Origin of the sequence: Oceanibaculum indicum P24 (assembly GCF_000299935.1) — a bacterium.
Lineage (GTDB): Bacteria > Pseudomonadota > Alphaproteobacteria > Oceanibaculales > Oceanibaculaceae > Oceanibaculum > Oceanibaculum indicum.
The window spans coordinates 1-55,206 of the sequence record NZ_AMRL01000011.1 but is presented as its reverse complement, the minus strand read 5'-3'; the positions used below and the strand labels follow the sequence as shown (position 1 = coordinate 55,206).

Sequence of the window (55,206 nt, the reverse complement as noted above, 5' to 3'; positions counted from 1 at the left end):
GCGGTCATCCAGCTTCACCAGCTCGACCTTGTACTTCTTGCCGCCCATCTCCAGGCCGCCGCGACGGTTGACATCGTCCATCCAGATCTGCACGCCGCGCTCGCCCGACTGCGAGGCCAGCGCGAAACGGCCCGCCGACGAGACCGTCATGCCGATCTTCAGCGTCTCCTGCGCGCTGACCGGGCTTGGCAGCGTCAGCGCCGGCACGGCGAACGCCGCGACCGCCGCTGCGAGGGTGAATAGTTTCGGGAATTTCATCGTGATACCTCCTGAGCGCCCAGGTCTTGCGACCGGGCCCTTTCCCCGTGGATTTCTGGCGGGCGAGCCTGGCAACAAGCCATCCCGCCAATGCGACAAACGGCAATTTTCGGATCGTTTTTATGCCGTTCTGCGAAACGGCGGCATTGTCACTGTTGTGAAACCTATTTACAAGTGCCCGGAACAAATCGCCGCTGTCCCGCAGCGGACGCAAGGCCATTCCCGGATGGATGGCCGTCTATCCGAAGACCGAGGGGGCTTCTTTTATGGCAACGGATTCGAGGGACGATTCCGCGATTGCCGCCATCCGCAACCGCATCTGGTTCACGGTGATGGCTGTCATCGTCGCCGCGCTGGCGCTGGTGCCGGTGCTGGGCACGTCGCTGTCCTTCTCCTTCTACCTGATGCTGTGGATCACCATGGCGACCGGGCTGAACATCATCGCCGGCTTCACCGGCTACATGCCGCTTGGCTATGTCGCCTTCTACGGCATCGGCGCCTTCGCCACGGCGATCCTGACCAAGATGTTCGGCGTGCCGGTCTATGTCTCGATCCTGGTGGGCGGCGTCTGCGGCGTGCTGCTGAGCCTGCTGTTCGCGCCGACCCTGAAGCTGAAGGGCATCTACTTCGCCATCGTCAGCCTGGGCCTCGCCATCATCTGCCGGCTGGTCATCGTGAACCTGCCGGAAAGCTGGGCCGGCGGCAGCTACGGCATCAATCTCGGCCTCAGCATCTCCCCGGTCGTAACCTTCTATTACATGCTGGCGGTCATGGTGGCCGCCCTGCTGACCATCACCTGGCTGGCGCAGTCGCGCCTCGGCAAGGCGCTGCGGGCGATCCGCGACGATGATCAGGCCGCCGAGGTGATGGGCGTGAACGTGGTCGGCACGCGGCTGAAGGCCTGGATGCTCTCGGCGCTGTTCGGCGCGCTCGCCGGCGGGGTGGAGGCCTGGTACACCAACATCATCGATCCCGAAAGCGCCTTCCAGTTCCTGGTCACCGCAAAGACGGTGATCTACGCCATTGCCGGTGGCCTTGGCACCGTGACCGGGCCGGTGATCGGCGCCATCGTCATGGTCTGGGTGGACGACCTGATCTGGCAGCGTTTCCCGATCTTCAACCTGTTCCTGCTGGGCCTCGCAATCATCCTGCTGATCCTGTTCCTGCCGCGCGGCATCGTCGGCAGCATCATCCAGCGCAAGCCGTCCTGGCGGCGGTACATCCTGTAGGCCGGGGGACGAAAAGACATGACCTATCTGATTCTGAACGGCCTCGCCAACGGCCTCATCCTCGGCGTCATCTACGCGATGATCGGCGTCAGCCTGTCGCTGCTCTACGGCGTGCTGCAGGTAAAGAACTTCGCGCATGGCGAGTTCCTGATCGCCGGCGCCTATTTCTGCTATGTGCTCTACAACGCCTTCGATCTGCACCCGCTGCTGGCGCTGCCGCTGGCCTTCCTGTGCTTCATGGCGTTCGGCTGGCTGCTGAACAACCTCGTCATGCCGCGCCTGCAGCGTTCGGACGATCCGATGCTGGCCTCGCTGCTGGTGATGTATGGCGTGTCGCTGATGCTGGCGGCCAGCATGCTGCTGCTGTTCGAGGCGGATTTCCGCTCGCTGGATTTCAGCTTCCAGCCGATTTCCATGAAGGTCGGTATCCTGTATCTGCCGACCGCCCGACTGGTCGCCATGGGCGTCACCGTGGCGATCCTGCTGGCGCTGGCCTGGTTCCTCTATTTCACCCTGCCGGGCAAGGCGATCCGCGCCTCGATCATGAATCGCGACGCGGTGCAGATCGTCGGCGTGAACATCAACCGCCTGTCGGCCGCCGCCTTCGCCCTGTCCATCGGGCTGGCCGGGGCCAGCGGCGTGATGGTGTCGATGGTATTCCCGTCCTTCAACCCGTTTGTCGGCGTGGATTACACGCTGATCGGCTTCATCGTCGTGGTGCTGGGCGGCCTCGGCAATCCGATGGGCGCCATCCTGGGCGGCATCATCTTCGGGCTGGCGGAACAGATGTCCATCGTCTTCCTGCCGCAGACCATGGCGCCGATCATCGGCTTCTCGATCATGATCCTGGTGATCTTCTTCCGGCCCAACGGGCTGCTCGGCAAGGCGCGCGGGACGTGAGGGCGGCACGATGACGACGAACGACATCCTTCTGGAATCCCGCGATCTGGTGAAGCGCTTCGGCGGTCTGGTCGCGGTGAACGAGGTCTCCTTCACGCTGGAGCGCAACACAGTCCTCGGCCTGATCGGCATCAACGGGTCGGGCAAGACCACGGTGATGAACTGCGTGAACGGGCTGTACAAGGCCGATGGCGGCAGCATCAGATTCGACGGGGAGGAGCTGATCGGCCGCAGTCCGCATGAGGTGACGCGGCTGGGCATCGGGCGCACCTTCCAGGTGCCGCGCGTGTTCCGCCGGATGACGCTGATCGACAATCTGCTGGTGCCGCTGCTGGGCTCAGGCCTCAGCGACGCGGAGCTGACCGAGCAGGCGGAGGAGTGCCTCGCCCAGGTCAACCTCCACGGGCTACGCCAGAACTATGCGGAGGAACTGTCCGGCGGCCAGCAGAAGCTACTGGAGCTGGCCCGTCTCATCATGCTGGACCCGAAGCTGATCCTGCTGGACGAGCCTTTCGCCGGCGTGAATCCCTCGCTCTGCCAGCTGCTGCTGGAGCGCATCGAGGGGCTGCTGGAGAAGGGCAAGAGCTTCATCCTGGTCAGCCATGACCTCACCTCGATCTACCGCCTGTCGAGCCACATCGTGGTGCTGAACGAAGGCCGGAAGATCGCCGAGGGATCGGTCGATGAGGTGAAGAAGAATCCGGACGTGATCGAAGCCTATCTGGGGAGTGCCTCGGCATGACCGATACGCCCACACCAACGACGACTGCATCGCTGATGGAGATGCGCGATGTCTTCGTCTCTTACCATGGCGATATCAGCATCCTGAACGGCCTCAGCCTGAACATCCCGGAAGGCAAGATCACCGGCATTATCGGTCCAAACGGCGCCGGCAAATCGACCGCGCTGAAGACGCTCTATGGCTTCCTGAAGCCGCAGCGCGGCGAGATCCGGCTGGCCGGGGAGCGCATCGACGGGCTGGAACCCTACCAGTTCATCGAGCGCGGCATCGCCTATGTCCCGCAGAATCGCAGCCTGTTCAACGATCTGTCGGTCGAGGACAATCTGCGCCTGGGCTGCTGGGTCTTCCGCAAGGACAAGCCGCGGATGGAGCGCGCGCTGGAACGCGCCTATGCCCAGTTCCCGATCCTGAAGCAGAAGCGCAAGGACATGGCCGGCAGCATGTCGGGCGGCCAGCAGCGTTTCCTGGAGCTGGCGCGCGCGCTGGCGCTGGAGCCGAAGATCGTCATGCTGGACGAGCCGACAGCGATGATCGCGCCGAAGCTATCGCAGGAGCTGTACGCCTTCATCAAGGCGCTGCCGGAGCAGGGGGTAACCGTCATCCTGGTGGACCAGAATGTCCGCCAGTGCGTGAACGTCTCCGACCATGTCTATATCCTGGAACTCGGCCAGAACAAGGCGGATGGGGCCGCTGCCGACTTCAAGGGCGACAGCCGGATGCGCGAGATGATCGCGGAGTGGCTGGACTACAAGATCGACTGAGTAATGCGCAAACCGGCCTTGCCTCAGGCAAGGCCGGTGATCTTTCCGCCTTAGAGGTCGGTGCGTTCCGCCGCGATGGGCTTGCGGTCGGCCATGTTGAAGCGCTTGTCATAGATCGGCCTCCCGCCGGTGGTCGGGCCGGGATACTGCACGATCAGGATCTCGCCGCCGGTCTCTGTCCTGAACTCATCCTCGAAATGCGGGTCGGGGTGAAAGATCATCGTGCCGGGACCGTAGGTGCCGCCACCGATGCGGAACTCGCCCTCAAGGATGTACCAGATCTGCGCGAAATCATGCTTGTGCAGCGGATGGTGCGCCCCCGGTTCCAGCCTCAGGATGCCGGCATTCGGCTCGGTCGGCCGTTCCGGGCGCGGGTGGAACAGCATCTTGCCGGTCTCGCCCGGCCAGCGGATGGTCTCCCAGTCGATATCGTCGCGATGCCGGGCCTCGAAGGGCTGGTGGCCCTCACGGGCAATCGGTGCTGTCTGCTGGCTCATTCCTGATCCTCCCTGTTATCGTTTGGCCTGTTTTCGTTCGGCTGTGTGATCCCACCCGGATTCCACCAGTCCGGCCGCTCGCCTGGCCCGGTGGACGGCCCGGAGGGGTGGTGTGTCATCATCAGCACCCGCGCCGGCCCACCCTCGGCGGTGGCGGTGTGCGGAATGTCGGAGCGCAGATGGATGGCATCGCCGGTCGCCAGGACGGTGCTGGTCTCGCCCACGATGAAGCGCACCTGGCCTTCCAGCACGTAGCAGATTTCCTCGCCCGGATGCGAAAACCGGGTATCGGCGACGGGGCCGGCGGGCAGGTCCAGCAGGATTGCCTCGATACTGCGCCCGGCGCCGCCCTCGGAAACTGGAGTCCAGCGATAGCCGCTACCGGAAATGCCCGACGGCGCCGATTCGGCGGAGCGGAAAAGGGTGAAGCCCTTATCCTCGGCGGGTGGCGGGCCAATCAGATCGTGAAGCGTGCCGCCCAGCGCCTCGGCAATGCGGATGAGGTTGCCGACCGAAGTCTGCGCCTGTCCGCGCTCGACGCGCGACAGGAAGGAGAGGGACATGCCGGTCTGGCCGGCTAGCTCCGCAAGGGTCATCTGGCGCGCGGCCCGGCGTTCCCGGATGGAAATGCCGATCTGGCGCAAACTGTGATCGATGAGGTTCATTTGCACATGGAATTAATCAAGTTGCCTCACATGCAAGCATTATCCTCCTTCCGGTGCAACAGATTTTGTTTACTGTGCAAACACGACGACAACGCCGGTAACCGCGACGGAAATGCCTGTGTCGCGCGTTTTCTCCCATAGGACGAGCGACCGAAAGCAGGGGTTTCCCGCACTGTTCCCATCATCTAATAATCATTCGCGCCTACGCCGAGAGCCCTTTCCCAAGCTGGTTTCCCAACCGACTTCCATGGGGGCTGGTACGGCTCGGAGAGCTGGCGCCGGCGCCGCCTGCACCTATCTCTTCCGCATGGGTATTCATGACTGAGCCAGAGCTTCCTTCCTCCGCCGACCGGCCTGCCTCGGAGCGTCCTGTTTCGGGTCGTCCATCCTCTGGCCGCCCACTCTCTGGCCGGAGGGTCAGCGCGATCCTGTTTCTGGTGACGCTAGCGATTGCGGGCGTGCTTGCCTGGCATTACCTGTTGCGCACCCCGGAAGTTCCACAGCCCGGCCCCATGTCGCGTGGCGGGGGAGCCAATCCATGGGCGGCACCGGTGCCGGTCCGGGTGGTTCCGGCGGCCGTCGAGGATATGGCGGTCGAGGTGAAGGCCATCGGCACGGTGGCGCCAATGAACACTGTGGTGGTCCGCAGTCGGGTGGACGGGCTGCTGCACAGCGTCCTGTTTCAGGAAGGGGAGCGGGTCGAGGCCGGCGAGGTGCTGGCGGAGATCGACCCGGAGCCCTTCCGCGTCGCGCTCGCCCAGGCGGAAGGCACGTTGCAGCAGAACCTCGCCCAGTTGAAGAACGCGGAAAGCGACCTCGCCATCTACAAGCGGCTGTTCCAGCAGGATTCCATCGCCCGCCAGCAGCTCGACGCGCAGGAGGCGCTGGTGAACCAGCTGCGCGGAACGCTGATGACCAACCGCGCCCAGGTGGATAACGCCAAGCTGCAGCTTTCCTATACGAAGATCACCGCGCCGATCGGCGGACGCCTTGGCCTGCGCCGGATCGATGCTGGCAATCTGATCGCCAGCGGCGATACCGAAGGCCTTGTCACCATCACCCAGACCCAGCCGATTGCCGTGCAGTTCACCGTGCCCGAGGTACAGCTCGCCGATGTCCGTGCCGCACACCGGGCGGGCCGGCTGCTGGCGGTGGAGGCCTGGGACCGCAGCGAGCGGCAGATGCTGGCCGAAGGCGTGCTGACCACGCTGGACAATCAGATCGACATCGCCACAGGCACGCTGCGGCTGAAGGCGCAGTTCGAAAATGAAGACGATGCGCTGTTTCCCAACCAGTTCGTGAATGTGCGGCTGCGGGTGCGCACGCTGGAAGGGGCGGTCACCATTCCGGCCGATGCCGTGCAATATGGCGCGCAAGGCACATACGTTTATATGATCGTTGACGGCAAGGCGACGGTCCGGCCGGTCAGCCTCGGCCCCACCAGCGGCGGCCGGATTGCCGTTACGGAGAGTCTGACGAAAGGCGACGAGGTGGTGCTGGAAGGGCTGGACCGGCTGCGCGAGGGCAGGGAGGTCACCATCGTCAAGGAGGGCGGCTCCGGCAGCCCGGCCCAGAACACCCCCGCACAGCGGCAGAATCGCGGCGGCTGACGCCTCATGAACATCTCGCGCCCCTTCATCCTGCGGCCGGTCGCCACCTCACTCCTGATGCTGGCGCTGCTGCTGTCGGGCATCCTGACCTGGCGCCTGCTGCCGGTGGCGGCGCTGCCGCAGGTGGATTACCCGATCATCCAGGTCTTCACCTTCTATCCCGGCGCCAGCCCGGACGTGACGTCGCGCACCATCACCGCGCCGCTGGAACGCCGCCTCGGCCAGATTCCGGGCCTGAAGCAGATGTCTTCCAGCAGTTCCGGCGGGGCGTCGGTCATCACTCTGCAATTCGCGCTGACGGTCGATCTGGGCGTCGCCGAGCAGGAGGTCCAGTCGGCGCTTAGCACCGCCAGCAGCCTGCTGCCGAACGACCTGCCGGTGCCCCCGGTCTATCGCAAGGTGAATCCGGCCGATGCGCCGATCCTGACGCTGGCCATTACCTCGTCCGAGCTGCCGCTGCCGACCGTCTATGACCTGGTCGATACCCGCATGGCGCAGAAGCTGGCGCAGGTGTCCGGCGTCGGGCTGGTCAGCCTGGCCGGCGGGCAGCGCCCGGCGATCCGCGTGAAGGTCAACCCCGGTGCGCTCGCCACCGCCGGCCTGACGGTGGAGGATGTGCGCAGCGCCATCGCCAGCGCCAATGCGAACCAGGCCAAGGGCAGCTTCGACGGGCCGTTCCGCTCCACCCTACTGGATGCCAACGACCAGATCCGCACGGTGGACGGCTACCGTCAGCTGATCCTGACCTGGCAGGATGGCGCGGCCTTGCGGCTGGGCGATGTGGCCACGGTCGAGAATGGCGCGGAGGACCGCTTCCTGGCGGCCTGGTCCGGCGAGGTGCCGGCGATCCTGCTGAACATCCAGCGTCAGCCCGGCGCCAATGTGATCGACGTTGCCGACCGGGTGCGTACATTGCTGCCGCAGCTCTCATCCAGCCTGCCGGCATCGGTCACGGTCTCGGTCCTGACCGACCGCACGCAGAGCATCCGCGCCTCGGTGCGTGACGTGCAGATCGAACTGCTGTTCGCCATCGCGCTGGTGGTCGCCGTCACCTTCGCCTTTCTGGGCAATGCCCGCGCGACGATCATCCCCAGCGTGGTGGTGCCGCTGTCTCTGGTCGGCACCTTCGGGGTGATCTATCTGGCCGGATTCTCGATCAACAATCTGACGCTGATGGCGCTGACCATCGCCACCGGCTTCGTCGTCGATGACGCCATCGTCATGCTGGAGAATATCGCCCGCCACCGGGAGAAGGGGCTGCCGCCGCTGCAGGCCGCCCTGAAGGGCGCGTCGGAAATCAGCTTCACCCTGGTGTCGCTGACGCTGTCGCTGGTCGCGGTACTGATCCCGCTGCTGTTCATGGGCGATGTGGTGGGGCGGCTATTCCATGAGTTCGCCGTCACGCTGGCTATTGCCATCCTGATCTCGCTGGCCGTCTCGCTGACGCTGACGCCGATGATGAGTGCCCGCATGCTGCCGGCCCTGCATGCGAATGAGACCGGCAAGCCCGGCTTCATGGACCGGCTGATCGCGCGCTACGGGATCTGGCTGGACTGGGTGCTGCTGCACCGGACGCTGACAATGGGGGTGATGCTGGCGACGCTGGCGCTGACCGGCATCCTCTATCTCGCCGTACCCAAGGGCTTCTTCCCGGTGCAGGACAGCGGCGTCATCCAGGTGGTGACCGAAGCCCCGCAATCGATCTCCTTCCAGGCGATGGCCGAACGCCAGCAGGCGTTGGCAACGCGCATCCTGAAGGACCCAGATGTCGCCAACCTGTCCTCCTTCATCGGGGTGGATGGCAGCAACGCCACGCTGAACAGCGGCCGCATGCTGGTGAACCTGAAACCGCATGGGGAACGCGGCGCGTCGGCGACCGAGATCATCGCCCGGCTGCGCGGGGAGGTCAGCGACATCGTCGGCATCACTGCCTGGTTCCAGCCGGTGCAGGAGCTGACCATTGAGGACCGCGTCAGCCGCACGCAGTTCCAGTTCACCCTGAGCCACCCCGACCGCGAGGTGCTGGCACGCTGGGTGACGCCGTTGATGGAGGCGCTTCAGGCGCGGCCGGAGCTGGCCGACGTCGCCAATGACCTGATGAATGGCGGACTGCAGGCCTATGTCGAGATCGACCGTGACGCGGCGGCGCGCCTCGGCATCGACACCACGCAGATCGTCAGCGTGCTGCAGAGCGCCTTTGGGCAGCGGCAGATCGCCACCATGTTCACCCAGGCCAACCAGTATCGGGTGATCCTGGAAGTCGATCCGGCACAGGCGCAGGGGCCGGAAGCGCTGCAGGACGTGTTCATCCAGACGCCCGACGGCCAGCCCGTGCCGCTGCTTACTGTGGCACGGGTCAGCCAGCGCCAGACACCGCTGCTGATCAGCCATCAGGCGCAGTTTCCGGCGGTCACCATCTCCTTCAACCTGGCCGAGGAGGTGTCTCTGGGCGCCGCGGTCGAGGCCATTGAGGCGGTGGAAAGGGAGATCGGCCTGCCGGTGGAGGTGGAGCGCCGTTTCCAGGGGGCCGCCGAGGCCTTCCGCGCCTCGCTGTCCAACACGCTGTGGCTGATCCTGGCGGCGGTGGTGACGATGTATATTGTCCTTGGCGTGCTGTATGAGAGCACCATCCATCCAGTCACCATCCTGTCCACCCTGCCATCGGCGACGGTCGGCGCGCTGGCCGCACTGCTGCTGACCGGCCGGCCGCTTGATCTGATCGCGGTCATCGGCATCGTGCTGCTGATCGGGCTGGTGAAGAAGAACGGCATCATGATGGTCGATTTCGCGCTGGAGGCGCAGCGCCATCAGGGACTCAGCCCGCGCGATGCGATCCACCGCGCTGCGCTGCTGCGCTTCCGCCCGATCCTGATGACCACGCTGGCCGCGCTGTTCGGCGCCTTGCCGCTGATGCTGGCCAGCGGTAGCGGGGCGGAGCTGCGCCAGCCGCTGGGCATCGTCATGGTGGGCGGGCTGCTGGTCAGCCAGCTGCTGACCCTGTTCACCACACCGGTGGTCTATCTGTTCTTCGACCGGCTGACCCGGCGCCGCAGGGAAGCCGGCGAAGCGGCAGCGGGGCGCGGGGCGGCATGAACATCGCCCAACCCTTCATCCGCCGCCCGGTCGGCACCAGCCTGATGGCGCTGGCGCTGCTGCTGGTCGGCGTGCTGGCCTGGCGGTTGCTGCCGGTCTCGCCGCTGCCGCAGGTGGATTTCCCGTCCATCGTTGTCAGCGCCAGCCTGCCCGGCGCCAGCCCGGAAAGCATGGCCGCCACCGTTGCGACACCGCTGGAACGCGCGCTGGGCAGCATCGATGGTATCACCGCACTGACCTCCTCCAGCGCGCAGGGCACGACCCGGATCAACCTTCAGTTCGAGCTAGGGCGCGATATCCACGACGCTGCCCGTGACGTGCAGGCGGCGATCAATACGGTGCGCAACCAGCTGCCCAGCGGTATGCCGGGCCTGCCGACCTATCGCAAGATCAACCCGTCGCAGGCGCCGATCATGGCGCTGGCGGTCAGCTCGCCCAACCTGTCGCAGGGGCAGATATACGATGTCGCCTCGACCATCCTGGCGCAGAAGATCGCGCAGATATCCGGCGTCGGCGAGGTCAGCCTGGGCGGCGCCTCACTGCCCGCCGTCCGGGTGCAGCTGAACCCCGGCATGCTGGCGCATTACGGCATCGCGCTGGACGAGGTGCGCACGGCGATTGCCCAGACCAACCCGACCCGGCCGCTGGGGCTGGTGGAGGAGGGGGAGCGCCGCTGGCAGATCACCATCAGCGAGCCACTGCGCCAGGCGGCCGATTATGCGCCGCTGATCATCCGCTGGCAGGATGGCGCCGCGGTACGGTTGCAGGATGTGGCAAGCGTCACCGATTCGGTCGAGAACCGCTACCGCAGCGGGTTCCACAATGACCAGACCGCCGTGATCATGACGGTGAGCCGGCAGAGCGGCGCCAACATCGTCGAGACCATCGACGCCATCAACGAAAGGCTGCCGGAACTGCGCGCGCTGCTGCCTGCGGATGCCTCGCTGACCGTCGTCATGGACCGCTCGCCGGGCATCCGGGCGACGCTGAAGGAAGCACAGCTGACGCTGCTGCTGTCCTCGGCGCTGGTGGTGCTGGTGGTGTTCCTGTTCCTCGGCAGCGTGCGCACCGCGCTGATCCCCAGCATCGCCATCCCGGTGTCGCTGATCGGCGCCTGCGCCATCATCTACCTCTATGGCTTCTCGCTGAACAATCTGTCGCTGATGGCGCTGATTGTGGCGGCCGGGCTGGTGGTCGACGACGCCATCGTCGTGCTGGAGAACATCCAGCGTCATATCGAGGGCGGCCTGTCGCCCTACCGCGCCGCCCTGCGTGGCGCGCAGGAAGTGAACTTCACGCTGCTGGCGATGAATTTCTCGCTTGTCCTTGTTTTTCTTTCAATTTTGTTCATGGGCGGACTGATCCAGCGGCTGTTCCGCGAATTTTCCATCACGCTGGTGGCGGCTGTGCTGATCTCCCTGCTGCTGTCGGTAACGCTGACGCCGGCCATGTGCGCCCATCTGCTGCGCCGCCGGGTGGAGCGGCAGGCCGGCTGGCTCTCGCGCGCGACCGGCAGGCTGTTCGCCGATGTGCGCTCGCTCTATGCCGACAGCCTGGCCTGGACGCTGCGCCATGGCGTCGTCGTGCTGCTGATGCTGGGGGCGGTGATCGGTCTCAACATCTATCTCTACATCAGCATACCCAAGGGGTTGCTGCCGCAGCAGAGCACCTCGCAGATACGCGGTTTTGTGCGCGGCGATGACGGGTTTTCCTTTCAGGTGATGCAACCGAAGATCGAGGCCTACCGGCGCCTGCTGCTTGCCGACCCGGCGGTCAGCGATGTCGCCGGCACCAGCGGCGATAATGGCGGCGTCAGCAATGCCTCTCTGACCGTACAGTTAAAGCCGCTGACCGAACGCGGCGGCCTCAGTGCGCAGCAGGTCATCAACCGCATCCGCCGCAATGTGCCGCCGGTCCCGGGCGGCCTCCTGATCCTCTATGCCGATCAGGACATCAGGCTGGGTTTTTCCTTCAACCAGAGCGATTCCGAGCTGGTGCTGATGGCTGACGATATCGCGCTGCTGCAACGCTGGGCGCAGCGGGCCTCGGAAGCCATGCAGTCGATGCCGGAACTGGTCGATGTCTCGGCCGAGGGCGACAAGGGCACGCAGCAGGTCATCCTCGATATCGACCGGGAGGCAGCACGGCGCCTTGGCATCAACATGCAGACCATCACCGGCATCCTGGGCAACTCCTTCTCTCAGCGGCAGGTCGCCACGCTCTATGACGACCAGAACCAGTACCGCGTGGTGATGGAGCTGATGCCGGGCTACACCGCGCGCCCGACGGTGCTGGATCAGCTGCAGGCGATCACCGCCGATGGCGCGCGCGTGCCGCTCTCCAGCTTCAGCAGTTACCGCTACGGGCTGGCGGATGACCGCATCTATCACGATTCGCAGTTTGCCGCGGCCAGCATCGGCTATTCCCTCGCGCCCGGCGTGACCACCCAGCAGGCACAGGAAGCCATCGACCGCATGCTGGCGGAAATCCTGCTGCCGACAGAGGTGCAGGCCCGCACCGGCGGCCGGTCACGCGGCTTTCAGGAAAGCGTGCAGGCCCAGCCGCTGCTGATTGCCGGGGTGCTGCTGGCCGTCTATCTGCTGCTGGGTGTGCTGTATGAAAGCACGCTGCACCCGCTGACCATCCTGTCCACCTTGCCATCGGCGGGCATCGGAGCGCTGCTGGCCTTGCGCGGCAGCAACATGGAATTCACCCTGATCGCTTTGCTGGGGCTGTTCCTGCTGATCGGCATCGTCATGAAGAACGCCATCCTGATGGTGGATTTCGCACTGGAACGGCAGCGCCGCGATGGTGACAGCCCGTTTGAGGCCATCCACCATGCCGCCTTGTTGCGGCTGCGTCCGATCCTGATGACCAACCTGGCCGGCCTGCTGGGAGCGGTGCCGCTGGCCGCCGGGCTGGGAGAGGGGGCGGAGATGCGCCAGCCGCTTGGCATCGCCATCATTGGCGGGCTGGCGGTCAGCCAGCTGCTGACCCTCTACACGACCCCCGTGGTCTATCTCTATTTCGAGCGGCTGCGGCAATGGAGCCTGCGCCGCTTCGCCCGCACCGGATTTGCCTCATGACGCAACACGCCGCTTTCCCCGCCTTCTTGCTCGGTGCCGTGCTGCTGGCAGGCTGCACGGTCGGGCCGGATTACAGCCGCCCCGAGGTGCCGATTTCGGCCACCTACAAGCATGAAGCAGGGTGGCGCAGCCTTTCCACAGCGGAGCCGCCGCCGGTGGGCGCATGGTGGGTGCTCTATGACGATCCGGAACTCGACGGGCTGATGCGCGCGACCGCCGACTCGAACCTGTCGGTCGCGCAGGCCGAGGCCCGTTTCCGGCAGGCGCTGGCGCAGTTGCGGGTTTCCCGTGCCGGCGCACTGCCGCAGGTGCAGGGCAATGCCAGCATACAGCGCAGCGGGCGGGAAAATAATGGCAGCGGTTCCAGCCTTTCCAGCAGCAGCGACGGCACCGCCTACCAGCTTGGCGCGACCGCCAGCTGGGTGCCGGATCTGTGGGGCAAGGTGCGCCGGCAGCTGGAGGCCGACCGCGCCAGCATCGCCAGCAGCGCCGCCGATCTGGACGCCATGCGGCTCAGCATGCAATCGACCGTGGCGCAGGCCTATCTGCGTATCCGCGCCATCGACCTTTATCTCGGCCTGCTGGAACTGACGCGGGAGGCCTATACGCGCTCACTGGAGCTGACCCGCAACCAGTACAGCGCCGGGCTCGCCGCGCGGGCCGATGTCATCCAGTCGGAAGTGCAGCTGCAATCGCTGATGACGCAGGAGACTGACCTGCGCCAGCAGCGCCTGCTGGAGGAGAACGCGATTGCCGTGCTGCTGGGCCGCCCGCCTGCCGGGTTTTCCGTCGCCCGCACCGATGCGCTGCCGCCGCCACCCGCCATCCCGGCGCAGATGCCGTCCGCGCTGCTGGTCCGGCGTCCCGACGTGATTGCCGCCGAACGGCAGGTCGCCGTGGCCAATGCCAATATCGGCGTCGCCGAGGGTGCGTGGTTTCCCGACCTGACCCTGAGCGCGCAGGGCGCCCTGCAGGAGGGCCGCTTCATCGACCTGTTCAGCGCCCCGCAGCTTATCTGGTCGGTCGGACCGTCGCTGGCGGCAACCCTGTTCGACAGCGGCCGGCGCAGCGCGCTGGTCGAGCAGAGCCGTGCGCAATATGACGAACGGGTGGCCGCCTACCGACAGACCTTCCTCACCGGCATCCAGGAAGTCGAGGATGCGCTGGCAACGCTGCAGATGCTGAAGGCCAAGGCCGGCCAGCAGGCGCGGCTGGTCGAACTGGCGGAGGAAAATGAGCGGGTCGTGACCAACCGCTATCGCGCCGGGCTGGTGACCTTCCTGGAAGTCTCGGTGGCGCAGAACCAGACCTACACCAGTCGCCGCACGGCGCTGGAAATCAAGGCCGAGCAGCTCGCCGCCTCGATCCGCCTTATCGTGGCGCTGGGCGGGGGCTGGCGCTAGCCACGGCATTGCGCAGAATCTCGGCAATCTCCGCCATACGGTCCTGCATGCGGAACATCGGCCCGGCGATGACCACGGACAGCCGCCGCTCGCCCAACGGCAACGGAACGGCGACGCCGGCAAGGTCCGCGCTGTATTCGGCATGGCTGCTGTGCCAGCCGCGCGCGGCCTCTTCCGCCATCCGCGCCTCGACATCCTCCGCCGTTAGCGGCGTGGTCTCGCTGTGGCGCTGGAAATCGATGCGGCGATAGAGTGCCAGCCGCTCCTTCTTCGGATATTGCGTCAGCAGTGCCCGACCGGAGGAGGTGGCGTGGATCGGCAGCCGGTGGCCGGCCTGTGCGAAATAACGGATGGAGGCCGGCGATTCGACCACATCCAGGAAGACGGTCTGGGTACCGGCGGGCGCCACGATGGCTGCCGTCTCCCCGGTTTCCGCCGACAGACGCTCGATCAGCGGGTGGGCGAAATCCGGCAGCGGTTCCGCTGCCGCGATCTCCTGCGCCAGCGCCATCCAGCGCGGGCTGGGGTAATAACCAGCGCGCGGGCGCGGTTCATAGAGAAAGCCGCGCTCCGCTAGCGTCGTCAGGATGTTGAAGGTGGAAGACCGCGGCCAGCCGAACGCCGCCGACACCTCCGCCAGGGTCGCGGGCTGCCCACGCCTGGCGAAAAACTCCAGCAGATCGAGGACGTTGGCGGCCTGTCTTACAATCATGCGCGAATCGTCAGGCGGCGCCGGCGAGGCTGAGGATGCGTTCGGCACTGACCAGATGCGGCTTGTCGATCATCTTGCCGTCGATCTTGATGACGCCGAGCGCGCCATCCTGCTTGAAGGCGGCAACCACCTTGCGCGCCCATTCGATTTCCTCCGGCTTCGGCGTAAAGGCCTCATTCACCGCCTCGATATGCTTCGGGTGGATGACCGCCTTGGCAAGGAAGCCATCGCGCCGCGCCTCGGCGCATTCCTTCGCCAGCCCCTCCAGATTGTCGATGTCGGTATAGACCGTATCGACCGGCACCAGATCGGCGCCGGCGGCACCGGCAAGGCAAAGGTTCCGCGCCATGCGGTAGGGCTCGGTGAAGCCCTGCGCGTCGCGGTTGGCGGTGGAGCCCAGTGTTGCCGCCAGATCCTCCGCGCCCCACATCAGCCCCCAGAGCCGGGACGTGGCACCCTTGTAGCTGCCCAGCCCGAAGATGGAGGCCGCCGTCTCCGTGCCGATCGGCAGCAGCCGGATGGTGCCGAGTGGGATGCCGGCCGCACTCTCGAAAGCGTCGAGATAGAGCGAGACCTGGTTGGCATCCTCGCCATTCTGGCATTTCGGCAGCATGATCCCGTCCGGCCGGCCCGGCACCACGGCGGCGAGATCGCCCAGCGTCAGGCCGGTATCCAGCGCGTTAACCCGGACGAACAACTTCTTGCCGTTGCGGTCGCTCTCCAGCGAGGCGCGCACGGTGTGGCGCGCGCCTTCCTTCTGGTCGGCAGCGACCGAATCCTCCAGATCGAGGATCAGCGCATCGGCAGCCGAGGTCAGGGCGCGCTGGAACTTGCGCTCGCTGTCGCCGGGCACGAAAAGCAGGGACCGAATCTTCATCTCGTTTCTCTCCTAGGCGGCGGGCTTGCGCCGCATCATCGCGGTGCGGCGGCAGACCGCCACGGTTTCGTCCTTCTGGTTGGTCGCCCAATGCTCGAACTCGACCAGCCCGACCTCGGGCCGGGACTTGCTGTCGCGCAGCGAGACAACCTTCGTATGGGCCTTCAGCGTGTCGCCATGGAAGACCGGCTTGGGGAAGCGCACATCGGTCATCCCCAGATTGGCGACGGTGGTGCCCAGCGTGGTGTCATATACCGTCATGCCGACCAGAATGCCCAGCGTGTACATGCTGTTGAACAGCCGCTCGCCCCATTCTGTCCGGGCGGCGAAATGCGCGTCCAGATGCAGCGGCTGCGGGTTCATGGTCAGCAGGCTGAACATGGTGTTGTCCATCTCGGTCACGGTGCGCGACAGCGGATGATGGAACTCCTGTCCGACGGAGAATTCCTCGAAATATAGCCCGGCCATTGCTGGTTTCCTTTTCTTCAGCGGGGTCGTTCGTCAGGGCTGCCAACCGCGCTGCAGGCGAACAGCGCCTCGATGCGGCTGGCGTCGATGTTCCAGTCCGCCAGCACGGCGCGGCTGTCGGCCCCGGCGGCGATCGGTGCCGTGGGCAGCGGCGGTGCCGTGCGGCTGAAGCGCGGGGCAGGGGCCGGCTGGGCGATGCCGCCGATGACAGGAAAGGCGTCGCGCGCCCGGTTGTGCGGATGCTCCGGCGCCTCGTCCATCTCCAGCACCGGGGCGAAGCAGGAATCCGTGCCTTCCAGCAGCGCGCACCAGTCGGCGCGGTTCTTTTCCCTGAAGCGCGCGGCCAGCAGCTGCTTCGCCGCCGGCCAGGTGGCACTGTCCTCGACATCCGGGAATCTCTGGGGGTCGAAACCGATACGCTGCAGCAGCTCGCGCCGGAACTTCGCCTCGATGGGGGCGACGGCAACATATTTCCCGTCGGCGCATTCATAGACCTCATAATGCGGCGCGCCGGAATCCAGCAGGTTGCGGCCGCGCGGAGCGTCATGCATGCCGGCGGCGCGCAGCCCGAAGAACATGGTTCCCAGCAGCGCCACGCCATCGACCATTGCGGCATCGACGACCTGCCCCTTGCCCGAGTGCCGTGCTTCCAGCAGCGCGCAGACGAGGCCGAAGGCCAGCAGCATACCGCCACCGCCGAAATCGCCGACCAGATTGAGCGGCGGCGTAGGCGGCGCGCCTTCGCGCCCGATACCGGCCAGCATGCCGGCCAGCGCGATATAATTCATGTCGTGGCCGGCGCTGTGCGCCAGCGGCCCGTCCTGACCCCAGCCGGTCAGCCTTCCATAGACCAGCTTCGGGTTGCGGGCGAGGCAGGCCTCCGGCCCCAGCCCCAGCCGCTCCATCGTGCCGGGCCGGAACCCCTCGATCAGCGCATCGGCCCTTTCGACAAGATTGAGTGCCAGAGCAACGCCTTCCGGTCGCTTCAGGTCGATGGCGACGGAACGCCGGCCGCGATTCATCAGCTCGAACCGGGCCGGCTTCGGAATGCCGAGGCCGCTCGGTTCCAGCCGGTCGAGGCGCACCACCTCCGCCCCCATATCGGCCAGCAGCATGGCGCAGAACGGGGCCGGGCCAATGCCGGCGAATTCGAGAATGCGCAGCCCGGCGAGCGGGCCCTTGCGGTCGGTTTCAGTCATATGTCCCCCGCTGTTGATCGTACAGGGCGCGGGACAGCGCCTCGCGGAATTGCGGTGCGGCGATTGCGATCAACCGCTTTGCCCGCTCATCCAGCGTACAGCCGCGCAGGCCGGCCACGCCATATTCCGTGACGATGGCGTCCACATCGCTACGCGGCGTGGTGACGCTGGATACGCTGGCGACAATGCGGCTGAGCGTCCCGCCCTTCGCCGTGGCGGGCAGGGCGATGATGGCGCGCCCTCCCTCGGCAGCGTTGGCGCCGCGCACGAAATCCACCTGGCCGCCAACCGCCCCGACATAGCGCCCGTTCGCCATCTCCGCATTCACCTGACCGGTCAGATCGACCTCAATGGCGGAATTGACCGCGATGAAGCCATGCTGCCGCGCCAGCACCTCATGGCCGTGGGTATGGGCGGCGGGCCGCAGCGAGAAATCCCTGTTGTCATGCACGAAGTCGCGCAGCCGCTTCGTCCCCAGCAGCACGCCGACGACGCTGCGCCCGGCATCCAGGCTCTTGCGGGCGTTTGTGACCGCGCCGCCTTCCACCAGATCGACTAGCCGATCGCCCATGCTGCCGGAATGGATGCCGAGATCGCGGTGACCAGACAGCGCGGCCATCACCGCCTCCGGCAGGCTGCCGACGCCGAATTGCAGCGTCGCACCATCGGGGATCATCTCCACGACATGACGGGCAATGGTCTTGGAGGTTTCGTCGATGGGCGGCTGCGGAATATCCAGCGGCGGATAATCGGCTTCCACCAGCACATCCGGAACGATATCCGCCGGCAATTCGGCATCGTGAATCCAGGGTGCCGCCGGATTCACCTCGGCGATCACGCTGCGCGCGTGGCGTGCCGCCAGAACCGCATAATCGTTCGAGAAGCCAAGCCCGTAGCGGCCACTCTTCGGGTCGACGGAGAGTTGCAGCAGCACCACATCGGCCTTCAGCACGCCCTCCGCATAGGCGCGGTTCAGCGCTCTGTAATGCCAGGGCAAGACGTCCAGCCGGCCCGCCTTCGCAAGCTGCCCCGCCACGCCGACCGCGCCATAGGCGGAGACCGCGATGCCCTCCGCAGTGTCCGGCGCGAAACAGTCGGAGTAGCAGGCGCCGAGAAAGACCGAGAAGGGGCCGATCTCCGCTTTCTGCGCGACCAGCGCCCGGGTCAGGGTCAGCGGCTCCGCCGAGGCCTGCCCGAAGATCACCCGGTCGCCCGCCCGGACATGGGCAGCGATATCGAAGTTTTCGGCGGAAACCGGCTTCATCGCGCTCAATAGGATTTGGGGAGGCCCAGCACCCGCTCGGCAATGTAGCTGAGCACGAGTTGCGGGCTAACCGGGGCGATGCGCGGGATCATCACTTCGCGCAGATAGCGCTCCACATGATATTCCTTGGCATAGCCCATGCCGCCATGGGTCATGATCGCCTGCTGGCAGGCATTGAACCCGGCCTCGCCGGCGAGATATTTGGCGGCGTTCGCGGCGGCCCCGCAGGGCAGGCCCTTGTCATATTCCCAGGCCGCCTTCAGCACCATCATCCAGGCCGATTCTAGCTCCATCCAGTTCGCCGCCAGCGGGTGCTGGATCGCCTGATTCTGGCCGATGGGGCGGTTGAACACGATGCGTTCCTTGGCGTATTGCGTGGCCCGCTGCAGCGCCAGCATTCCAAGCCCGATGGCCTCGGCGGCGATCAGCACGCGCTCCGGGTTCATGCCGTGCAGGATATATTCGAAGCCCCGGCCTTCCTCGCCGATGCGGTCCTCGACCGGAATTTCGAAATCGTCGATGAACAGCGCGTTCGAATCGACGGCATGGCGGCCCATCTTCTCGATCTCGCGGATCTCGATCCGGCTGCGGTCGAGATCGGTATAGAACAGGCTGAGGCCGTGGGTCGGCTTCTTCACCTCCTCAAGTGGGGTTGTGCGTGCCAGCAGCAGGATCTTGTGGGCCTCCTGCGCGGTCGATATCCACACCTTGTTGCCATTCACCACATAGCGGTCGCCCTTGCGCTCGGCGCGGGTCTTAAGCTGTGTGGTGTTCAGGCCGGTGTTCGGCTCGGTGACGGCGAAGCAGCATTTCTCCTTGCCCTGCAGCATCGGCGTGAGCATGCGGTGCTTCTGTTCCTCGGTGCCGAAGACCAGCACGGGGTTGAGGCCGAACACATTGATATGGACCGCCGAGGCGCCGCTCATGCCGGCCCCAGATTCGGCAATCGCCCGCATCATCACCGTGGCCTCGCTGACGCCAAGACCGGAGCCGCCATATTCCTCCGGGATGCAGATGCCGAGCCAGCCATCCTTCGCCATCGCATCGTAGAATTCGGTCGGGAAGTCGCCGCTCTTGTCCTTCTCGCGCCAGTAATCATCGTTGAACCCGGCGCAGATGCGGGTGATCGCCTCGCGGACCATTTCCTGATCGGGGGTGAGGGCGAAATCCATCAGCGTGTCTCCATTTCTTCCGGTTCGGAGGCGGCAATCGCGGCGCCGTCTGTCAGTAGCTCGTCGATATCCGTGTCGCTCAGGCCGGCCTCGCGCAGGATGGCGCGGGTCTGCCCGCCGAGGCGGGGGGCGGGAATCTTGGGGTCCGGCTGGGTTGCGGTCCAGCGGCTGGGCACCCGCATGGTGCGGATGGCGCCCTCGCTGGGGTGTTGGACCGGCCGGAAGAAGCCGCAGGCTGCCAGATGCGGGTCTTCCAGCAGGCTTTCCAGCGTGTGCAGCGGCATCACCGGGATATCCGCCTCGTCCAGCAGCGTCTTCCATTCCGCCGTGGTCCGGGTGGCGAAGATCGCTGCCGCCTCCTCATAGATCGCGTCGATATGGCGGATGCGGCTGCCATGATTGGCGTAGCGCGGGTCACTGGCCTTCTCCGGCTGGCCGATGGCGGCGAAGAAATTGCGCCAGTGCTTGTCATTGTAGATCAGCGCGCAGATGTACCCGTCCTTCGTGCGGTAGGGCGCACGGTGCTTCGACAGCAGGCGCGGATAGCCGCCCTTGTCCAGTGGCGGGTCATAGGTCAGCCCGCCCAGATGGTCACCCAGAACGAAGCTGGCCATGGTCTCGAACATCGGGATGTCGATGCGCTGGCCCTCACCGGTCTTCTGCCGATGGAACAGGGCGGCCAGCACCGCATTCACCGCATGCAGCCCGACAATTCGGTCGGCCATGGTCAGCGGTACGTAGCGCGGCGTGCCATCGCCGGCCTGCGCGATCAGCGAGGGGATGGCGCTCGCCCCCTGGATCAGATCGTCATAGGCGGGCAGGGCGCCATAGGGGCCGTCCTGGCCATAGCCGAACAGGCCGGCATAGATAATGTCCGGACGAGCCTCGGCAATCTTCTCATAGCCGAGGCCGAGACGCTGCATCACCTGCGGGCGCAGATTGTACATCAGCACATCGCAGGAAGCGGCGACGCGCATCAGCGCCGCCTTGCCGGACGGCTTCTTGAGATCGAGGACGATGCTGCGCTTGCTGCGGTTCAGCTGCAGGAACATCCCGCCCATGCCCGGCGACCGGCCGGGGCCGATCTGGCGCACGATATCGCCCTCGGGGCTTTCGACCTTCAGCACCTCGGCGCCCATATCGCCCAGCAGCTGGGTCGCGTAAGGCCCCATCATCACCGATGTCAGGTCGAGTATGCGCACGCCGTGCAGCGGGCCCATGGGCGTTTCCTCCTGTCGGCGCGCCTGTTCGATCCGGCACGTCCTTTTGTTCATATTTGTGTCGATCCTGTTCACTCACATGAACAGTGTCAAGGCGAATGGCTGCCCTCGCGGAACATGGCTTGCCCTCTGTCGTGACATGGCGAGAATGGCGCTCATAAAGGCTCTGGCCGATTTCAAGCAAAGGAGAGGAAACATGGCTGCAAAAGTCGCGATCGTGACGGGAGCGGGGACGGGTATCGGCCGCTCGGCGGCGTTGGCGCTGGCGAAGGACGGCTTCGTCGTCGGGCTCGCCGGCCGCCGCAAGGAGCCGCTGGAAGCCACCGCCGCGCTGATCGCGGAAGCCGGCAGCGAGGCGCTGGTGGTGCCGACCGATGTCGGCGATCCGGCCTCGGTGAAGGCGCTGTTCGCCGCCGTGAAGGCGAAATTCGGCCGCCTCGACTTCCTGTTCAACAATGCCGGCATGGGCGCGCCCGCGATTCCGCTGGAAGACCTCAGCTACGAGCAGTGGAAGAATGTCGTGGATGCCAACCTGACCGGCACCTTCCTGTGCACCCAGGAAGCCTTCCGCATCATGAAGGACCAGTCGCCGCGCGGCGGCCGCATCGTGAATAACGGCTCGATCTCGGCGCATGCGCCGCGGCCATTCTCCTCGCCTTATACGGCGACGAAGCATGCGGTGACCGGCCTCACCAAATCCACCTCGCTGGATGGCCGTCAGTACGACATCGCCTGCGGCCAGATCGATATCGGCAACGCGGCGACCGAGATGACCGAGCGCATGACCAAGGGCGTGCCGCAGCCCAACGGCACGATGATGGTCGAGCCGCGCATGGATGTCGCCCATGTCGGCAGCGCGGTCGCCTACATGGCCAGCCTGCCGCTGGACGCCAATGTTCAGTTCATGACCGTCATGGCGACCAAGATGCCCTTCGTCGGGCGCGGCTAGGTCTTTTCCGAGGAGTCTTCCCATGCACCGCAGCAGGCTTGGCGGCTTCATCATCGACTGCCTCGGCGAGGATCTCGACGGGGCGGCCGAATTCTGGAGCCAGGCGCTCGGCCTGCCGCGGCGGCGGGACAAGGCCACTGAGGATGCCGGCTATATCAAGCTGGAGATGCCGTCAGGGGAAATGGATATCGAGGTGCAGAGGGTCGATCACCCGAGCCGCGTGCATCTCGACATCGAAGCCGACGATATCCCGGCGGAGGTTGCCCGGCTGGAAAAGCTGGGCGCCAGGAAGATCGCCGAGATCAAGGGCTGGGTTGTGATGGCCGCGCCGACGGGCCACCGCTTCTGCGTGGTCAGGGCGCAGAGCAAAGACTTCGACAAAAATGCCAATAGCTGGGAATAGGGCGCCCGCATGGCGCTGACCGCCGCCGATCAGGAGGCGCAATCGCTGAAGGCCGGCATTGCCATCGTGCTGGTTGGCGTCTTCATGTTCGCCTGCGTCGATACACTGAACAAGGTGCTGGGCCAGAGCCATAGCATCGCGCAGATCCTCTGGGTCCGCTTCCTGATCTTCGTGCCGATCGCGCTGGCGCTGTCCTACAAAAGACATGGCGGGCTGACCTGGCGCTCGCAACGGCCACTGCTGCAGGGCGCACGGGCAGCGCTGCTGGTCATCGAGATGGGCTTCTTCGTGGCCGCGCTGAAATACCTGCCGCTGGCCGATGTGCAGGCCATCGCCGCCAGCGCGCCGCTGATGGTGGTGGCGCTTTCCGTGCCGTTCCTGGGGGAAAGGGTTGGCTGGCGGCGCTGGACGGCTGTGATTGTGGGGTTCGTCGGCGTGCTGATCATCGTCCGGCCGGGCTTCGAGAGCATGAGCACCGGCACAATCCTGACGCTGATCGGTACTGCCATGTGGGCGGTCTATCAGATCATGCTGCGCATCGTCGGACGCTACGACCCGGCGCCAACCACGGCGTTGTGGACAGCGGTAATCGGCCTGGCCATGACCAGCGTCGTGGTGCCGTTCCACTGGACAGAGCCGACGCCGCTTGGCTGGTTTCTGCTGCTGCTGATCGGCATTCTGGGCGCGGCGGGGCATACCGTGTTCATGAAGGCCTTCACCCTGGCGCCAGCCTCGGCGCTGCAGCCTTTCACATATACCCAGCTGGTGCTGGTGACGATCCTGGGCTGGCTGGTGTTCGGCGACCTGCCGGATGGCTGGACGGTAGCCGGGGCCAGCCTGATCGTCGCTGCCGGGCTCTATTCGATCTATCGGGCACGGCTGCGCGCCGCGTCAGGCGATTAGCATTACCGGATCGATTCGAAAAGGCCGGCTAGCAGCCGGGCGCGCGGCTCCAGCGACGACACCAGCAAATGTTCGCCATGGGTATGCGGGCCGCCGCCGCGCACGCCCAGCCCGTCCAGCGTCGGTACGCCCAGCGCGCCGGTGAAATTGCCATCGCTGCCGCCGCCGAACTGGCCGTGGGTCAGCGTGATGCCCTCCGCCTCGGACAGCTGGCGCGCCATCTCGTACAGCGCCATGGTGCCCTCGCTGGCACGGAACAGCGGCCGCACCGGCCCCGGCTCGACCACCAGCGTCACCTCCGGATCGTCCGGTTTCAGGGCCGCCATGGTCGCCTGCACCTCGGCGAAGGCTTCCTCGGTCGGGGCAACGCACAGCACTTCCGCCGTACACTCGATGGGGATGACGTTCACCCACTGGCCGCCGCGCACCACACCGACGGAGTAGGTGATGCCGCGCTCGAAATCGGACATCCCCTCCAGCCGGTCGATCAGCCGGGCCATGGCGCGGATAGCGCTGCGGCCGGCGCGATTGTCCGCCCCGGCATGGGCCGGCTTGCCATGGATGTGCAGCCGATAGCGCAGGAAGGCATGCCGGCCGGTCACCACATTGCCCTGGCGCGAGGGTTCCGGCACCAGCACGCAGCGGCTGCACTTCGCCTCGGCCTCGATCATCGCCCGGGTCGAGGGGCTGCCGACCTCCTCGTCCGGGATGAACAGGAAGGTGACCGGCAGGGCCGGCTTCTGGCCGGCCTTCAGCATCTGCCGCAGCGCGTAATAGGCGAGGTACATCCCGCCCTTCATGTCGTAGATGCCCGGACCGAAGACCTTGTCGCCCTCGCGGCGCAGTTGCAGCGGTCCGTCTATGGTGCCACCGGGATGCACCGTGTCGAGATGACCCAGCACCAGGATGCCGGGCGCATCCGGATCGTCGCCGAAGGGCAGGGTGGCCTTCACCACATCGGCATAACCATCAGTACCGGGAATCCGCTCGATGGCGGCACCGAGGGCGCGCATTGCCCCCTCGGCTTCGTCCATCATGCGGTTCACCCGTTCCGGCTCGTAGGTCGGGCTTTCGATCCGCACCCACCCACAGATGCCGTCGAGGATTTCCTCGGCATTGAACAGGTTGGAGGCGGGCATGGCGCCTAGACTCCCAGCGCCTTGCGGAAGCGCAGCTTCAGCTCGACGCCGTCCCGGGTCGGCAGGGCACGCGGCGTCTCCTCAGCGGAAATGCCGACGCGGGCGAACAGCGTGCTGCCGCCCTGGCGGATGCGCGCCTTCAGCTCGGCCACGCCCTCCATATCGTTCACGTCGCGGCAGTCGGGAATGCCGCAGGCCTTCGCAACACCGACCAGATCGACGCCCTTGCCGGTGTGGCTGGCCTGCATGCCGGTCTCGCCATAATGCGCATTGTCGAAGGCAACGATGGAGAGGTTGGCCGGATGCTGTACGCCGATGGTGGCGAGCGCGCCCATGCCCATCAGCATCTCGCCATCGCCGGTGATGACCAGCACCTTGCGGTCCGGCTGGGCCAGCGCGATGCCCAGCCCCATGATGGCGGCACCACCCATGGCGCCCCACAGATAGAAGTTCAGGTCATGATCGCCGGCGGCAAAGGCGTCATAGGTGGTGGAGCCGAGGCCGGTGACGACCAGGAGGTTATCGTCGCGCCCGTCCAGCAGGGCCTTGGCAACCGCGCGGCGGTCCAGCTTGTTGGAACGGCTCATTTCTTCACCCATTGCTTGCGGCCGATCAGGCGCTGCCCCAGCAGCACGGCGGCGACGCTGTCGCCATTGAAGGCGATGTCGGCGGCGGCCTCGACGGTCTCCGCCACTTCTTCCGGCGTGTCGGCGCGATAGACCAGCCCGCCCATCATCTCGAAGGATTGCGGCGTGGCCTGACTCATCGGCAGCTGCCAGGGGTTGAACTCCGCCCATTCGCCGCGCATCGTCACCAGCGTCAGCAGCGGAAAGCGGCAGGATTTCGCCAGCGAGAGCATGTTCACGCAATTGCCGACGCCGCTGCTCTGCATCAGCAGGGCCGCGCGCTGCCCGCCCAGCCAGGCACCGGCGGCAAGGGCGATGCCTTCCTCCTCGGTGGTCAGGGAGACCGTGTGCATGTCCGGATCAGCCTGGCACAGCTTGATCAACCGGCTGTGGCCGGCATCCGGCACATAGCCGACCTGACGAATTTCGGCGCGTTTCAGCACCGCGAATATCTGCTCCGGCCAGTTGCCTGCCGGGTTGCTGTCGGAAGCTGTCATGAAGGGGGCGTCTTTTATAGTTGTTAAGGTTGCAGGCAGCTTAACAGCCGCCTCTCCATACGCAACCCGCGCCCGGTGCAAGACAGCATGAGCGGAGCGCACAACGAAAACGGGCGCCCCGAAGGACGCCCGTTCCATGCTGTCCGGCAGAAGGCTTACTTCGCCGCCAGATACTCATCGATGACCTTGGAGTCGCTCGACTTGATGGTCATCCCGCCGGGGCCGGCAGCAATGCGGGTCACCTGCTTCGCCGGCTCGCCGCTCTTCTCGAACGCCGCCCACTCCTTGGAGCCCGACTTGAACACCCACAGGCGGCCATCCTCGATCTTGGTCTCGAAGCCGGCCTTCTGGACGATATAGGCGTCGATCGTCGCGCTGTCGGTGGACTTTACCGTCATCCGGTTCGGGCCGGCGGCGATGCGGGTCACCTGCTTGGCGGGCTCGCCCTTCTTCTGGAAGTCCGCCAGCTCCTTGGAACCGGTCTTGAACACCCAGAGACGGCCATCTTCCACCATGGTGGTGAAGCCCGGCTTGTCGTAGGGCGAAGACATCTTGTGCGAGTCCGCCGTGGCGCAGCCCGCGACGAGCACACCCAGCGACAGCGCCATGGCCATATTACGGAAAAGAGACATGCAAAACCCCCGTTTGCTAACAATCCTGACGGATATCCAAAATCCGTTCGGACTATAGCCACGGGGGTTTGCGGTTTTATTACAGGATGACGAATTTGTTCATTATGCGCGCCGAACAGTACGAGAATAGAGGGCGCGCGGGACGATCAATGCTCGTCAATATCGCCCTTCTTGTAGAGAAATTCGTCCATGTACTTGGCGAAATGCTCATTATTGCGGCGCAGCCATTCCAGCCCCATGCAGGCATGCTCGATCTCTTCGCGCATATTGTGCAGCAGGATTTCCTTCAGACTCTCATCCTCGCAATCGTCCGCGCGCTGCCGGTACCAGTCCACGGCTTCCAGCTCTTCGATGACCGAGACGATGGCATGATGCATCGTCAGAGTTTCCTTGCTGAGGCGTTCGCGCGGGGCGTGCAGGTTTTCGCTCGACATCTGGCTTTGTCTCCTGGGTTCCGGTGATGGCTGATGGGCGAAACGGATAGACTGTCCGTGGCGCTTTCGATAACGCCACTTTGATTACAATCGTTCCAAAAAGGTAGTCCACGCGGAGGGGGGAGGCAACGTAAACCACGTTCATTCTTTGTTAGGGATATCGCCCTATATTCTTCGCCAAGGTTACAATCAATGAGGGAATCGCCATGAATGTAGGAAGCGCAACCGGTGCCCAGTCACTCGCCATCGCGGGTCTGCGCTCCGAACAGCAGCAGGCCCAGGTGACCGCGCAGGGCGCTGCCGCCAATCTCCAGGCCGCCGGCGACATCGCCCGCGGCGCAGGCCAGGGAGGGGCACAGCAGGGCGCGCAACAGCCGGCCGCGCCGGCAGGTTCCGGCCGGGGCGCCAACCTGGACATCAGCGTCTAGGATCGCTGCGGAGGCGGCAGTCTTTTGACTTGCCGCCTTCACAAGCATACTCTTTTCCGCCAGCGAACGGCGGGAAGAGGTGGTGATCGCAATGATTGCGTCACTTACCGGTACGATCAGCTACACAGCGCCCGGCGCAACCGCGCCATCCGGGGCGCTTTCTGGCGTCTCAACGCAGGATTCAGCGGCGCCGCAATCGCAAACTCAGGCTGCTGGCGACCAGACGTCCACTACAGAAGCTGAAAATCAATCGACGCAGAGCGGCAATGGCCGGCTGATCGACCTGCAGACCTTCAGCGCCGCGAGCAGTTCCGAGGAAGAAGAGACCACCGATCCCTCCGGCCTGACGGAAGAGGAACGCGCGCAGGTCGATGAGCTGAAACAGATCGACCGCAAGGTGCGCGCGCATGAGCAGGCGCATGCCGCTGCCGGCGGCGCCTACGCAAGTTCTCCATCCTATGAGTACGAGAACGGCCCGGATGGCAACCGCTATGCTATCGGCGGCGAGGTTTCCATTGACGTTTCGCCGGTTTCCGGCGATCCCGAAGCCACCATCCAGAAGATGGAGATTGTGAAGCGCGCCGCCCTGGCGCCTGCCGAGCCATCGCCGCAGGACCGTGCCGTTGCCGCCCAGGCCGACCAGACCCGGCTGAAGGCCCAGGCGGAACTGCGCGAGCAGCGTGCCGAAGAGCAGCAGGCCGGCTCTGAGGAAGGCGAAGGGGGAGGCAATCCCCTGACGCAGCAAGCAACGCAGCAGGCCGGGCGCGCTGCCGGTGCATACGCCCAGACGGCGCAGAACATCGATACCATCATCTCGCAGATCAACATCGCCGCCTGACTGCCGGTATCGGCATGGCAGAACTGTGCGGGTAGTCTCTTGTCCTGCGCGCAAATCATTTCTAATGCTGGCGAACCCTCAGCTCTATACGGAGCCCTTGCTTGACCGACTCGCGTGTCACCGCGCCGCCAGGTGCGTCTCCCCTGCCTGCGCCCCTGCCGGCGAGCGGTTTCGTACTGCTGGTGCTGCTCACGCTGTTCTGGGGGATCAACTGGCCGGCGATGAAGCTGGCGCTGACCGGCATCGCGCCCTTTACCTTCCGCACAATCTGCCTGTTCGTCGGCGGCTTCTCGCTGCTGGCTTTCGCGCTGGCGAAGCGCCAGACCATCCGCATCGCCGCGGCGGACCTGAAGCCGCTGCTGATTGCCAGCCTGCTGAACGTCACCGGCTGGCACCTGTTCTCAGCCTATGGGCTGCTGCAGGTACAGGCGGGGCGGGGAGCCATCATCGCCTTCACCATGCCGATCTGGGCCTCAATCCTGGCCAGCCTGGTGCTGAAGGAGGCCTTCACGCTGCGCAAGCTCATCGGGCTTGTCCTCGGCATTGGCGGGCTGGCGGTGCTGATCGGGCCGGAGATGGCCCGGCTGGGCGCCGCCCCCATCGGTTCGCTGCTGATGCTGGGCGCGGCCCTGACCTGGGCGATGGGCACCATCGTGACCAAGCGGCAAAGCTGGCAGATCGGCACCGTGGCGCTGACCGGCTGGCAGCTGACCCTTGGCGGCCTGCCAATCTTCCTCGGCGCGCTGCTCATCGATCCGGCGCCCGATTTCGCCGGGCTGCGCGGCGAAGTGCTGTGGGCGGCACTCTATGCCGCGCTGATCCCGATGATCTTCTGCCACTGGGCCTGGTTCCGCATCGTCGATCTGTTTCCGGCCAGCATTGCCGCCATCGGCACGCTGGCGATCCCGGTGGTTGGCGTGCTGTCGAGTGCCCTGGTACTGGGCGAGCCTATCGGGCTGACCGAGATCGCCGCCCTCCTGCTCGTCATGGCCGGGCTGTCCGTGGTGCTGCTGCGGCGCTGATGATGCTCACTATCGCGTGAGCAAAACCTGCAAGGCTTGCCTTAGCGGGGGGTACGCCTTACTTTAGGATTTGTGAAAAGAGAAATCCTCAATTCACGGGTGAAGGCATGAGCTTTATCGACGGTATCGGATCGGCACTCTCAGGCGCTGCGGCGGCGACCAACCGCTTCAATGTCAGCGCCAACAATGTTGCCAATATTCAGAGCCGCGGCGTGGCACCGGAAGAGACGAACCGGCCGCAGGACAGCACCGCTCAGCCTGATGAAACCCAGGGCTTCCAGCCGCTCCGCGCCATCGACCAGAGCCAGGAAGGTGGGGGCGTCCAGTCCACCACCCGGCCAATTTCGCCGTCGTCGATCCCGGTCCTGCAGGAAAGCGCGCCGGAAGAGCAGGGTGAAACCCAGACCGGTGGCCAGCAGCAGCAGACCGGTGAGACAGGTCAGGAGGGCGTGAGCTTCCTGCCGAACGTCGATCCGGCAAATGAAGTGGTGCAGCAGATCACCAGCCAGCGCCAGTTCGAGGCCAATCTGCGCACCGTGCAGACCGGCCTGCAGCTGAACCAGTCGCTGCTCGACATCAACAGCTGACGATTTAGCTGGCCTGATAACGCGTCAACGCGTCCGGCGTGTCGATATCGATCAGCACGCCATCTTCTTCCATTTCGACCTCGACCACCAGATCGGCATGCGCGCCGATCAGGTGTTTCGCACCGACATCGCCGGCCAGCGCCGCCATTTCCGGCAGGAAGCGCTTGCCCCACAGCACCGGGTTGCCGCGCTTGCCCTTATGGGTCGGCACGCAGATCTCGCGGCCCTCGACCGGATCGAAAGCGGCAATCAGCCGGTCGATCATCGCAGGCGAGATGCGCGGCATGTCACCAAGACAGACCAGCACACCGTCGATATCGGCGGGCAGGGCAGAGATACCAGCCTTCAGCGAGGTGCTGAGCCCCGCCGCATATTCCGGATTGTGCACGAAAGCGAGATCGCCGGGCAGGGCTGCCTTCACCCGGTCGGCCTCATGCCCGGTGACGATGGTTATGGGGCCGGCCTTCGAGGCCCGGACGATCTCCACCACCCGTGTGGCCATCGGCTTACCGTCGATCTCCGCCAGCAGCTTGTTCTGTGCCCCCATGCGGCGCGACTGACCGGCGGCGAGGATCAGCACGGCAATGCGCGGGGCCTTGCGGGGTGCGGTAGTCATCTTGTGCCCATCCTCACGCGGCAGCGGCCGGCTGGCGATCTCCTTTAGCAGGCCACCAACGCCCATGCGCATGATATCGGTGCGTGTCACCGGCAGTCCGGCGACAAGCCGTTGCAGCACCCAGTCGAATCCATTCAGCTTCGGCGAGCGCGCGCAGCCCGGCATGCCGATGACCGGCGTATCGCCGATATGGCCCAGCAGCAGCAGATTGCCGGGATCGACCGGCATGCCGAAATGATCGACCGTACCGCCGGCCTCCACAATGGCGGCCGGCAGCACATCGCGCCGGTCCACCACAGCGGAGGCGCCGAACAGCAGCACAAGATCGTAACCGGCATCGATCTGCTGGCGGATCGCGGCGGCGGTCGCTGCCGTGTCATGGGCGCAGCGCAGCTCTTCCCCCAGCCCGGCGCCCATGCGTTCCAGCCGGGCCGCTGTGATGCGGGCGGTATTGTCCAGCACGCTCGGTTTGGTGGCCGGCAGGGCGGTCTGCACCAGCCCGGCACGCACCGGCCGGAACGCCGCGACACGCACCTTGCCGGCCAGTGATTCACACTGTTCAAGTGCCGCTTCGGGGGCGGCGAAGGGGATGATCTTCACCGTACCGATCATCTGGCCTTTTTCCACCACCTCATAAGGTGGCAGCAGGGCGACCGTCAGCGCCTCATCGATCAGGTTCACCGCGTCCAGTGCGGCCGGATCGTAGGTCAGCAGGCCGTCCGCGGTAGCAATGAGGTTGCAGCGCCCGGTGAAGGGGGCGGTCGTCTCCGTTCCATCGCCCGCCATCACAGCGGCGAGGCGGGCGGCCGCCTTGTCTTCCGGCACATCGCCCTGTTCCAGCCGCGCAGTGACGACCTGCGGCACACCGGCCGCGCGCAGTGCGGCGATATCCTCCGCCGTCAGCACACGGCCCTTCTTCAGCGCCTTGCCGGGCAGCCGGTGGCTGTGCGCCAGGATCGCGCCCTCGGCCTCATCCAGCGGCGTGTCGCCGAAGATCATGCGGCCTTCACCTCAGTCTCTGGCGCGCGGCGCAGCACCTGGGTGATCTCGGCCAGCGCGGAAATGGCGATTTCCGCCGGCGTGATGGCGCCGATATCGAGGCCGAGCGGCCCGTGGATACGCTGGAAATCCGCCTCGCCGAATCCCGCTTCCGTGAGTCGTTCCAACCGCTTAGCGTGGGTCTTTCGACTGCCAAGGCAACCGATATAGAAGGCGTCCGACTTCAGCGCGACCATCAGCGCCGGGTCATCCAGCTTTGGGTCGTGGGTCAGCGTAACCACGGCGGTGCGCCGGTTCGGCTGCAGATCCTCCAGCGCCTCGTCCGGCCAGCGGTCATCCAGCGTGATGCCGGGGAAACGTTCGTCAGTGGCGAAGGCACGGCGCGGATCGACGATCACCACCTGATAGCCGGCAATCGCCGCCATCGGTGCCAGCGCCTGCGCGATATGCACCGCACCGACCAGAATCAGGCGCAGCGGCGGGTTGTGCACATGCACGAAATAGCCGCCCTCGATCATGCCGCTGCGATCCTCGGCGAGGCTGCGGCGGATTTCGGCCAGCGGCGCCGCATCAAGTTCCAGCGCGCCCAGCGCCTCTTGCGGCGTCACGACGGCCTGCTGGCCACCTTCGATGCGGGTCACCAGCGCCACCGGGCGTTTCGCCGCACGCTCCTCCAGCAGGCGTTTCAGGATTGCCGGCTGCATCTCAATCCACCCGCTCGACGAAGACCTGCACCTTGCCGCCGCAGGCAAGGCCGACTTCCCATGCCTGTTCGTTGGTGACACCGAAATCCAGCAGCTTCGGCGCGCCGCCCTGCATGACCTGCAGCGCCTCATGCACCACCGCACCCTCGATGCAGCCGCCAGAGACCGAGCCGATCATCCGTCGGTCCTCGTCAACCGCAAGCTGGCTGCCGACCGGGCGCGGGGAGGAGCCCCAGGTGCTGACCACCGTGGCCAGCGCCACCTGCTTGCCGGAGGCCCGCCACTGCGCCGCCTGTTCCAGAATGTCTTCCGCGGGATTGTTCATGCCACTTCCTCCATGCGCCGGAGCCAGGACGCCATGCCGGCGCCCCGCCGCGTCTCGGGCCTGCTGAGCGCCTCGGCCAGCGCGCCGAGGCTTTCCAGATTATGCACCGGGCGGAACTCGTCGACATGCGGCAGGATCGCCCGGACCCCTAGAGATTTGGGCGCGAAACCATCGAAGCGCAACAGCGGGTTCAACCAGATCAGCCGCTGGCAGGATCGGCGCAGCCGCTCGACCTCCTCTGCCACGCCATCGCCGGCATCGCGGTCCAGCCCGTCGGTAATCAGCAGCACCACCGCCCCCTGGCCCAGCACACGGCGCGACCAGAGCCGGTTGAAGCCCTCGATGCAGGCACCGATGCGCGTGCCGCCAGACCAGTCACCGACCGCCTCGCCGACCTTCGACAGCGCCTCATCCACATCGCGCTTGCGCAGGTAACGCGTCACATTGGTCAGCCGCGTTCCGAACAGGAAGGTGTGCACCCGGTCACGGTCGTTGGTCAGCGCATGCATGAAATGCAGCAGCATGCGGGAATAGCGGCTCATCGAACCAGAAATGTCGCACAGGATGATCAGCGCCGGCGGCCGCGTGCGGCGCTTCTTCAGCTCCAGCGGAATGACATCGCCGCCGCTGCGCAGGGCACCGCGCAGCGTGGCCCGCAGGTCGACAGCACCGCCGGCGGAGGAGGGGGCGAAGCGCCGCGTGCGCATCTCCGCGATGGGCAGGACGAGGCGGCGCAGCATGGATTGCGCCTGCCGTACCTCGTCGCCGCTCATCTTCTCGAAATCCATCGACTGCAGCATCTCCTTGTCGGAGGCGGTGAAGGCCGCGTCGATCTCCAGCTTCTCCTCGTCGGCCTCGTCGGCCAGCACCGCCTCATTGCCCTGCATCAGCGCCTCGGCGAGGCGGCGGTTCATCTCCGCGGCATCGGGCTGCGGCTGGTCGAGCTGCAGCTGCGGCAGCACCAGCTGCATCATGCGCTCCAGCAGTCGCGGGTTGCGCCAGAACACATGGAAGGCCTGGTCGAAAATGTCGCGCTGGTCCTGCCGGTTCACGAAGACGGCGTGCAGCGCCCAGTAGAAATCGTCGCGCCGCCCCATGCCGACCGCGCGCACCGCCGCTATCGCGTCCAGCACCTTGCCGGGCCCGATGGGCAGGCCCGCCATGCGCAGGGCACGGGCGAAATGCATGATGTTGGCGACCAGCTTGCCGCCATCCTGGGGGCCGTCCTTCTGGGAGTCGCCGTCCATTGGCTGGCCCTAGACCGCGCCGTGCGCGGCCAGCTCGCTCTTGATCTGGGTCAGGATGCGGTTGGCCTCGCTGCCCTGGATGCGGGCAATATCGTCCTGGTATTTCAGCAGCACGCCCAGCGTGTTGTTCACCGTCTCCGGGTCGAGGCTCAGCTGGTCGAGCTGCACCAGCGCATGCGTCCAGTCGATGGTCTCGGCAACGCCCGGCTGCTTGAACAGGTCCAGCTTGCGCAGCTCCTGCACGAAGCCGACCACCTGCCGGCTCAGCGCTTCCGGCGCGCCCGGCGCCTTCACCTTCAGGATATCCAGCTCGCGCAGGGCGTTGGGGTAATCCACCCAGTAATAGAAGCAGCGGCGCTTCAGCGCGTCATGAATCTCGCGCGTGCGGTTGGAGGTGACGATGACGATGGGCGGCTTCTCGGCCTTAACCGTGCCCAGCTCCGGGATCGTCACCTGGAAGTCGGACAGCACTTCCAGCAGATAGGCCTCGAACGGCTCGTCGGTGCGGTCCAGCTCGTCGATCAGCAGCACCGGCGCGCCGCCGGCATGCGGCTCAAGCGCCTGCAGCAGCGGACGGCGAATCAGGAAGCGGTCCTGGAAGATGTCGCTGGCCAGCGTCTCGCGGTCGGCCCCGCCCGCCGCCTCGGCGACGCGGATTTCCACCATCTGCCGTAGATAGTTCCACTCATAGACGGCGGAACCGACATCCAGCCCCTCATAGCATTGCAGGCGGATCAGGTCGCGGCCCAGCGCCTTGGCCAGCACCTTGGCGATCTCCGTCTTGCCGACGCCGGCCTCGCCCTCCAGGAACAGCGGGCGGCCCAGCTTCAGCGCCAGATATAGCGCGGTGGAGAGGCTGCGGTCGGCGACGTAATCGCCCCTGGCGAGCAGGGAAACGGTCTCGTCGATGGAGGCGGGCAGGGCGGCCGGAGCGGCACCCGGAGCGCCAGCGGAAGGGGATGTCTGTGTCATGCCGATTATCTAGCACGCCAGCCCGCCGGGGCAAAAGAGGCGTGGCAGGAAACAACGCATCACAGGACTGCCCGAAGGACTGCTCTGGCGACTCACCTGATATTGCTAGTGATATTGTTGTTCTGCAGCTGAATGTTCGCCGTCACGGTATTCATCAGTTCCAGCGCCTTGGCCATCTGCTCGGCAAGAAGCTGGTCCTTCATCTCCTGCATCCAGTCCGGCAGCATACCGCCTGAAACGCTCTCCAGCTCAGCCTCGGACAGTTCCGCGTCGCCAGCCCTTACCGGAACAGCAGCGGACAATGCCTGGCTAAACGCCTCTTGTGTCGCGGCGATGCCCTTTTCGTTGGCGAAGCGCGCCATCTCGGCCGGCGCCTGGCCTGAATCGGAAAGTGCGTTCAGACGCTGCGTCAGCTCCTGCTGCAGGCCGGGATTGGCACGGACACGGCTGAAGAATTCGATGACAGGTTCAAAGGACATTCGACCCCTCCATATACATTCTGCGCGCAAATTATGATGGATAGGGCACGGAAAACAAAGAGAATATCCGCCGCAAACGCTACCTTGAATTATTCTTGTCTACGGACATTTGTGCGGCAGCGACAATCAGGCTCCTCAGCCACATGTGGCGCGGGGCATCCTGATCTCGCGCATGCCAGAGGAGGCTGACGGCGATAGGGCCGAGTTCGACCGGCGGCGGCAGCATGATGAAGCGTGCCGCGCCGGCTGCGGTGCGCGCCAGACTTTCAGGCAGAGTCATCACCAGATCGGAACCGGCAGCGATTTCCATCGCGGCGAAGAAGTTTGGCACGCGCGTGCGCACGCGCCGGCGACGGCCCATGGCCGAGAGCAATTCGTCCACAGGCGCGGGGCCGGTACCTGTGACGTTGATCGTCATGTGATCGAGGGTCAGATAGGTATCGAGGGTAAGCCTATTCTCGCCCGCCGGATGCCCCTTGCGCATGATCGTGACAAACCGGTCTTCGAACAGTTTCCGGCGCAGAATCCCTGACGGTGCCACCTCGATGACGCCAACAGCCGCATCGACCATCTCGTTCTCCAGCATCGCCGCAATGGCCGGGCCGGGCGGGATAATGTCGAGATCGACAGCCGGCGCCTCCTCCGCAAGGCGGGAGAGCAGATGCGGCGCAAGCACGGCAGCATGCAGGTCGGTCATCAGCAGGCGAAGGGGACCGGAGGCCACCGCAGGGTCGAAGCGGCGGGCCTCCAGCAGCGCGCCGACCCCGGCAAGGATCTGCCTCAAAGCAGGGCGCAATTCCGTGGCGCGGGCGCTGAGCAGATAGCCTCCCGGCCCATCGACCAGCAAGGCATCCGAAAACAGGTCCCGGAGCCGCCCGAGCGCACGGCTTGCCGCAGGCTGGCTCATGCCAAGGCGCGTCGCGGCACGGGTGACATTCCGCTCCTCCAGCAGGGCGTCGAGCGTCACCAGCAGGTTGAGATCGATCCGGCGTAAATCCACTTGGTGCATGATGAGTATATACAGCATGCATTAGACGCATTGAAGCCCGCCCATTACGGTCCCCGAACGGATCGAAACATGGAAGGAGCAGGATCATGCAGGTGGTGTTCGGTGCAAATGGCAGGGCTGGAGGCGAGACAGCGCGCGCCCTGATCGAACGGGGCCTTGATGTGCGCATCGTCCTGCGCCGGGCGGAACAGGCGGCAGCCTGGCGGGACACCGGCGTGCAGATTGCCATCGCGCGCATGGACAATGAAGATGAGGTGGCGGCGGCGCTGGAAGGCGCAACGGGCGCTTTTCTGCTCAATCCGCCGCCTTCTGTCGGCAATCCTCATGAACAGACGGAAAAGATCGGTACAGCCCTCGCCGAGGCAGCGCGGCGCATGCAACTGCCCAGGGCCGTGGTGCTATCCTCGGTTGGCGCGCAGCACGCCTCCGGTACCGGGGTCATCACGACCCTGAACCGGCTGGAAACCCTGCTCGATGGTGCCGCAACGGCAACAATGTTTCTGCGGCCGGGCTATTTCGTGGAGAGCTGGAGCGAGGTGGCGGAAGCCGTGATAACCGAAGGCGTCCTGCCGACCTTTATGGCGCCCGCCCAGAAAATTCCGATGGTCAGCACGATCGATGTCGGCCGGGCGGCTGCCCAGCTCCTCGCCGAGGACTGGAAAGGCCAGCGTATCGTCGAACTCGGCGGGCCGGAGGACTGGAGCGCCAGCGATGTAGCCGCTGCCTTCGCCAGGGCACTCGGCCGCCCGGTGACACCCGCCTTTGTCCCGCCTGAGCAGCGCGCGGCCATGCTTGCGGAAGCGGGGATCCCCAAAGAGACAGCCGATGCGCTTCTCGGAATGTATGACGGCATCGCCAGCGGGAAGGTTGCGTTCGAGCCCGGTGTGGAACGGCGACGCGGCACCGTCTCCTTGGTCGCGGCCGTGGAGCGTATCCTGTCCGCGCGGAACAGCAGCTGATCCGGCTGTCACAGTCTGGAATATGTGCAGCCATAGGAGGAATGGCGGATGGGGTGGGATACCAATTAGGGTCCGAAGTAATTCTATACCGTTTATATTTTTCTTTGTTTTCCAACACTTTCTGAGACACACTGTCCGAGGCTGTTCGCTCGCGTTCGCCCCTATCCGAATTTCATTTGTGGGTAGGTTTGTGGGTAGAGAGTTGTGGGTAGGAGTTTTTCTTAGATGGCGCGCACAACAAACAGACTGACCGCGATGCTCGTTCAGAAAACCAAGGAGCCGGGCCGATTTGCGGACGGAGGCGGTCTCTATCTTCAGATTTCAAGGTTGGGCGGACGGTCTTGGCTCTTCCGCTATACCCTTGAAGGACGCGCACGGGAGATGGGCCTGGGAGCAGTCGGCACCGTCTCACTCGCCGAGGCGCGTGCAAAAGCGGCTGATGTCCGGAAGCTGTTGGCTACCGGCGTCGATCCTTTGGCAGATCGGCAGGCGAAGAAGCGAGAGGCTGAAGCCGCCAAGACGCGCATGAAGACGTTCAAGGAATGCGCTACGGCCTATATCGCGGCGCATGAACCGGGCTGGCGAAACCCGAAGCATCGCCAGCAGTGGAAAAATACGCTCTACACTTACGCATATCCGATCCTTGGCGATCAAGCGGTGGGGGAGGTTGATCTTCCGCTGGTACTGAGCGTCCTCGAGCCGATATGGACGGAGAAGCCCGAGACAGCATCCAGGGTGCGAGGCCGCATTGAAGCCATTCTTGATTGGGCTACGGTGCGCGGCCTGCGGTCAGGCGATAATCCTGCCCGATGGCGCGGACACCTCGACAAACTGCTGGTGCCCAAGACGAAAATCCGCCGCGTTCGTCATCATCCGGCCATGCCATACGATGCGCTGCCGGCCTTCATGGTGCATCTGCGCGCCCGTGATGCTGTCGCTGCCCAGGCGCTCGAATTCATTATCCTTACTGCTGCGCGCACATCTGAGGCGCTGGAAGCGGTCTGGTCCGAAGTTGACCTCGATAATGCCGTGTGGACGGTCCCTGGTGAGCGGATGAAGGCAGGCAGGCCGCATCGCGTTCCTCTGACGCGGCAGGCGCTGGCGGTTCTTGAGAAGGCCCGGATGATCCGCGATGAAGAGAACGGCGACTATGTGTTCCCCGGCTGGAAGACTGGCCGGCCGCTTTCCAACATGAGCCTCGCCATGCTTCTGCGACGGATGGATATCGAGGATCTAACCGTCCATGGTTTTCGAAGCACCTTCCGCGACTGGGCAGCCGAACAAACGTCGTTCGCCCGGGAAGTCGCCGAGATGGCGCTGGCTCATGCGATCAGTGACAAAGTCGAGGCAGCCTATCGCCGCGGCGATCTATTCGAGAAGCGCCGCAGGATGATGCAGGCGTGGGCAGATTTCTGCGATCAGCCGCCGGCATTCGAATCGGGTGACGGCAAGGTGACGCGGATCAGGGCAGCGGGGTAGGGGTTGCGGCAGAAAATAAGGGTCAAGCTGTCCGCACGAAAAAGCCCACCTTCGGTCGGGCGAATTGGAGCCTGAGGGCTTTTAGACCAAGCTTGTTGCTTCAGCTGATTCTCGTTAGGATATCGGAGTCTAACGTAGCACTATTGGCGACGGGGTCGCCATGTGTAGCGCGTGAGCCGGTGGGGCCGGGGACGTGATGAAAATCGCGCCCGGCTTTTTTTATGTCGGGCGCTGAAATCGAGCCCCGACATGTCAGTCGATATCGCTACTCTCGGCATCAAGGTCGATTCCTCGCAGGCCGCAACCGGCGCGCGGAACCTTGACCGCATGGCGGCTTCTGGCAAGCGTGCTGAGACCGCTTTCGAAGGCATGCAGCGGCAAATCAATGCCACGCTGGGCCCTCTTCGTATGATTCAGGGGTTGATCCTCGGCACAGCGGCAGCGCTGGGCATCCAGAGAATCATTGAGTATGCGGATGCCTGGAAACTGGTCGAAGGTCGCCTCAAGCTGGTCACCAACTCTCAGCGAGAGCTCGTTTCAGTCCAGAATCAGGTTTTCCAGATCGCGCAACGAACGCGGTCTGCCTATCTGAGCACGGCGGAGCTTTACGCCCGCACAGCGCGCGCGTCCGACCAACTCGGAGCCTCACAGCAGGAATTGCTGCGCTTTACCGAGCTGACCGCGAAAGCGGTCATCACCTCGGGCGCCAGCGCACAAGAGGCGTCCGCGGGCATAATTCAGCTAGGTCAGGCCCTGGCCAGCGGCACGTTGCGCGGCGATGAGCTGCGATCTGTGCTGGAAAATCTGAACGGACTGGCTATCGAGATCGCCGCCGGCATGGGCACGACGGTCGGGCAACTTCGCCGCCTGGCTGAGGAGGGAAAGCTTACCTCGGAGGCGATCTTCCGGGCCGTGCTGAGCCGCGCGGATCAGATCGAGGAGCGTTTCGGAACCGTGCCTGTCACCGTCGGGCAGGCGTTGACCGTGCTCGACAATGCGTGGGGAAACTTCATCAAGAACGCCGACTCATCTCTGGGCGTGACTACGGCTCTGGCCGGCGCGGTCATCCTGCTGTCAGACAATCTAGATGTCCTGGCCGGCCTTGCGGCCGGCGTGGCCACGGTCGCAATTCTGAAGGTGGCGACGGCGATCGATGTCGCCGCGATCGCGACGCGCGCCTGGACGGCCGCTCTCGCTGTGAACCCGTTCACGCTCATCGCAGTGGCGATCTCGACCGTCATTGGCCTGATGGTCGCATATCGCGATCATGTAGAGGAGATCGGAGGCGTCTCAGTCCGCGTCGGCAATGTAATGAACGCGATCTGGGTTACGATCCGCGAGAGCGTTTCCGGCACCGTTATGTACGTCGTTCGGCTGATCGAAGCGCTCAGCAAGCTGGCGAAGCTCGATTTCAGCGGCGGTCTCGAATCGTTCCGGAAGGCAGGCAAGGAACTGCAGGATTCTGGGAACGCCATGATCGCCGCCTGGACCAATCTGGGCCCTGCTGCCGAAAAGGCGCTGGGTAGTTTGAGCGAGGCCGCAAAGGAAGCTCTGCCTGTCGTTTCGGATATGACGAAGCAGCAGCGTTCATTGATCGAATCGCTTGGCGATGAGGTCAATCACTTGATCGCGCTCAGCGCGGCTTACGCCGGCCATGGACAGTCTATTGAGGCTGTAGAGCTCAGCTATGAGGCGCTGCAAAAAGCGCGCGCCGCTGATATCGCGCAAGGGTCCGAACTGCATGATCAGGTGAGGGGGCTCACTGCCAGCATCCGAGACCTGAACAAGGAGATCGATTCTCAGCGTCGAATTGTCGACATGAGGGATGATCTCGCCCTTGCGCAGCGCGAACTCGAACTGGTCGGGGCAACAGCACAAGAGCGTGCTGTTGGCCTGGCCGTACTGCGGACCGAGCTCGACCTGAAGCGCCGCAACATCGACCTGACATCAAGTCTGGCACAGGAAGAGCTTCAGTTGGCCCGACAGATCGCCTCAGTTCGATCCCAGGCGCAGGAAATGCTTAAGGCGCTTGACGATGTCATCGCCACACCAGCCAAGGGTGTAAGAAAGAAATATCAGCGGAAACTCAGAAGAGAGTTTGTCAATATTTTCCTGAGTGCCGAGAGGCCAGCATGACTCTGGCGAACGTATGTCTTGATGATAAGTCTTGTGTCTTATTTTCTGACACAGTGCTTTGTGATTTTACCGGAGAAGAAGTGGGCCGGCACTCGAAGCTGGAAGTGCTATCGCACCTTCATTGCGGTTTCATTTTTCGCGGCCTAGCTGGCATTCACTACGCAGCGTACAGCTTCCTGCAAGGGGGAGAGGTTCGCACATTCGAATCAGCTATCGAGCTGTTGCCGGGTGTTCTTTGCGAGAGTGCCAGGCACTTTTCGCAACGGATCAATGAGCTGGGCGTAGCTGATGCAGATAGGCCAGAGCTTGGCGAGATGTTAATCGCTGGCAGATCCTCCGACAGAACGCGAATTCAGGCATTCCGCCTGAGCTACAACATCAACGATTTCATGCCAGTCGAGCTAGAGCGAGGCGTCCACTTGGCGCCATCGCCAGGAGCAGCCGTCCCGCTTCCGAAGTCCATGACTATCGAGCAAGCGATTAGAGCTGCCTGTGCTCAGCGCAAAATGATGGCGGCGCAAGCAATAGAATGCGGCGGTGGGGTCGGCATTGGCGGGCATCTTCAGGCGATGGAGATAACGCCTGACATCATAAGAATAAAGACAATCCACGAGTTCTAGAGGTCGAAATGCTGGTCCGAGATGAGATCCTATCGACTCAGGCGTCCATCGCAGAGGCACGCCTGGTTCTTCAAGCACACCTGAGCTCGAGAAAGGCGCGGCGTGCCTTGGACTCTGTGGGTGTCGCGCCGGATGCTCTTATCCGCATTCTCGATCTTGCCGACGAGATTGCCGTCGAGGCCTTGGATACCCTCGATTATGCCGAGCGGGCCACAAATACTGCGCGGAAGGGAGAGGGATCATCACTTCTGGAGGGAGAAGAGCCGTCGCTTCTGGACTAGGCATCAACGAATCAGGATGGTCCAGGTTGCCCCGGCAGGGTCAGCGGAGACGCTGATGACGGTGTGCAGGCGGCCCTGAGCGGTAAAGGTGTCGCCGGGTTTCGGCGTCGTCGCCAGTGTCGTGGCCAGGATCAGAGCTTGACGATCGCCCGGCTTGACCATGGTCCCGTCCAGATAGGCGGAGGCCTTCTGCAGCGTCATCGAATAGAAATCCTCGACCAGGCCTCGGCAAGTGTAGTTCGTCGTGGTGCCAGCTCCTACCGTGCCAGTGCTGGGGTCGTAAGCGCCCGGCACGGTGCGAGTCAGCGTCACCGAATAGGCGACGTTCTGCAGCGCCGCCGCCACCGTCGCGGCCAGTTTTCCATCATCGAGCAAGCCCATAATCGCCCTCCGTTACAGGATCAGCAGCCCTTCCGGCCGCGCGGTTTCATCGTCATAGACTGAACGTCCACCATCGCCCACCATCGCGCGGGAGACCGCCATTGCGCACGCCACGGCGCCGTCGATCCGGTCCCGTGCCTTCCCCTTGGAAAACAGCTGAAGGCCGGCGCGGTCCGTCTCGACCACAACGTTGCTGAAGTTCCAGCGAAGAACCGGGTGCCCGCCGTGAATCAGCCGGCCGCCGATGATCGCATGTTCCAGGTCGCGGATGGCCGGCCCCATTGTCAGCGAGCCTTGGCGCATTGCCACCACGGGCAACCCGTCTTCGCCAAGGGCGGTCATCATTTGCTGTCCGAGATAGGGATCGAACGCGATTTCGCGCACATCGAACTCGTCGCAGAGGTCTCGGATCTTGTCTTCGACAGCGCCGTATTCCACCGAGGCGCCGGGCGTCGGGGTGATGTAGCCCTGTTCGGCCCACAGGGTATATGGCACGCGGTCCCGTTCGGACCGCTGCCGCAGGGCGTCGGCCGGGCAGAAGAACCAGGGCCAGACGGCCAGCGCGTCATCGGGCAGACGCCAACAGGCCAGAACCACGGTCAAATCGCGGACGCTCGAGAGGTCCACCGCCAGCCAGCACGGATGGTCCTTCATAGCCGCCAGATCGACCGGCGCGCTGCCGCGATCATAGGTGTCGCCGTCCACAAATGGCGCCGCCGAATGATCCAGCCAGACGTTGAGGTGAAGCTGTTTGAACGCCTCACGATCCGCCGGCCGTTCATCCGCCTCGCGCGCGAGCTGGCGCAGCCCCTCGATGTCGGGGAAGCCGAGGTCGAGCCCCGGATTCACCCGGCGCCAGACGGCTTCGTCGCGCCAGTCTTCTTCAGGGCCGGCCTCGAACAGGATCGGCAGGAATCCCTCATCCTCGACCTCGCCCAAGGCGACTTTGCGGGCGTAGCTGTACAAGTCGAAGGCAATGTTCTCCTGGCCTCTGCCGGCCGTGGTGATGATGACGAGCAGCGATTCGGCGGTCTTGGTGAGGCCGGTGCGTATGACGTCGAACAGCTCGCGACTCGGCCAGATGTGCAGTTCATCAAGTAGCGCAAAGGCTGGCGTCAGGCCGTGCTGCCGGCCGGCGTCGGAGCTGATCGCGCGCAGGACGGTGCCGCTCTTCGGATGTTCGAGGCGGTGGCGGTACGACACGAAATTCAGCTTTCCGGCGATCCGGGGATCTTCTTGGCAAATGCCGGCCGCTTCTTCAAACGCGATGCGGGCTTGCTCCCGGTCGGAGGCCGCATTGAGGACCAGGCCACCCGGCACGCGCTCCGGCCCTATGAAGTGGAGCAGGCTCAGCCCGGCCCCCAGCGTCGTCTTGCGGCCGCCGCGCGGCAGCAGGATAAAGACCGTCCGGACCTTCCGCCGGCCGTCGGGGTGCCGCGGGCCATAGATGCGGCGGACGATCTGGTCCTGGAAATCGGCAAGCTGCAGCCGGCGCCCTTCGGCAGTGGATTTCGGGTGACGCAGCACCTTCAGGAATTCGACCGCACGCTGGCCGTACCCGAGTGGGTCGGGGATTTTGGAGCCGTCGAACAGCCAGGCCGGATGAGTTGCGGGCGCGGTCATAGGTCGAGGTCCGCGAGGTCGTCGTTTTCCTGCGGGGCGGCGCTGCCGGCCTTGTGGCGGCTGGCGGGCGTCAATCCAAGCTCAGCAGCAAGGCGACGGGCTTCGGTCATCGATTGGAAGAGGGTTTGAAAGGAAGGATGACGCTTCGGACCATATTCCGTCTTGATGATATCACCGTCCTGCGTGATCGCAGCTTGAGCGCGCCGCGCAGTGCCGACGGCAAGACAATAGGCCTCCAGGGCGGCCAGGTCCTGCGTGGTAATGGTCTTGCGGGCAGCTAGGCCGGGCCAAACCCGGCGCCATTCGCTCTTGGCTTCAGGCGGCAACCAGGCAGGCGCGGGCGGGGCCTTGCCGATGCCCTCCGCCGTCGCCTTTATCGCTGGTTTCCGGCCTCTTGCCACGTCCTACCCCCATTTGCTCAATTCCAGAATCTCGAAAAGATGCCCCCCCGCCGCGTTAGCCGCCCCCCAAGGGAAATATTCGCCCCCCCCTCCCTTCAGGATCGGTTCCAGGGATGTTGAGGGTCGAGAGGTCTTCCACTGGCATCGCAGCCGGGCTTCTGTTCTGTCGGATTGCCGAAGCCGCCGTCATGGCTTGCCGTTTTGCGTGAATGGCAGCGATGACATAGCGACTGGAGGTTGTTGGGGTCGAGAAACAGCGCCGCGTCACCCTTCCAGGGGCGTATGTGATCAACCATTCGAGCACTCGCGCCGCAAGACTGGCACGTCGGTTGGCGTTTCAGGTGCTGCGCCCTCAGGGCTTTCCACTCGGGGGTAGAGTACGGCTTGGCGCGGTCCGGCTGGCCGGTATCGGGGCGACGCGGCTCCGGCGTGCAGGTGCACCGTTGGCCGGCAGGCCTGGGCTTGCGGCAGCGGCTGCAGATCGTGGGAGCGCGGAAGGCCATGGCGTTACCCGATGGCCGGCGGCCGGTAGGGCTCGAGCAGGTGCGACACAGACGCTAGGCCGGGCAGAGCATCAGCGGTGAAGTAGCCGAGCGCGATAGAGCCGATCCCGATGCTTTTCAGCGACGGATCACGGCCCTTCGTCGCCCATTCGGCGCCGATCAGCGTCAAAGCAGCGTGCTGCACGTCAGCGGGCGTATCGGCGTAGCCTGCTTCATAGGTCACGGCGACAGAGTGCCGGCCCCAGGCGATGGGGAGCCCGAAGCTGTCCACGCGAAGCAGCAGGCCGGACTCGGTGTCGATACTGTAGCTTTCGCTGTCCATCGCCTCGGTCGAGCCGTCGAGCTTCACGCTTGTGATGCTGCTGACTGGGAAGCGCGACAGCGCAACGGACAGTTGCGAGCCGTTCGTGGTGACGGTCTCGAGATAGCTGCCGGCCAGGATGGGGCGGCGGATGTAGGTGATGATGATCGTGCTTACGCGGGCGATCAGGCCTTCAATGGCTGCGTCATCATCATCGCCGGTCACGCCCAGATGGGCCTTGGCGGCGGCCAAGCTCACCAGGGCGGTTTCAGGCGGGGTCAGGACTTCGATCATGGCGATCACCTTGAGGTAGAAGGGGCCGGCGGCGGCTGTGGTGGGGCGCAGCCGCCGCCGGCAGGCCAGCCAGCGCGATCGCTGCTGGCTGTGTCGATCTCGCCTCCCTTGGCGGGTCAAATCCGCAGCTGACCGCCGCCGCACATCAGGGAAGCTTAGTACGCCAGGCCGGATCGCGCGGCCTCGTTCTCCGGCGGTCAACGTCTCGGTTAGCCGACCGGTGCGGCCAGCGGATGGCCCAGGATGGCGACGGCCGAAATCGGGCTGTTGCCGCTGTCGGCGCCGGTCGGGGTGATCGTCAGGCGCGTGTAGCGTTTGTTGCCGATGTAGCCGAGCTTGCGCACCGCACCGTCATCCTCGAAGTCGAATCCGGCAGCGGCTTCGGTGCCGATGAGGTCGGTGTCCGCGACGGCGGTGAAGCCATCGTTCGAAACGTCGGACTCCTCGAGCAACACGGCATACGATGCATTCGCATCGGTCAGCGCGCCGGTGGTGATGATGTAGGTCAGGCTGTCGAAGCCCTGCCGGTCGATCACGGTACCGACAAGCGGCGTGGTGCCGATATCGGCATTGGCGGCGGGTGCCAGCACCAGGACCGGCTTCAGATTTTGTGCGGAATCGCGCATCGTTTTTCTCCTTGGCGCCGCCGCCGGCCGCAGCCGGCGGGGCTGTTACAGGTCAGGCGTCAGGCCGGTTAGCTGCTGGCGATCTTGAGCTTACGGAAGGCCTCGGACTTGGCGACGCCAGCGGCGACACGGCGCCGGGCATGGAAACGAGTCATGCCGTTGGCGGCCTGGCTGTATGGATCGCGAAGCACAGACAGCTGGATCCGGTCGAAAATCCGGAACTGGCTGAAGTCGCCGAAGATCGCCGGGAAGTCGCCCGCCCCGATGTCTGGCATGTCCGGAGCCTCGATGACAGGGCGACCCAGCAGAGTTGTTGCGGGCGCGTTAGCTATGCCCTGAGTCATCATCAGGTACTGACCGCTCGTGCCGTCCTTCAGCTTGCTGACCGTACCGATGGTGTTGCTGTTCATGCACCACGTCGCATTGGCGCGATAGGCCGCCGGCAGGTCGTGGTAGAGCTGGATCAGACCGTCAGCGGTGATGGCGGCAGCTTCACCGCTGACGGTGTTGAGAATGTCATCATCATTCATGAATCCAGCCGGCTGAAGCGCACCGGCGCCATCGACGAAGGCACTGCCCTCCGCCTTACCGAACTCTTCTGCGAAGTCGAAGGCAAGCTCACCCGCGATGTCGAGAGCGGAATCCTCGAGCATGGCGTTCGATGCATCGACATAGCAGGCGACCTCGCACACCGGGAACCTGTTCTGACCGTAGGTCGGGGCGGTGTCCGGACGCGCGCCGGTTTCGCCTACCCACTGCGCGGTCAGCGTGCCAGTCCGCTTCGGCAGGATTACCGCGCCCGCATTGGTGTTCGCGACGCGCGCCACCGAGCGAATCGGAGAGAACCGCACCAGGTTACGAAGCAGCTCTGCCACAAACTGATCTGGCGCAAGATAGCCGCCGGCAGTGTCGTCCGATGTGCGAAGGGATCGCACTTCGTCCGCCCCCATGGCCTCACGGCCCCGGCGGAGGAAGTGCGTGAAAGAGCGCGTTTCGAGCTGGTCGCCAGCGCCTTCATCGCCCCCGGACAGGCCGGCGCGAGCGCTGCGAGCTTCGATCTTGTCGAGACGCTTTTCGAGCGCGCTCACCGAGGTGGTGACGGTCGTGAGGTCCGCGGTCGTGCGGGTCTCTTCGGCCCCGCCGGTGTTCGTGTTCTCGTCTTCCATGATTTTCTCCTCTTCATGGTCTTGCCGGCTGGGGTCGGCTTGGCTCCGCACCTCGGTCAACCGAGCGCGGGGATTCGATGCGACAGCGACTAGCGATATCTCCGCCAGCCTGGCGCGGGTGATGGTGCGGCCGCCGCCGGGACGAGGCTGGTCGGCAAGGCGCTTGAAGCCCACCGACAGGGCCATGCCGCCGCTTTTGGCCAGGGCATAGCCTTCTGTGCCGTCGCGGGTCTCGAGAAGGAAGCGCCCCTCGATCGCGAGCCCGTCCCGGGTGTCGCGAAGCTCAGTCACGACGCCAGCAACTCGCTCTGGATCATGGTGCAGCAGGATGGGGAACCGTTGCCCGGCGGCGCGGCGCTCGGCGATGGCAGCAGCGAAGCAGCCAGGCGCGAACGCGGTGCCGTGGGCGTCGAGCACGTCATAGGCGAGGGCGATTCCAGAGAAGCTGCCGGCGGTGCTGACGTCAGCCGGCGCGAAACGCAACTCCAGCGTTTCCGGCGCGGCGCGGCGGCCGGCGGAAGCCAGGACCGGGACCAGAGTCGAACGGCAATTTGCATGGAAGGGCGGCGTCGGCACCGGGCGGCCATCGAGCGAGAATTCCGCGCCATTCATATAAGTGCAGACTTCGGACCTGTCGGCATCCGGCACTGTCCGGACGCGGACTTTCGCGACTATATCGCGGTTGGCGCCGAAGGCGCTGACGCGCGCCGCGTTCACCATCCGCGCGGCTCCGGTATCGGCCATTGCTGCAAGCTGCGCGGCGGCAGCGCCGGCCAGGGCGGCCAGGACCGCACCGCGCGCAGCTTCGGCGCTTTCGGCTTCGACGGTAGCCTCGGTCAGATTGGCGATCATCGTCTCAGCCGCAGTGCGTGACCAGTCGGCGAAATTGCCCGTCGGCGGTAGCGGGACTTCGGGGAACGGCTCGCCGGACGCTTCGCGGGCGTCGACGATTTCGGCCTCGGCTTCCGCGATGGCGCGCTGTGCGATCTCCGGCAGCGCCTCATTCACCACCTCGACGAGGCGGAGCGGCAGGATGGCAAGTAGATCCTCGAGCGCGGCGACGATGGCGGGCACCGTCGGGGCGGCGTCGGCGGCAAGGGCGGCTTCGACGGCCTCGCGCGCGACAGCTAGAAGCGCCTCGGTCAGCCGGTCGGCTTCACGCGCGATCAGGGCGGCAGGGTCAGCCATTGGCGGCCCCCTGGCCCTGGCCGGTAGCGGCCGTGTTTAGCGGGCGATGGAATTCATCACCGCCGGCATAGGGTGGGCGGTTTTCCAGCGCGCGAATTTCGTTCGGATTCAGCAAGCCGTTCGTCACGGCCTGCGCATAGGCGTTGAAGCGGGCGGCCAGGTCGGCTCGCGCAAGATCGGCCGTCTCGAACTCGAAAAAGTATTCAGCGCGCTCGGCTTCTGTCAGAAGATCGCGTTCAAGCGCCTGGCGCCACAGCGCCAGCAAGGGCAGCACCACCAACGAGAGGAACTGCTGGCCCATATGCTCGGCGTTGTTGTGGGTCGCCCGCTCGAGCTCCTGCAGAAGGTGGAGCGGGATGCGGAAAACGCGAGCGATTTCGGCGATCTGGTGCCGGCGCAGCTCCAGAAATTGCAAATCGACGCTGCTGAACTGCAGCGCCTCGAAGGTCATGCCCTCCTCGAAGACAGCGGTGCCTCCCGACTCGGTGCCGGAGTGCAGGGCGGTCAGGCTGGCCTTCAGGCGAGCGATAGCTTGGTCGGTAAGCTTGCCAGGGGCTTTTACCACGCCGGAAGGCCGCGCGCCCTTGGCGAACAGGCGGCTCGCGTAGCCTTCCATCGCCAAGCTGAGGGCGATGGCTTCGCGCGCCTCCGCCACAAGCGACAGCGGCTTGTGCGGGTTCGGGCCGGGCAGGCGGAGCCACAGCAGCTCCTCGCGCGCGACGGGGCGCTTCGTGCCGCTGCTGGTCGTTGCGGTGAAGCTCGGTTCGCCTGAATCCGACCAAGACACCGAAATGACGCCGGCCGGGATGTTGACAATCTCGACGACCCGGTCGCGTGCGCGCCCCACCCAGCAAAATGCCTCGCCATGCAGCGCGAGCTGCATCATGGCGGTCCCGCGCCATTCGGCGCTTGTGGTCCAGGAATTTGGGGCAGAGGCAACCAGGGCGGCTAGCGGATGGTCGTCAGCCCGTTCCTTGCCACCCTCGGGAAGCCGGCGGAACAGGTGCAAGGGCAGCTGGCTTACGGACTCGGATAGGATGCGGGCGCTGGCGGCGACGGTCGGGCAGCGCAGGGCGCTTTCAGGCGAGACGCTGAGGCCGGCGGCCGTCGCGCTGGCGGCCGTCAGCAGCCGCTCCAGCTCACCCCAGCTGCCGTCACCACGGGTTTCAAGACCCAGGAGTTTTCGAAGAAATTTCATGAAACACACCCCACACGCATTAAATCGTTCAATGCATGTGGGGTGTGAGTCAAGTAAAAATGTCAGTTATGAGTTTTTATCATTATGAGTAATTGTCATATTACTCAGAAATATGAGTATTACTCAATCTTATGTGGTTTATCATTTGTTGTAATGACCTGAAAATCCCTCCGAATGGCGGCAATCCACTCTGGTGGAATCTCGGAAGATTCGGCAATTCGCTCCATTCGTTTCAGCTTGCTGACGATGGTGTTAATTTTTGTCGTCGGCTTCATAAGAAATTTATCTGCATTGAACATTGAATCCCCCTGCTCCTGATTTGAACTGTTCATATGTTACCGCAGGGAAATTCATTTTATTAGTTGTTTTTAAATCATTACTTCCAATGATTTTAAATCATCGTCTGGACTTAGTGTGTGGTGCTGTTCAGACGCTCCAGCTCCGCGTCCAGGATGGCGGCTTCATGCGGGTGCGCTTCGAACCAGCGCCGGCCGGCGTCCTGGTGCCGTCGGTTCCCGCTGAGACCCAGTGCCAGGGCGTGCCAGCGACACTTCACCGGCCCGGCAGCGTCCGGCATTTGCTCGATCAGCTCGGCTATTTCGCCGCCAACCAGTTCGCGAGCCGCGTCCAGATGACCTTCAGTCGCGGCCATAGCGGCAGGAAGGCAGCTTTGCGCGATACCGGCCAGAACTTTCCACCGATCCGGCCAGGACATCGGGAGCATAACGCTAATGGTCCAGCGAATGAGCTCAGCACGGTCGGGGTTGTGTGTCTGTTCAGCAGGCATGGGTTTCTTCCTTGGGAGCGGCGGCGCCGTTGAGTTTGGCGCGGTCAGGTGCGGCCGGATGGGGTTGGTCCAGGTCCGAGACGACGATCCAAGCATAGACTAGGCGAAGGGCCTGCAACGGGCTCAAACCGCCCTGTCGGATCAAGTCGGCAATCGCCCGGCGTGCGGTGGCGGCGGGGGTCGTGTCGGTCATCGGGGGGTCTCCTGCTGTTTGCTGAGAAAATCTCTCAGGGCCTCGGGGCCGGCAGCCGCCGCAGCGGCGACCGCTCGGTCGAATTCTTGGTCGTCGGCCGATGGCGGGGCGGTGGCGTCCTGATCGAGCCAGCGTTCGCCGCGTAGCCAGGTTGAAGGGTGGCAGATAAACTGCCCGTCCCGGTCGGCCACCTGCCCGGCATAGCGGAGGATGCCCTCGACCAGCGCCTCAGCCGTCGCCTTGCTGAGCGCGGCTCGGTAGGCCTGGCGCGCCTGGCCCTTGCCGACCTTGCGGGGGCAGTGCTTCCACCACGCTTCGAAGCTCGCTTCCAGATCGCCGATATTTAGATTCTTTCTTTTCTTTATATTATTGTGCCGGTTTGTGTGCCGGTTGCTGTGCCGGTTTTCGCGAGAAGGTGTGCCGGTTGCTGTGCCGGGTTCGACCGGAAACAATAGAGTTTCTGCGGCTTTCGGTGTGCCGGTTGCTGTGCCGGTTTTTTCATCAAGGTGTGCCGGTTGCTGTGCCGGTTGCTGTGCCGGGGGTGTGCCGGTCTCTTCAGTGGCGGCCTGATAAATGTCGTAGTTACAGACGGTTATGACCATCTGCCCTGTGCCGGTCTCTGCGACGATCATGCCGTCTTTCTCGAGGCGCTCAAGGAAGCGCCGAACGGCACCCACTGACCATCGCCAGGTGGCGGCTAGATGCCTCAGCGAGGCTGACAGTTGACCGCGATCTAGGTCGCCGTTCGACTGCCATGCAGCGCCGTCGATCAGCCAACACCATGCGGCACGGCGGCAAAATGGCTCGTTGGCGCCGGCCAGGGCCGGGTGGTTGAGCCAACCACGGTACATCTTGTAAAACCCGGCCATGGTCAGCTCCGTTCAGGCGCTAAGCTACGGAATCGCGACAACGCGAGGTCGCAAAAAACCGCCGCCATGCCGGTTCGGCCGTGGCGATTCTTGGCAACGATCAGCTCGGCCTTGTTCCGCTCGGCGGCGGCGGACGCTGACCAGTCAGCAAGGCGTCCGGTGTACGCAATCTGATCTTCTCCGCTTCGGCGCTGCGGCTGCTCTCTTTCGAGGTAATACGATCTGCGGTAGAGAAAAATTACGGCATCCGAGTCCTGCTCGATGCTGCCTGATTCGCGTAGGTCAGAAAGCTGCGGGCGCTTGTCCTCGCGCCCTTCGACGCCTCGATTCAACTGGCACAGCGCAAGGACAGGCACTTCAAGTTCTCGCGCCATCTCCTTGAGTCCACTGCTTATTCGGCGGAGTTCTTGAAGCCGGTTCTCGCCGCTGCTGCGGACCAGGTGCAGGTGATCGATGACGATCAGCCCGACACGGCGCCGACGCCTCATTCTGCGTGCACGGGCGCGAATCTGGCCGATGGCGAGCCCGGCGGTATCATCAAACTCAAGTGGCAGTCCAGACAGCCGGCGCTCGGCGTCTTTAAGGCGAGCGTATTCATCGTCGTCAAGGGCACCGCGCCTGATGCGATCATACGCGATCTCGGTCGCATCGGCGGCCAGCCGCTGCGCGATTTCTTCTGCGCGCATCTCTAGCGAGAAGAAACCAACGCCGGTTCCAGTCGCGGCAACATGGCGGGCGATGCAGCAGGCCAGGGCGCTTTTGCCCATCGCGGGCCGGGCGCCCATCGTTATGAGGTTGCCCGGCGCCATGCCGCCCAATATTCGATCCAGGTCAGCGAGGCCCGTTTCGAGCCCAAGTGCATTGCCGCCGCGCTTCCGCGCTTCCGCCGCTTCTGTCGCCATACCAGCAAGGGCGGCTGCAATCGGTCTCGATCCTCCCTCAGCGGATCCTCGCTCAGCCAGCCCGGCCAGCTTTTCCTCCGCCGCCTCGATCTGGCTTTCGGCAGTGGCGTCGAGATCATGCTTGAAGGCCTCGTTCACCACCGTCTCGCCGAAATCGATCAGCTGCCGGCGCAGATAGAGGTCATAGACGGTGCGGCCGTAATCCTCCGCATTCACCACGGTCACGACCGAGGCCGCCAGCTTCACCAGATATTGCGCGCCGCCGACATCGGCCAGCGACCCATCCTGGTCGAAGAAATTCTTCAGGGTGATCGGGTTGGCCATCTGGCCGCGCTCGAGCAGCTTGCCGCAGGCCTCATAGATGCGGCCGTTCACCGGATCGGCGAAATGATCCTTCTGCAGGAACTCCGACACCCGCTCATAGGCGCCATTATTGATCAGGATGGCGCCCAGCAGCGCCTGCTCGGCCTCCCGATTATGCGGCGGGATGCGGTAGGGCTGGGCGCGCGGATCGGGCAGGGCAGCGGATTCATTCATCGCCCTGGCCCTCCGCGTCGTCGGGGCGGCAGCCGGCCTGGCCAGCGAGAACAAGGCATCGAAGTCCAGATGCCAGGGCTTCGGCGCGCTCATCGTGGCTCAAGCTAGTATGGCTGGCCTTTATGCCGCCGTACTCAATGGCGCGCAGAGCGGTTTCGAGCAAGTGACGATTGGCGATTTCGGCAACAGGAAGCATTCTCGCAACTCCGAGTTGCGCTGCGGTTGGGTCTCAGCTATGTAAAAAGGGGGGCGACGTTGGGAGCCGCCGGCATACTAAATCGGTAGTTCAGTACTCGATGCCGTCCTGGATAGCCGCCTCGAGCACGCTGGCTCGGACGTAGCGGATTTGACCGATTTTCACAGTCTTCAGGTGCCCGGCGTTCACCATCTCGTAGAACTTACTCCTGCTAATATCCAGACGCCTCATCGCAATTCCCGCGCGGATCAAGTAATCGTCACTCTCAATTTTCACATTTTCTTTACTCATTTTTACCTCCGTTCCGGATTTGCCAAATCGTACTGGAACGGACGGCATGCAACAATGTTACTAAAAATGAGTTTTTCTCATAATTAGTATATAATATGAGTTCTGTTCATCGCAATTTTTGTATGGTTATTTATAACGTATTGATTTTCCGGAGTTCTGCCGAGATCCGCATTATCGGAATTTCTGACATGCACCAACGGAACAACAATCCGGCACAATTATTGCTTTTTGTCCGAACCTGTTCGGCCTTGTTTGGACGGAATTTGTGGGTTGAAACTGGGGTAGAGACGACACTAGGAAAAAATGTCTTTTAAAAACTTATACTTACAATAAAAAATGGCGGATGGGGTGGGATTCGAACCCACGGTGACATCGCTGCCACGCCGGTTTTCAAGACCGGTGCCTTAAACCGCTCGGCCACCCATCCATCGCTGGCATCGCCAGAGTATGGCAAGCGCCGGGTTTCTAGCACAGCCTCGGACGACGTCCAATCTCTTGCGTCTCGGGTAGCGTTCTACCGCTGGCACTACCTTTCTACCGCCGCGGCACATAAGGCCGCCGGCAGCCTGTTGCCAAGCGCCCGGGCCTGTGCCACATGCTGAAGGCCAGATATGCTTAACGGCCGTTACAACAGAAGGCAGCGCCATGATTCCCAGCTTCCGTTCCCGCACCGCCATCCCCCTGGACACCCAGACCGCCGGGGCTGGCCACAGGGGCAGGGGACGGCACACGGTCCTGGCGGCGTTTCTGGCCTTCGGGATGGCGCTGGGTGCTTCGAGTATCGCCCATGCTGCCGACCAGCCCTTCGACGCCTGGCTGGAAGGCGTGCGCGCCGAAGCCCGGCAGAAAGGCATCTCCGACGCCACGGTGCAGGCCGCGCTGACCGGCATCCAGCCCATTCCGCGCGTCATCGAACTGGACCGCCGGCAGCCCGAATTCACGCTTACCTTCCAGCAATATCTTGACCGGGTGGTGCCGCAATCGCGCATCGACAAGGGCCGCCGCATGATGGCGGAGCACAAGGCGCTGTTGACCCGCATCGAGGGGCAGTTCGGCGTGCCGGCCCGGCAGATTGTCGCGCTGTGGGGTATCGAGACCGATTTCGGCCGTGTCACCGGCGGCTTCAAGGTCATTCCGGCGCTGGCCACCCTGGCACATGATGGCAGGCGCAGCGCCTTCTTCCGCAAGGAGCTGATGGACGCGCTGCAGATCGTCGATGAAGGCCATATCGATGCCGAGCGGATGCTGGGCTCCTGGGCCGGCGCCATGGGCCAGAACCAGTTCATGCCCTCCAGCTTCCGTGCCTATGCCATTGACTATACGGGCGACGGCAAGCGCGACATCTGGACCACGCTGCCCGACGTATTCGCCTCCATCGCCAATTACCTGTCCCGGGTCGGCTGGAAGAGCGACCAGACCTGGGGCCGGGTGGTGCGGCTGCCGGCAGGCTTCGATGCCGGCCTTGCAGAGAAGAAGGCCCGCAAGACGATCCCGGAATGGCAGGCGCTGGGCGTGCGGCGCGCGGATGGCGGCGATCTGCCGGCGCGCGATCTGCCGGCGCAGATCGTCCTACCGGCCGGCGCCGGCGGACCGGCCTACATGGTGTACGACAATTTCGAGGCGATCCTGAAATGGAACCGCTCGACCTATTTCGCGATTGCGGCAGGCACGCTCGCGGATGCCCTTGGCAAGGAATAGTCCTGCCGGTACACTACTAAATGCTGTTCCACATAGATGACTGGCCACCAGATAATGCCTTGGCGCCTGCCTGCACGTTCCCGCTTCCGCCTTGCTACCGTGGCCTTGACCCTGCCTTTGGCGCTCGCGGCCTGCGCGGAAGCCCAGTTCGCGGCGCAGACGGCAAAGGCCATCCAGCAGCCCTCCGCCAAGACGCAAGGCTATTACAAGGTCGGTGACCCGTATGAGATCAAGGGTGTTTGGTACTACCCGACGGTCGATTACAGCTACACCGAGACCGGCATCGCCTCCTGGTACGGTCCCGGCTTCCACGGCAAGCTGACCGCCAATGGCGAAATCTATGACGAGAACGACCTGACCGCCGCGCACCGCACCCTGCCGATGCCCAGCCTGGTGCGGGTCACAAATCTGGAAAACGGGCGGGCGCTTGTCGTCCGCGTCAATGACCGCGGCCCCTTCGCGCATGGCCGGATCATCGATCTGTCGCGCCGCAGCGCCCAGCTGCTGGGGATCGAGCAGCGCGGCACCGCCAAGGTGAAGGTCGATATCCTGCCCGTGGAAAGCCAGCGCCTGGCCGAGGCGGCGAAGCAGGGCACGCTGATCGCCACCGCC

General features: G+C 64.5%; 58 protein-coding genes and 1 tRNA gene (1 of these 59 only partly in view). 21 read left to right on the top strand and 38 right to left on the bottom strand.

Annotated features, from left to right (window positions below; genetic code table 11):
* Positions 1-258 carry the 5' portion of an amino acid ABC transporter substrate-binding protein gene (locus tag P24_RS10155; protein ID WP_008944627.1) on the bottom strand. It extends 978 nt beyond the left edge of the window, so the window shows 258 of its 1,236 coding nt (coding positions 1-258); it begins with the start codon at positions 256-258; the stop codon falls past the left edge of the window.
* 266 nt (positions 259-524) lie between these two features.
* On the opposite strand from P24_RS10155, the gene P24_RS10150 reads away from it, so the two are divergent.
* The 4 genes from P24_RS10150 to P24_RS10135 are packed head-to-tail and all read left to right on the top strand — an operon-like array spanning position 525 to position 3,890.
* Positions 525-1,487 carry a branched-chain amino acid ABC transporter permease gene (locus P24_RS10150; protein ID WP_008944626.1) on the top strand — a complete coding sequence of 321 codons (963 nt, stop codon included), beginning with the start codon at positions 525-527 and terminating at the stop codon, positions 1,485-1,487.
* A gap of 18 nt (positions 1,488-1,505) precedes the next feature.
* The gene (locus P24_RS10145) at positions 1,506-2,387 is read left to right on the top strand and encodes a branched-chain amino acid ABC transporter permease (RefSeq protein ID WP_008944625.1); all 882 of its coding nucleotides are present in this window, start codon (positions 1,506-1,508) and stop codon (positions 2,385-2,387) included.
* A gap of 10 nt (positions 2,388-2,397) precedes the next feature.
* Positions 2,398-3,129, top strand: coding sequence for an ABC transporter ATP-binding protein (locus P24_RS10140; protein WP_008944624.1), 732 nt, complete (start codon positions 2,398-2,400; stop codon positions 3,127-3,129).
* Entirely contained in the window at positions 3,126-3,890 is a 765-nt protein-coding gene (locus P24_RS10135; RefSeq protein ID WP_051013123.1) for an ABC transporter ATP-binding protein, read from the top strand. The genes P24_RS10140 and P24_RS10135 overlap by 4 nt, the downstream gene beginning before the upstream one ends.
* A 50-nt stretch (positions 3,891-3,940) precedes the next feature.
* Here the strand turns inward: P24_RS10135 and P24_RS10130 are convergent, their stop codons facing one another.
* Both P24_RS10130 and P24_RS10125 read right to left on the bottom strand, forming a co-directional pair.
* Entirely contained in the window at positions 3,941-4,387 is a 447-nt protein-coding gene (locus P24_RS10130; RefSeq protein WP_008944622.1) for a cupin domain-containing protein, read from the bottom strand.
* Positions 4,384-5,052 carry a helix-turn-helix domain-containing protein gene (locus P24_RS10125; RefSeq protein WP_008944621.1) on the bottom strand — a complete coding sequence of 223 codons (669 nt, stop codon included), beginning with the start codon at positions 5,050-5,052 and terminating at the stop codon, positions 4,384-4,386. The genes P24_RS10130 and P24_RS10125 overlap by 4 nt, the downstream gene beginning before the upstream one ends.
* Before the next feature lie 317 nt (positions 5,053-5,369).
* Here P24_RS10125 and P24_RS10120 point away from each other — a divergent pair, with 317 nt between their 5' ends.
* The 4 genes from P24_RS10120 to P24_RS10105 are packed head-to-tail and all read left to right on the top strand — an operon-like array spanning position 5,370 to position 14,244.
* The gene (locus P24_RS10120; RefSeq protein ID WP_083859684.1) at positions 5,370-6,662 is read left to right on the top strand and encodes an MdtA/MuxA family multidrug efflux RND transporter periplasmic adaptor subunit; all 1,293 of its coding nucleotides are present in this window, start codon (positions 5,370-5,372) and stop codon (positions 6,660-6,662) included.
* Positions 6,663-6,668: 6 nt separating this feature from the next.
* Positions 6,669-9,755, top strand: coding sequence for a multidrug efflux RND transporter permease subunit (locus P24_RS10115; protein ID WP_008944619.1), 3,087 nt, complete (start codon positions 6,669-6,671; stop codon positions 9,753-9,755).
* Entirely contained in the window at positions 9,752-12,841 is a 3,090-nt protein-coding gene (locus tag P24_RS10110; protein ID WP_008944618.1) for an efflux RND transporter permease subunit, read from the top strand. Before P24_RS10115 ends, P24_RS10110 begins: the two co-directional genes overlap by 4 nt.
* Positions 12,838-14,244, top strand: coding sequence for an efflux transporter outer membrane subunit (locus P24_RS10105; RefSeq protein ID WP_008944617.1), 1,407 nt, complete (start codon positions 12,838-12,840; stop codon positions 14,242-14,244). The genes P24_RS10110 and P24_RS10105 overlap by 4 nt, the downstream gene beginning before the upstream one ends.
* Here the strand turns inward: P24_RS10105 and P24_RS10100 are convergent.
* Genes P24_RS10100 through P24_RS10070 form a run of 7 tightly spaced genes read right to left on the bottom strand, consistent with a single transcriptional unit; the run spans position 14,213 to position 21,156 of the window.
* The gene (locus P24_RS10100; RefSeq protein WP_008944616.1) at positions 14,213-14,956 is read right to left on the bottom strand and encodes an IclR family transcriptional regulator; all 744 of its coding nucleotides are present in this window, start codon (positions 14,954-14,956) and stop codon (positions 14,213-14,215) included. The two genes, P24_RS10105 and P24_RS10100, sit on opposite strands and share 32 nt — an antisense overlap.
* A gap of 10 nt (positions 14,957-14,966) precedes the next feature.
* Positions 14,967-15,833 carry an HpcH/HpaI aldolase/citrate lyase family protein gene (locus P24_RS10095; protein ID WP_008944615.1) on the bottom strand — a complete coding sequence of 289 codons (867 nt, stop codon included), beginning with the start codon at positions 15,831-15,833 and terminating at the stop codon, positions 14,967-14,969.
* 12 nt (positions 15,834-15,845) lie between these two features.
* Positions 15,846-16,301 carry a MaoC family dehydratase gene (locus tag P24_RS10090; protein ID WP_008944614.1) on the bottom strand — a complete coding sequence of 152 codons (456 nt, stop codon included), beginning with the start codon at positions 16,299-16,301 and terminating at the stop codon, positions 15,846-15,848.
* 17 nt (positions 16,302-16,318) lie between these two features.
* Positions 16,319-17,500: a CaiB/BaiF CoA transferase family protein gene (locus P24_RS10085; RefSeq protein WP_008944613.1), complete on the bottom strand. Its 1,182-nt coding sequence runs from the start codon at positions 17,498-17,500 to the stop codon at positions 16,319-16,321.
* The gene (locus P24_RS10080) at positions 17,493-18,764 is read right to left on the bottom strand and encodes an acetyl-CoA hydrolase/transferase family protein (RefSeq protein ID WP_008944612.1); all 1,272 of its coding nucleotides are present in this window, start codon (positions 18,762-18,764) and stop codon (positions 17,493-17,495) included. The genes P24_RS10085 and P24_RS10080 overlap by 8 nt, the downstream gene beginning before the upstream one ends.
* 5 nt (positions 18,765-18,769) lie before the next feature.
* A complete protein-coding gene (locus P24_RS10075) occupies positions 18,770-19,936 on the bottom strand; it encodes an acyl-CoA dehydrogenase family protein (protein ID WP_008944611.1) in 1,167 nt (388 codons plus the stop codon).
* Entirely contained in the window at positions 19,936-21,156 is a 1,221-nt protein-coding gene (locus P24_RS10070; RefSeq protein ID WP_008944610.1) for a CaiB/BaiF CoA transferase family protein, read from the bottom strand. Before P24_RS10070 ends, P24_RS10075 begins: the two co-directional genes overlap by 1 nt.
* A 196-nt stretch (positions 21,157-21,352) precedes the next feature.
* Here P24_RS10070 and P24_RS10065 point away from each other — a divergent pair, with 196 nt between their 5' ends.
* From P24_RS10065 to P24_RS10055, 3 genes are read left to right on the top strand one after another with little or no spacing between them, the layout of a single operon-like run.
* Positions 21,353-22,105: an SDR family oxidoreductase gene (locus P24_RS10065; RefSeq protein ID WP_008944609.1), complete on the top strand. Its 753-nt coding sequence runs from the start codon at positions 21,353-21,355 to the stop codon at positions 22,103-22,105.
* Positions 22,106-22,127: 22 nt separating this feature from the next.
* Entirely contained in the window at positions 22,128-22,508 is a 381-nt protein-coding gene (locus P24_RS10060; protein WP_008944608.1) for a VOC family protein, read from the top strand.
* A gap of 9 nt (positions 22,509-22,517) precedes the next feature.
* Positions 22,518-23,411 carry a DMT family transporter gene (locus P24_RS10055; protein ID WP_008944607.1) on the top strand — a complete coding sequence of 298 codons (894 nt, stop codon included), beginning with the start codon at positions 22,518-22,520 and terminating at the stop codon, positions 23,409-23,411.
* A gap of 2 nt (positions 23,412-23,413) precedes the next feature.
* On the opposite strand, the gene P24_RS10050 is transcribed toward P24_RS10055, so the two are convergent.
* From P24_RS10050 to P24_RS10025, 5 genes are all read right to left on the bottom strand, one after another.
* Positions 23,414-24,550, bottom strand: a complete 1,137-nt coding sequence (locus tag P24_RS10050) for a M20/M25/M40 family metallo-hydrolase (protein ID WP_008944606.1) — start codon at positions 24,548-24,550, stop codon at positions 23,414-23,416.
* Positions 24,551-24,555: 5 nt separating this feature from the next.
* Entirely contained in the window at positions 24,556-25,137 is a 582-nt protein-coding gene (locus P24_RS10045; RefSeq protein WP_008944605.1) for a thiamine pyrophosphate-dependent enzyme, read from the bottom strand.
* A complete protein-coding gene (locus P24_RS10040; RefSeq protein ID WP_008944604.1) occupies positions 25,134-25,673 on the bottom strand; it encodes a thiamine pyrophosphate-binding protein in 540 nt (179 codons plus the stop codon). The genes P24_RS10045 and P24_RS10040 overlap by 4 nt, the downstream gene beginning before the upstream one ends.
* A 155-nt stretch (positions 25,674-25,828) precedes the next feature.
* Entirely contained in the window at positions 25,829-26,305 is a 477-nt protein-coding gene (locus P24_RS20415; RefSeq protein ID WP_202802382.1) for a hypothetical protein, read from the bottom strand.
* Positions 26,306-26,451: 146 nt separating this feature from the next.
* Entirely contained in the window at positions 26,452-26,739 is a 288-nt protein-coding gene (locus P24_RS10025) for a ferritin family protein (protein ID WP_008944602.1), read from the bottom strand.
* Positions 26,740-26,945: 206 nt separating this feature from the next.
* Between P24_RS10025 and P24_RS20045 the strand changes: the two genes are divergently transcribed.
* From P24_RS20045 to P24_RS10005, 4 genes are all read left to right on the top strand, one after another.
* On the top strand, positions 26,946-27,167 hold the full coding sequence (locus tag P24_RS20045) for a hypothetical protein (protein WP_156816262.1): 222 nt from the start codon (positions 26,946-26,948) through the stop codon (positions 27,165-27,167).
* A gap of 79 nt (positions 27,168-27,246) precedes the next feature.
* Positions 27,247-28,005: a putative metalloprotease CJM1_0395 family protein gene (locus P24_RS10015; RefSeq protein WP_202802381.1), complete on the top strand. Its 759-nt coding sequence runs from the start codon at positions 27,247-27,249 to the stop codon at positions 28,003-28,005.
* A 101-nt stretch (positions 28,006-28,106) separates the two neighbouring features.
* On the top strand, positions 28,107-29,027 hold the full coding sequence (locus P24_RS10010; protein WP_008944599.1) for a DMT family transporter: 921 nt from the start codon (positions 28,107-28,109) through the stop codon (positions 29,025-29,027).
* A 107-nt stretch (positions 29,028-29,134) separates the two neighbouring features.
* The gene (locus P24_RS10005; protein WP_008944598.1) at positions 29,135-29,614 is read left to right on the top strand and encodes a flagellar basal body rod C-terminal domain-containing protein; all 480 of its coding nucleotides are present in this window, start codon (positions 29,135-29,137) and stop codon (positions 29,612-29,614) included.
* A 4-nt stretch (positions 29,615-29,618) separates the two neighbouring features.
* On the opposite strand, the gene P24_RS10000 is transcribed toward P24_RS10005, so the two are convergent.
* The 7 genes from P24_RS10000 to P24_RS09970 form a co-directional block, all read right to left on the bottom strand.
* On the bottom strand, positions 29,619-31,229 hold the full coding sequence (locus P24_RS10000) for an NTP transferase domain-containing protein (RefSeq protein ID WP_008944597.1): 1,611 nt from the start codon (positions 31,227-31,229) through the stop codon (positions 29,619-29,621).
* Positions 31,226-31,933, bottom strand: coding sequence for an XdhC family protein (locus P24_RS09995; RefSeq protein WP_008944596.1), 708 nt, complete (start codon positions 31,931-31,933; stop codon positions 31,226-31,228). The genes P24_RS10000 and P24_RS09995 overlap by 4 nt, the downstream gene beginning before the upstream one ends.
* Before the next feature lies 1 nt (position 31,934).
* Positions 31,935-32,258, bottom strand: a complete 324-nt coding sequence (locus P24_RS09990) for an XdhC family protein (RefSeq protein ID WP_008944595.1) — start codon at positions 32,256-32,258, stop codon at positions 31,935-31,937.
* Positions 32,255-33,505: a vWA domain-containing protein gene (locus tag P24_RS09985; RefSeq protein ID WP_008944594.1), complete on the bottom strand. Its 1,251-nt coding sequence runs from the start codon at positions 33,503-33,505 to the stop codon at positions 32,255-32,257. Before P24_RS09985 ends, P24_RS09990 begins: the two co-directional genes overlap by 4 nt.
* Before the next feature lie 9 nt (positions 33,506-33,514).
* A complete protein-coding gene (locus P24_RS09980) occupies positions 33,515-34,477 on the bottom strand; it encodes an AAA family ATPase (protein ID WP_008944593.1) in 963 nt (320 codons plus the stop codon).
* Between the two features lie 92 nt (positions 34,478-34,569).
* Entirely contained in the window at positions 34,570-34,956 is a 387-nt protein-coding gene (locus tag P24_RS09975; RefSeq protein ID WP_008944592.1) for a hypothetical protein, read from the bottom strand.
* Positions 34,957-35,035: 79 nt separating this feature from the next.
* Positions 35,036-35,983: a LysR family transcriptional regulator gene (locus tag P24_RS09970; RefSeq protein WP_008944591.1), complete on the bottom strand. Its 948-nt coding sequence runs from the start codon at positions 35,981-35,983 to the stop codon at positions 35,036-35,038.
* A gap of 68 nt (positions 35,984-36,051) precedes the next feature.
* Between P24_RS09970 and P24_RS09965 the strand changes: the two genes are divergently transcribed.
* The 4 genes from P24_RS09965 to P24_RS09950 all read left to right on the top strand — a co-directional run bounded on the left by P24_RS09965 (position 36,052) and on the right by P24_RS09950 (position 41,159).
* Positions 36,052-36,924, top strand: a complete 873-nt coding sequence (locus P24_RS09965; RefSeq protein WP_008944590.1) for an NmrA family NAD(P)-binding protein — start codon at positions 36,052-36,054, stop codon at positions 36,922-36,924.
* Between the two features lie 225 nt (positions 36,925-37,149).
* Positions 37,150-38,403, top strand: a complete 1,254-nt coding sequence (locus P24_RS09960; RefSeq protein WP_040707270.1) for a tyrosine-type recombinase/integrase — start codon at positions 37,150-37,152, stop codon at positions 38,401-38,403.
* Between the two features lie 249 nt (positions 38,404-38,652).
* Positions 38,653-40,539: a tape measure protein gene (locus tag P24_RS09955; protein WP_008944588.1), complete on the top strand. Its 1,887-nt coding sequence runs from the start codon at positions 38,653-38,655 to the stop codon at positions 40,537-40,539.
* Positions 40,536-41,159, top strand: coding sequence for a hypothetical protein (locus tag P24_RS09950; RefSeq protein ID WP_156816261.1), 624 nt, complete (start codon positions 40,536-40,538; stop codon positions 41,157-41,159). The genes P24_RS09955 and P24_RS09950 overlap by 4 nt, the downstream gene beginning before the upstream one ends.
* Positions 41,160-41,443: 284 nt before the next feature.
* Here P24_RS09950 and P24_RS09940 read toward each other — a convergent pair whose 3' ends face one another.
* The 16 genes from P24_RS09940 to P24_RS09875 all read right to left on the bottom strand — a co-directional run bounded on the left by P24_RS09940 (position 41,444) and on the right by P24_RS09875 (position 53,323).
* Entirely contained in the window at positions 41,444-41,821 is a 378-nt protein-coding gene (locus P24_RS09940) for a hypothetical protein (protein WP_008944585.1), read from the bottom strand.
* A 12-nt stretch (positions 41,822-41,833) separates the two neighbouring features.
* Positions 41,834-43,444, bottom strand: a complete 1,611-nt coding sequence (locus tag P24_RS09935) for a terminase large subunit (protein WP_008944584.1) — start codon at positions 43,442-43,444, stop codon at positions 41,834-41,836.
* Positions 43,441-43,845 carry a phage terminase small subunit P27 family gene (locus P24_RS09930; RefSeq protein WP_008944583.1) on the bottom strand — a complete coding sequence of 135 codons (405 nt, stop codon included), beginning with the start codon at positions 43,843-43,845 and terminating at the stop codon, positions 43,441-43,443. The genes P24_RS09935 and P24_RS09930 overlap by 4 nt, the downstream gene beginning before the upstream one ends.
* A 95-nt stretch (positions 43,846-43,940) precedes the next feature.
* Positions 43,941-44,348, bottom strand: a complete 408-nt coding sequence (locus tag P24_RS20705; protein WP_008944582.1) for an HNH endonuclease — start codon at positions 44,346-44,348, stop codon at positions 43,941-43,943.
* 4 nt (positions 44,349-44,352) lie between these two features.
* Positions 44,353-44,943, bottom strand: a complete 591-nt coding sequence (locus tag P24_RS09920) for a head-tail connector protein (protein WP_008944581.1) — start codon at positions 44,941-44,943, stop codon at positions 44,353-44,355.
* Between the two features lie 209 nt (positions 44,944-45,152).
* Positions 45,153-45,569, bottom strand: a complete 417-nt coding sequence (locus P24_RS09915; protein ID WP_008944580.1) for a hypothetical protein — start codon at positions 45,567-45,569, stop codon at positions 45,153-45,155.
* 68 nt (positions 45,570-45,637) lie between these two features.
* Complete coding sequence (locus tag P24_RS19230) at positions 45,638-47,923, bottom strand: phage major capsid protein (RefSeq protein WP_008944579.1); 2,286 nt, start codon at positions 47,921-47,923, stop codon at positions 45,638-45,640.
* Positions 47,916-49,121 (bottom strand): phage portal protein, encoded by a 1,206-nt coding sequence (locus tag P24_RS09905; protein ID WP_008944578.1) that lies wholly within the window; start codon positions 49,119-49,121, stop codon positions 47,916-47,918. Before P24_RS09905 ends, P24_RS19230 begins: the two co-directional genes overlap by 8 nt.
* A gap of 119 nt (positions 49,122-49,240) precedes the next feature.
* The gene (locus P24_RS20040) at positions 49,241-49,420 is read right to left on the bottom strand and encodes a hypothetical protein (RefSeq protein ID WP_192813242.1); all 180 of its coding nucleotides are present in this window, start codon (positions 49,418-49,420) and stop codon (positions 49,241-49,243) included.
* Positions 49,421-49,530: 110 nt separating this feature from the next.
* Positions 49,531-49,908, bottom strand: a complete 378-nt coding sequence (locus P24_RS09900; RefSeq protein WP_008944577.1) for a hypothetical protein — start codon at positions 49,906-49,908, stop codon at positions 49,531-49,533.
* A complete protein-coding gene (locus P24_RS09895) occupies positions 49,898-50,101 on the bottom strand; it encodes a hypothetical protein (RefSeq protein ID WP_008944576.1) in 204 nt (67 codons plus the stop codon). The genes P24_RS09900 and P24_RS09895 overlap by 11 nt, the downstream gene beginning before the upstream one ends.
* Entirely contained in the window at positions 50,098-50,970 is an 873-nt protein-coding gene (locus P24_RS19225) for a hypothetical protein (RefSeq protein ID WP_008944575.1), read from the bottom strand. Before P24_RS19225 ends, P24_RS09895 begins: the two co-directional genes overlap by 4 nt.
* 2 nt (positions 50,971-50,972) lie before the next feature.
* Positions 50,973-52,409, bottom strand: coding sequence for a replicative DNA helicase (gene dnaB, locus P24_RS09885; protein ID WP_040707287.1), 1,437 nt, complete (start codon positions 52,407-52,409; stop codon positions 50,973-50,975).
* Entirely contained in the window at positions 52,402-52,605 is a 204-nt protein-coding gene (locus P24_RS20035) for a hypothetical protein (RefSeq protein WP_156816259.1), read from the bottom strand. The genes dnaB and P24_RS20035 overlap by 8 nt, the downstream gene beginning before the upstream one ends.
* A 90-nt stretch (positions 52,606-52,695) precedes the next feature.
* Positions 52,696-52,896: a helix-turn-helix domain-containing protein gene (locus P24_RS09880; RefSeq protein WP_008944573.1), complete on the bottom strand. Its 201-nt coding sequence runs from the start codon at positions 52,894-52,896 to the stop codon at positions 52,696-52,698.
* A 337-nt stretch (positions 52,897-53,233) separates the two neighbouring features.
* Positions 53,234-53,323, bottom strand: a tRNA-Ser gene (locus P24_RS09875).
* 218 nt (positions 53,324-53,541) lie between these two features.
* On the opposite strand from P24_RS09875, the gene P24_RS09870 reads away from it, so the two are divergent.
* Both P24_RS09870 and P24_RS09865 read left to right on the top strand, forming a co-directional pair.
* Positions 53,542-54,594, top strand: a complete 1,053-nt coding sequence (locus P24_RS09870) for a lytic murein transglycosylase (RefSeq protein ID WP_008944572.1) — start codon at positions 53,542-53,544, stop codon at positions 54,592-54,594.
* Between the two features lie 99 nt (positions 54,595-54,693).
* The coding region (locus P24_RS09865) for a septal ring lytic transglycosylase RlpA family protein (protein ID WP_408962318.1) at positions 54,694-55,206 on the top strand (513 nt) is incomplete at its 3' end.

Bases quoted from the DNA above. Each gene is read 5' to 3' on its own strand.
- P24_RS10080 (WP_008944612.1), bottom strand. From the start codon at position 18,764: ATGAAGCCGGTTTCCGCCGAAAACTTCGATATCGCTGCCCATGTCCGG.
- P24_RS09900 (WP_008944577.1), bottom strand. From the start codon at position 49,908: ATGCCTGCTGAACAGACACACAACCCCGACCGTGCTGAGCTCATTCGC.
- P24_RS10135 (WP_051013123.1), top strand. From the start codon at position 3,126: ATGACCGATACGCCCACACCAACGACGACTGCATCGCTGATGGAGATG.
- P24_RS09915 (WP_008944580.1), bottom strand. From the start codon at position 45,569: ATGCGCGATTCCGCACAAAATCTGAAGCCGGTCCTGGTGCTGGCACCC.
- P24_RS10050 (WP_008944606.1), bottom strand. From the start codon at position 24,550: ATGCCCGCCTCCAACCTGTTCAATGCCGAGGAAATCCTCGACGGCATC.
- P24_RS10045 (WP_008944605.1), bottom strand. From the start codon at position 25,137: ATGAGCCGTTCCAACAAGCTGGACCGCCGCGCGGTTGCCAAGGCCCTG.
- P24_RS10110 (WP_008944618.1), top strand. From the start codon at position 9,752: ATGAACATCGCCCAACCCTTCATCCGCCGCCCGGTCGGCACCAGCCTG.
- P24_RS09985 (WP_008944594.1), bottom strand. From the start codon at position 33,505: ATGGACGGCGACTCCCAGAAGGACGGCCCCCAGGATGGCGGCAAGCTG.
- P24_RS20705 (WP_008944582.1), bottom strand. From the start codon at position 44,348: ATGGCCTTCCGCGCTCCCACGATCTGCAGCCGCTGCCGCAAGCCCAGG.
- P24_RS10140 (WP_008944624.1), top strand. From the start codon at position 2,398: ATGACGACGAACGACATCCTTCTGGAATCCCGCGATCTGGTGAAGCGC.
- P24_RS10105 (WP_008944617.1), top strand. From the start codon at position 12,838: ATGACGCAACACGCCGCTTTCCCCGCCTTCTTGCTCGGTGCCGTGCTG.
- P24_RS10100 (WP_008944616.1), bottom strand. From the start codon at position 14,956: ATGATTGTAAGACAGGCCGCCAACGTCCTCGATCTGCTGGAGTTTTTC.
- P24_RS20415 (WP_202802382.1), bottom strand. From the start codon at position 26,305: ATGTCTCTTTTCCGTAATATGGCCATGGCGCTGTCGCTGGGTGTGCTC.
- P24_RS20045 (WP_156816262.1), top strand. From the start codon at position 26,946: ATGAATGTAGGAAGCGCAACCGGTGCCCAGTCACTCGCCATCGCGGGT.
- P24_RS10000 (WP_008944597.1), bottom strand. From the start codon at position 31,229: ATGATCTTCGGCGACACGCCGCTGGATGAGGCCGAGGGCGCGATCCTG.
- P24_RS09905 (WP_008944578.1), bottom strand. From the start codon at position 49,121: ATGAAATTTCTTCGAAAACTCCTGGGTCTTGAAACCCGTGGTGACGGC.
- P24_RS10055 (WP_008944607.1), top strand. From the start codon at position 22,518: ATGGCGCTGACCGCCGCCGATCAGGAGGCGCAATCGCTGAAGGCCGGC.
- P24_RS09895 (WP_008944576.1), bottom strand. From the start codon at position 50,101: ATGACCGACACGACCCCCGCCGCCACCGCACGCCGGGCGATTGCCGAC.
- P24_RS09995 (WP_008944596.1), bottom strand. From the start codon at position 31,933: ATGCAGCCGGCAATCCTGAAACGCCTGCTGGAGGAGCGTGCGGCGAAA.
- P24_RS10095 (WP_008944615.1), bottom strand. From the start codon at position 15,833: ATGAAGATTCGGTCCCTGCTTTTCGTGCCCGGCGACAGCGAGCGCAAG.
- P24_RS19225 (WP_008944575.1), bottom strand. From the start codon at position 50,970: ATGGCCGGGTTTTACAAGATGTACCGTGGTTGGCTCAACCACCCGGCC.
- P24_RS10090 (WP_008944614.1), bottom strand. From the start codon at position 16,301: ATGGCCGGGCTATATTTCGAGGAATTCTCCGTCGGACAGGAGTTCCAT.
- P24_RS10145 (WP_008944625.1), top strand. From the start codon at position 1,506: ATGACCTATCTGATTCTGAACGGCCTCGCCAACGGCCTCATCCTCGGC.
- P24_RS09970 (WP_008944591.1), bottom strand. From the start codon at position 35,983: ATGCTGTATATACTCATCATGCACCAAGTGGATTTACGCCGGATCGAT.
- P24_RS09935 (WP_008944584.1), bottom strand. From the start codon at position 43,444: ATGACCGCGCCCGCAACTCATCCGGCCTGGCTGTTCGACGGCTCCAAA.
- P24_RS10075 (WP_008944611.1), bottom strand. From the start codon at position 19,936: ATGGATTTCGCCCTCACCCCCGATCAGGAAATGGTCCGCGAGGCGATC.
- P24_RS19230 (WP_008944579.1), bottom strand. From the start codon at position 47,923: ATGGCTGACCCTGCCGCCCTGATCGCGCGTGAAGCCGACCGGCTGACC.
- P24_RS10060 (WP_008944608.1), top strand. From the start codon at position 22,128: ATGCACCGCAGCAGGCTTGGCGGCTTCATCATCGACTGCCTCGGCGAG.
- P24_RS09950 (WP_156816261.1), top strand. From the start codon at position 40,536: ATGACTCTGGCGAACGTATGTCTTGATGATAAGTCTTGTGTCTTATTT.
- P24_RS09955 (WP_008944588.1), top strand. From the start codon at position 38,653: ATGTCAGTCGATATCGCTACTCTCGGCATCAAGGTCGATTCCTCGCAG.
- P24_RS10085 (WP_008944613.1), bottom strand. From the start codon at position 17,500: ATGACTGAAACCGACCGCAAGGGCCCGCTCGCCGGGCTGCGCATTCTC.
- P24_RS20035 (WP_156816259.1), bottom strand. From the start codon at position 52,605: ATGCTTCCTGTTGCCGAAATCGCCAATCGTCACTTGCTCGAAACCGCT.
- P24_RS09960 (WP_040707270.1), top strand. From the start codon at position 37,150: ATGGCGCGCACAACAAACAGACTGACCGCGATGCTCGTTCAGAAAACC.
- P24_RS09920 (WP_008944581.1), bottom strand. From the start codon at position 44,943: ATGATCGAAGTCCTGACCCCGCCTGAAACCGCCCTGGTGAGCTTGGCC.
- P24_RS09965 (WP_008944590.1), top strand. From the start codon at position 36,052: ATGCAGGTGGTGTTCGGTGCAAATGGCAGGGCTGGAGGCGAGACAGCG.
- P24_RS09880 (WP_008944573.1), bottom strand. From the start codon at position 52,896: ATGAGTAAAGAAAATGTGAAAATTGAGAGTGACGATTACTTGATCCGC.
- P24_RS10005 (WP_008944598.1), top strand. From the start codon at position 29,135: ATGAGCTTTATCGACGGTATCGGATCGGCACTCTCAGGCGCTGCGGCG.
- P24_RS09990 (WP_008944595.1), bottom strand. From the start codon at position 32,258: ATGAACAATCCCGCGGAAGACATTCTGGAACAGGCGGCGCAGTGGCGG.
- P24_RS10115 (WP_008944619.1), top strand. From the start codon at position 6,669: ATGAACATCTCGCGCCCCTTCATCCTGCGGCCGGTCGCCACCTCACTC.
- P24_RS10130 (WP_008944622.1), bottom strand. From the start codon at position 4,387: ATGAGCCAGCAGACAGCACCGATTGCCCGTGAGGGCCACCAGCCCTTC.
- P24_RS09980 (WP_008944593.1), bottom strand. From the start codon at position 34,477: ATGACACAGACATCCCCTTCCGCTGGCGCTCCGGGTGCCGCTCCGGCC.
- P24_RS10120 (WP_083859684.1), top strand. From the start codon at position 5,370: ATGACTGAGCCAGAGCTTCCTTCCTCCGCCGACCGGCCTGCCTCGGAG.
- P24_RS09940 (WP_008944585.1), bottom strand. From the start codon at position 41,821: ATGGGCTTGCTCGATGATGGAAAACTGGCCGCGACGGTGGCGGCGGCG.
- P24_RS10125 (WP_008944621.1), bottom strand. From the start codon at position 5,052: ATGAACCTCATCGATCACAGTTTGCGCCAGATCGGCATTTCCATCCGG.
- P24_RS10070 (WP_008944610.1), bottom strand. From the start codon at position 21,156: ATGGGCCCGCTGCACGGCGTGCGCATACTCGACCTGACATCGGTGATG.
- P24_RS09870 (WP_008944572.1), top strand. From the start codon at position 53,542: ATGATTCCCAGCTTCCGTTCCCGCACCGCCATCCCCCTGGACACCCAG.
- P24_RS10025 (WP_008944602.1), bottom strand. From the start codon at position 26,739: ATGTCGAGCGAAAACCTGCACGCCCCGCGCGAACGCCTCAGCAAGGAA.
- P24_RS20040 (WP_192813242.1), bottom strand. From the start codon at position 49,420: ATGTTCAATGCAGATAAATTTCTTATGAAGCCGACGACAAAAATTAAC.
- P24_RS10150 (WP_008944626.1), top strand. From the start codon at position 525: ATGGCAACGGATTCGAGGGACGATTCCGCGATTGCCGCCATCCGCAAC.
- dnaB (WP_040707287.1), bottom strand. From the start codon at position 52,409: ATGAATGAATCCGCTGCCCTGCCCGATCCGCGCGCCCAGCCCTACCGC.
- P24_RS10040 (WP_008944604.1), bottom strand. From the start codon at position 25,673: ATGACAGCTTCCGACAGCAACCCGGCAGGCAACTGGCCGGAGCAGATA.
- P24_RS10065 (WP_008944609.1), top strand. From the start codon at position 21,353: ATGGCTGCAAAAGTCGCGATCGTGACGGGAGCGGGGACGGGTATCGGC.
- P24_RS09975 (WP_008944592.1), bottom strand. From the start codon at position 34,956: ATGTCCTTTGAACCTGTCATCGAATTCTTCAGCCGTGTCCGTGCCAAT.